This is a genomic window from Ruegeria sp. AB10, assembly GCF_056542745.1.
Window position 1 is genome coordinate 115,343 of record NZ_JBQGAI010000004.1, and the last position, 57,671, is coordinate 173,013.

General features: G+C 58.6%; 44 protein-coding genes and 2 pseudogenes (2 of these 46 running past the window's edge). 22 read left to right on the forward strand and 24 right to left on the reverse strand.

The window, feature by feature from the left end; translation table 11 throughout:
* Both ACR0NT_RS10125 and ACR0NT_RS10130 read right to left on the reverse strand, forming a co-directional pair.
* Positions 1-628, reverse strand: partial view of a betaine/proline/choline family ABC transporter ATP-binding protein gene (locus tag ACR0NT_RS10125; protein WP_170448294.1) — the 5' portion only. It extends 395 nt beyond the left edge of the window; only the first 628 of its 1,023 coding nucleotides appear in the window; the start codon lies at positions 626-628; the stop codon falls past the left edge of the window.
* Between the two features lie 75 nt (positions 629-703).
* Positions 704-1,648: an ABC transporter substrate-binding protein gene (locus ACR0NT_RS10130; RefSeq protein ID WP_170448296.1), complete on the reverse strand. Its 945-nt coding sequence runs from the start codon at positions 1,646-1,648 to the stop codon at positions 704-706.
* Between the two features lie 212 nt (positions 1,649-1,860).
* On the opposite strand from ACR0NT_RS10130, the gene ACR0NT_RS10135 reads away from it, so the two are divergent.
* Positions 1,861-2,634 carry a DeoR/GlpR family DNA-binding transcription regulator gene (locus ACR0NT_RS10135; protein ID WP_170448298.1) on the forward strand — a complete coding sequence of 258 codons (774 nt, stop codon included), beginning with the start codon at positions 1,861-1,863 and terminating at the stop codon, positions 2,632-2,634.
* A 54-nt stretch (positions 2,635-2,688) separates the two neighbouring features.
* On the opposite strand, the gene ACR0NT_RS10140 is transcribed toward ACR0NT_RS10135, so the two are convergent.
* The 5 genes from ACR0NT_RS10140 to ACR0NT_RS10160 all read right to left on the reverse strand — a co-directional run bounded on the left by ACR0NT_RS10140 (position 2,689) and on the right by ACR0NT_RS10160 (position 8,897).
* Entirely contained in the window at positions 2,689-3,528 is an 840-nt protein-coding gene (locus ACR0NT_RS10140) for a DMT family transporter (protein WP_170448300.1), read from the reverse strand.
* On the reverse strand, positions 3,525-4,880 hold the full coding sequence (gene pbfA, locus ACR0NT_RS10145; protein WP_170675107.1) for a (R)-1-hydroxy-2-aminoethylphosphonate ammonia-lyase: 1,356 nt from the start codon (positions 4,878-4,880) through the stop codon (positions 3,525-3,527). Before pbfA ends, ACR0NT_RS10140 begins: the two co-directional genes overlap by 4 nt.
* 100 nt (positions 4,881-4,980) lie before the next feature.
* Entirely contained in the window at positions 4,981-6,423 is a 1,443-nt protein-coding gene (gene phnY / locus ACR0NT_RS10150; protein WP_480443012.1) for a phosphonoacetaldehyde dehydrogenase, read from the reverse strand.
* Between the two features lie 18 nt (positions 6,424-6,441).
* Positions 6,442-7,689, reverse strand: a complete 1,248-nt coding sequence (phnA, locus tag ACR0NT_RS10155) for a phosphonoacetate hydrolase (RefSeq protein ID WP_170675111.1) — start codon at positions 7,687-7,689, stop codon at positions 6,442-6,444.
* 20 nt (positions 7,690-7,709) lie between these two features.
* Complete coding sequence (locus ACR0NT_RS10160) at positions 7,710-8,897, reverse strand: 2-aminoethylphosphonate--pyruvate transaminase (RefSeq protein ID WP_170675113.1); 1,188 nt, start codon at positions 8,895-8,897, stop codon at positions 7,710-7,712.
* A gap of 121 nt (positions 8,898-9,018) precedes the next feature.
* On the opposite strand from ACR0NT_RS10160, the gene ACR0NT_RS10165 reads away from it, so the two are divergent.
* Complete coding sequence (locus tag ACR0NT_RS10165) at positions 9,019-9,906, forward strand: LysR substrate-binding domain-containing protein (protein WP_170675115.1); 888 nt, start codon at positions 9,019-9,021, stop codon at positions 9,904-9,906.
* A gap of 30 nt (positions 9,907-9,936) precedes the next feature.
* On the opposite strand, the gene ACR0NT_RS10170 is transcribed toward ACR0NT_RS10165, so the two are convergent.
* From ACR0NT_RS10170 to ACR0NT_RS10190, 5 genes are all read right to left on the reverse strand, one after another.
* Complete coding sequence (locus ACR0NT_RS10170; protein ID WP_170675116.1) at positions 9,937-11,946, reverse strand: putative 2-aminoethylphosphonate ABC transporter permease subunit; 2,010 nt, start codon at positions 11,944-11,946, stop codon at positions 9,937-9,939.
* On the reverse strand, positions 11,946-13,076 hold the full coding sequence (locus ACR0NT_RS10175; protein WP_480443005.1) for a putative 2-aminoethylphosphonate ABC transporter ATP-binding protein: 1,131 nt from the start codon (positions 13,074-13,076) through the stop codon (positions 11,946-11,948). Before ACR0NT_RS10175 ends, ACR0NT_RS10170 begins: the two co-directional genes overlap by 1 nt.
* Positions 13,077-13,211: 135 nt before the next feature.
* Positions 13,212-14,234: a putative 2-aminoethylphosphonate ABC transporter substrate-binding protein gene (locus ACR0NT_RS10180; RefSeq protein ID WP_480443007.1), complete on the reverse strand. Its 1,023-nt coding sequence runs from the start codon at positions 14,232-14,234 to the stop codon at positions 13,212-13,214.
* A 359-nt stretch (positions 14,235-14,593) separates the two neighbouring features.
* Positions 14,594-16,282, reverse strand: a complete 1,689-nt coding sequence (locus ACR0NT_RS10185) for a Na/Pi cotransporter family protein (RefSeq protein ID WP_170675118.1) — start codon at positions 16,280-16,282, stop codon at positions 14,594-14,596.
* 79 nt (positions 16,283-16,361) lie between these two features.
* The gene (locus ACR0NT_RS10190) at positions 16,362-17,177 is read right to left on the reverse strand and encodes a DeoR/GlpR family DNA-binding transcription regulator (RefSeq protein WP_480443015.1); all 816 of its coding nucleotides are present in this window, start codon (positions 17,175-17,177) and stop codon (positions 16,362-16,364) included.
* Between the two features lie 224 nt (positions 17,178-17,401).
* Between ACR0NT_RS10190 and ACR0NT_RS10195 the strand changes: the two genes are divergently transcribed.
* The 4 genes from ACR0NT_RS10195 to ACR0NT_RS10210 all read left to right on the forward strand — a co-directional run bounded on the left by ACR0NT_RS10195 (position 17,402) and on the right by ACR0NT_RS10210 (position 19,258).
* Positions 17,402-17,881, forward strand: coding sequence for an NUDIX hydrolase (locus ACR0NT_RS10195; RefSeq protein ID WP_170675120.1), 480 nt, complete (start codon positions 17,402-17,404; stop codon positions 17,879-17,881).
* Between the two features lie 247 nt (positions 17,882-18,128).
* A complete protein-coding gene (locus ACR0NT_RS10200) occupies positions 18,129-18,374 on the forward strand; it encodes a type II toxin-antitoxin system CcdA family antitoxin (protein WP_170449032.1) in 246 nt (81 codons plus the stop codon).
* The gene (locus ACR0NT_RS10205; RefSeq protein ID WP_170675123.1) at positions 18,374-18,670 is read left to right on the forward strand and encodes a CcdB family protein; all 297 of its coding nucleotides are present in this window, start codon (positions 18,374-18,376) and stop codon (positions 18,668-18,670) included. The genes ACR0NT_RS10200 and ACR0NT_RS10205 overlap by 1 nt, the downstream gene beginning before the upstream one ends.
* A 207-nt stretch (positions 18,671-18,877) precedes the next feature.
* Positions 18,878-19,258 carry an aldolase/citrate lyase family protein gene (locus tag ACR0NT_RS10210; RefSeq protein WP_480443087.1) on the forward strand — a complete coding sequence of 127 codons (381 nt, stop codon included), beginning with the start codon at positions 18,878-18,880 and terminating at the stop codon, positions 19,256-19,258.
* 289 nt (positions 19,259-19,547) lie between these two features.
* Here the strand turns inward: ACR0NT_RS10210 and ACR0NT_RS10215 are convergent, their stop codons facing one another.
* Together ACR0NT_RS10215 and ACR0NT_RS10220 are read right to left on the reverse strand one after the other, a co-directional pair.
* Positions 19,548-21,152, reverse strand: a complete 1,605-nt coding sequence (locus ACR0NT_RS10215) for a FumA C-terminus/TtdB family hydratase beta subunit (protein WP_170675137.1) — start codon at positions 21,150-21,152, stop codon at positions 19,548-19,550.
* A gap of 93 nt (positions 21,153-21,245) precedes the next feature.
* A complete protein-coding gene (locus ACR0NT_RS10220; protein WP_480443017.1) occupies positions 21,246-21,950 on the reverse strand; it encodes a UTRA domain-containing protein in 705 nt (234 codons plus the stop codon).
* Between the two features lie 73 nt (positions 21,951-22,023).
* On the opposite strand from ACR0NT_RS10220, the gene ACR0NT_RS10225 reads away from it, so the two are divergent.
* Positions 22,024-22,575 carry a HutD family protein gene (locus tag ACR0NT_RS10225; RefSeq protein WP_170449037.1) on the forward strand — a complete coding sequence of 184 codons (552 nt, stop codon included), beginning with the start codon at positions 22,024-22,026 and terminating at the stop codon, positions 22,573-22,575.
* A gap of 3 nt (positions 22,576-22,578) precedes the next feature.
* On the opposite strand, the gene ACR0NT_RS10230 is transcribed toward ACR0NT_RS10225, so the two are convergent.
* The gene (locus ACR0NT_RS10230) at positions 22,579-23,940 is read right to left on the reverse strand and encodes a formimidoylglutamate deiminase (RefSeq protein WP_170675127.1); all 1,362 of its coding nucleotides are present in this window, start codon (positions 23,938-23,940) and stop codon (positions 22,579-22,581) included.
* A gap of 82 nt (positions 23,941-24,022) precedes the next feature.
* On the opposite strand from ACR0NT_RS10230, the gene hutI reads away from it, so the two are divergent.
* From hutI to hutU, 4 genes are read left to right on the forward strand one after another with little or no spacing between them, the layout of a single operon-like run.
* Positions 24,023-25,231, forward strand: coding sequence for an imidazolonepropionase (hutI, locus tag ACR0NT_RS10235; RefSeq protein ID WP_170675129.1), 1,209 nt, complete (start codon positions 24,023-24,025; stop codon positions 25,229-25,231).
* 2 nt (positions 25,232-25,233) lie between these two features.
* Positions 25,234-26,763 (forward strand): histidine ammonia-lyase, encoded by a 1,530-nt coding sequence (hutH, locus tag ACR0NT_RS10240; RefSeq protein ID WP_480443088.1) that lies wholly within the window; start codon positions 25,234-25,236, stop codon positions 26,761-26,763.
* A complete protein-coding gene (gene hutG, locus ACR0NT_RS10245) occupies positions 26,763-27,578 on the forward strand; it encodes an N-formylglutamate deformylase (RefSeq protein WP_170449050.1) in 816 nt (271 codons plus the stop codon). The genes hutH and hutG overlap by 1 nt, the downstream gene beginning before the upstream one ends.
* Positions 27,575-29,248 carry a urocanate hydratase gene (gene hutU, locus ACR0NT_RS10250; RefSeq protein ID WP_170449042.1) on the forward strand — a complete coding sequence of 558 codons (1,674 nt, stop codon included), beginning with the start codon at positions 27,575-27,577 and terminating at the stop codon, positions 29,246-29,248. Before hutG ends, hutU begins: the two co-directional genes overlap by 4 nt.
* A 56-nt stretch (positions 29,249-29,304) precedes the next feature.
* Here the strand turns inward: hutU and ACR0NT_RS10255 are convergent, their stop codons facing one another.
* On the reverse strand, positions 29,305-30,114 hold the full coding sequence (locus ACR0NT_RS10255; protein WP_170449043.1) for a helix-turn-helix domain-containing protein: 810 nt from the start codon (positions 30,112-30,114) through the stop codon (positions 29,305-29,307).
* A gap of 150 nt (positions 30,115-30,264) precedes the next feature.
* Between ACR0NT_RS10255 and ACR0NT_RS10260 the strand changes: the two genes are divergently transcribed.
* The 7 genes and pseudogenes from ACR0NT_RS10260 (at position 30,265) to ACR0NT_RS10290 (ending at position 38,707) form a co-directional block, all read left to right on the forward strand.
* Complete coding sequence (locus tag ACR0NT_RS10260) at positions 30,265-31,725, forward strand: Na+/H+ antiporter NhaC family protein (RefSeq protein ID WP_170449044.1); 1,461 nt, start codon at positions 30,265-30,267, stop codon at positions 31,723-31,725.
* 70 nt (positions 31,726-31,795) lie between these two features.
* The gene (gene hisD, locus ACR0NT_RS10265; RefSeq protein ID WP_170449045.1) at positions 31,796-33,121 is read left to right on the forward strand and encodes a histidinol dehydrogenase; all 1,326 of its coding nucleotides are present in this window, start codon (positions 31,796-31,798) and stop codon (positions 33,119-33,121) included.
* Positions 33,122-33,148: 27 nt separating this feature from the next.
* Positions 33,149-33,904, forward strand: a pseudogene (locus ACR0NT_RS10270) (polyamine ABC transporter ATP-binding protein).
* Positions 33,905-34,096: 192 nt separating this feature from the next.
* Positions 34,097-34,357: a N,N-dimethylformamidase beta subunit family domain-containing protein gene (locus ACR0NT_RS10275; RefSeq protein WP_480443091.1), complete on the forward strand. Its 261-nt coding sequence runs from the start codon at positions 34,097-34,099 to the stop codon at positions 34,355-34,357.
* 933 nt (positions 34,358-35,290) lie between these two features.
* Positions 35,291-35,972: pseudogene (locus ACR0NT_RS10280) on the forward strand (IS6 family transposase).
* A 228-nt stretch (positions 35,973-36,200) separates the two neighbouring features.
* Positions 36,201-36,845, forward strand: a complete 645-nt coding sequence (locus ACR0NT_RS10285; protein WP_170674000.1) for a GNAT family N-acetyltransferase — start codon at positions 36,201-36,203, stop codon at positions 36,843-36,845.
* A gap of 143 nt (positions 36,846-36,988) precedes the next feature.
* Positions 36,989-38,707 carry a tetratricopeptide repeat protein gene (locus ACR0NT_RS10290; protein WP_480443020.1) on the forward strand — a complete coding sequence of 573 codons (1,719 nt, stop codon included), beginning with the start codon at positions 36,989-36,991 and terminating at the stop codon, positions 38,705-38,707.
* 70 nt (positions 38,708-38,777) lie between these two features.
* Here ACR0NT_RS10290 and ACR0NT_RS10295 read toward each other — a convergent pair whose 3' ends face one another.
* From ACR0NT_RS10295 to ACR0NT_RS10315, 5 genes are all read right to left on the reverse strand, one after another.
* Positions 38,778-39,353: a hypothetical protein gene (locus ACR0NT_RS10295; RefSeq protein ID WP_170446838.1), complete on the reverse strand. Its 576-nt coding sequence runs from the start codon at positions 39,351-39,353 to the stop codon at positions 38,778-38,780.
* Between the two features lie 147 nt (positions 39,354-39,500).
* Entirely contained in the window at positions 39,501-40,793 is a 1,293-nt protein-coding gene (locus tag ACR0NT_RS10300) for a gluzincin family metallopeptidase (protein ID WP_170446836.1), read from the reverse strand.
* Between the two features lie 43 nt (positions 40,794-40,836).
* Positions 40,837-42,147: a TfuA-like protein gene (locus ACR0NT_RS10305; RefSeq protein WP_170446834.1), complete on the reverse strand. Its 1,311-nt coding sequence runs from the start codon at positions 42,145-42,147 to the stop codon at positions 40,837-40,839.
* Positions 42,144-43,349, reverse strand: a complete 1,206-nt coding sequence (locus ACR0NT_RS10310; RefSeq protein ID WP_170446833.1) for a YcaO-like family protein — start codon at positions 43,347-43,349, stop codon at positions 42,144-42,146. The genes ACR0NT_RS10305 and ACR0NT_RS10310 overlap by 4 nt, the downstream gene beginning before the upstream one ends.
* Before the next feature lie 94 nt (positions 43,350-43,443).
* Complete coding sequence (locus ACR0NT_RS10315) at positions 43,444-44,436, reverse strand: aldose epimerase family protein (protein ID WP_170446831.1); 993 nt, start codon at positions 44,434-44,436, stop codon at positions 43,444-43,446.
* 749 nt (positions 44,437-45,185) lie between these two features.
* Between ACR0NT_RS10315 and ACR0NT_RS10320 the strand changes: the two genes are divergently transcribed.
* Positions 45,186-46,499, forward strand: a complete 1,314-nt coding sequence (locus ACR0NT_RS10320) for an NAD(P)/FAD-dependent oxidoreductase (RefSeq protein ID WP_170446829.1) — start codon at positions 45,186-45,188, stop codon at positions 46,497-46,499.
* A gap of 47 nt (positions 46,500-46,546) precedes the next feature.
* Here the strand turns inward: ACR0NT_RS10320 and ACR0NT_RS10325 are convergent, their stop codons facing one another.
* On the reverse strand, positions 46,547-49,252 hold the full coding sequence (locus ACR0NT_RS10325; RefSeq protein WP_170673994.1) for a DUF6493 family protein: 2,706 nt from the start codon (positions 49,250-49,252) through the stop codon (positions 46,547-46,549).
* The gene (locus ACR0NT_RS10330; protein WP_170673990.1) at positions 49,249-50,583 is read right to left on the reverse strand and encodes an SWIM zinc finger family protein; all 1,335 of its coding nucleotides are present in this window, start codon (positions 50,581-50,583) and stop codon (positions 49,249-49,251) included. The genes ACR0NT_RS10325 and ACR0NT_RS10330 overlap by 4 nt, the downstream gene beginning before the upstream one ends.
* Positions 50,584-50,906: 323 nt before the next feature.
* Here ACR0NT_RS10330 and ACR0NT_RS10335 point away from each other — a divergent pair, with 323 nt between their 5' ends.
* Positions 50,907-52,637 carry a type I secretion system permease/ATPase gene (locus tag ACR0NT_RS10335; RefSeq protein WP_170674021.1) on the forward strand — a complete coding sequence of 577 codons (1,731 nt, stop codon included), beginning with the start codon at positions 50,907-50,909 and terminating at the stop codon, positions 52,635-52,637.
* Complete coding sequence (locus tag ACR0NT_RS10340) at positions 52,627-53,943, forward strand: HlyD family type I secretion periplasmic adaptor subunit (protein ID WP_170673987.1); 1,317 nt, start codon at positions 52,627-52,629, stop codon at positions 53,941-53,943. Before ACR0NT_RS10335 ends, ACR0NT_RS10340 begins: the two co-directional genes overlap by 11 nt.
* 15 nt (positions 53,944-53,958) lie before the next feature.
* Here ACR0NT_RS10340 and ACR0NT_RS10345 read toward each other — a convergent pair whose 3' ends face one another.
* Positions 53,959-55,998, reverse strand: coding sequence for a dockerin type I domain-containing protein (locus ACR0NT_RS10345; RefSeq protein WP_170673984.1), 2,040 nt, complete (start codon positions 55,996-55,998; stop codon positions 53,959-53,961).
* A 156-nt stretch (positions 55,999-56,154) separates the two neighbouring features.
* Here ACR0NT_RS10345 and ACR0NT_RS10350 point away from each other — a divergent pair, with 156 nt between their 5' ends.
* On the forward strand, positions 56,155-57,671 hold the start of the coding sequence (locus ACR0NT_RS10350) for an Ig-like domain-containing protein (RefSeq protein ID WP_170673981.1). The gene runs 2,371 nt beyond the window's last position; only the first 1,517 of its 3,888 coding nucleotides appear in the window; the start codon lies at positions 56,155-56,157; its stop codon lies beyond the right edge, outside the window.

Here is a 57,671-nt window from a genome sequence, read left to right on the forward strand (position 1 = left end):
GGCGCAGGAATTCGTCCTGCATCTCGCGCCGGATCAGTGGGTCCAGCGCCGAGAACGGTTCATCCAAGAACCACAGGTCCGGTTCCGTCACCAGCGACCGCGCGATACCGACGCGCTGTTGCTGACCACCGGACAATTCGCGCGGGTAGTAGTCCTCGCGCCCTTTGAGGCCGACCAGTTCCACAACTTCACGCGCCTTGGCGGTGGCCTCGTCCTTCGGGGTGGCCTGAATGGTCAGCGGGAACATGACGTTCTGCAACACGGTCAGATGCGGCAGCAATGCAAAATGCTGGAACACCATGCCCATCTTGTGGCGCCGGATCTCGATCAGCTCTTTCTCGTTGGCGCTGAGCAGATCAACGCCGTCAAACAGCACCTCGCCGCCGGTTGGTTCGATCAGACGCGACAGGCAGCGGACCAGAGTGGACTTGCCCGACCCGGACAGCCCCATGATGATAAATATCTCTCCCTCGGCGATGTCGATATTGGCGTTGCGCACAGCGCCGATGACGCCCGCAGCGCGGATATCGTCGCCGGATGGGTTGGAATTCTGCTGCAGCAGCGCGTCAGCGTTCGGGCCGTAAAGTTTCCAAACATTACGGCAGGACAGTTTGGTCTTGGGTGTCATGAGCGAGGTCCGGTCAGGCGGGTGTAAGGGCCGGAGCGGGATTGAGAGCGGGAGACCGCCCCGGCCATATGCAGATTACTTGGAGATCCAGCCGGACCAACGGTCCTTGTTAGCTTCCATCCAATCCGCAACAACAGTATCGATTTCAATGCCATCCAGATCGGCCCGACCGACCATGGCGCTCATTTCATCGTTGTTGATATTGTAAGCTTCGATGATGTCATACGCACCGGGCCATTTGTCCTGCAGACCGGACCAGGCGGCTTTCCAGATCGGGCCCCGCGGCTTGCCGCAGTCATAAGCCATGTCCGGGTTCACACCGACCGAAGCATCATTGTAGCATTCCGCCGAATAGGGCGGGAATTCCACGAACTCGCCGTCATATTTTGCCGGCGCCCAGTGCGGAACATAGACCCACAGCATGATCGGGTCTTCGCGCTGATAGGCCGATTCCAGCTCGGCGAACAGGGCTGCGTCGGTGCCGGCATGGACAACCTCGAACTCCAACTCCAGCGCTTCGACACGCTCTTCGTCAAAACCACCCCAGGTCACCGGACCGCCCACATAGCGCCCGTTGGGCGACGTTTCGGCGGTTGCAAATTCTTCGGCACAATCCTTCAGAGCTTCCCAATTGGGCAGGCCCGGGCAGCGCTCTTTCATGTAGGACGGATACCACCACTCTTCGATCGCCATAAGGCCGGTTTCACCGACATTGACCACATTGCCCGAGGCCGTCGCCTCATCCAGCGCCTCGCGGCCCGTGGTTTCCCAGATCTCCATCGCCAGGTGCAAGTCACCGGTCTTCAGGCCCGCAAACTGCGCGATATAGTCGGCCTGAACATATTCGACGTTATACCCGGCCTCTTGCAGGATCGAACCCATAATCTTGGTGTTGATCAACTGGCCAGACCAGTCATGCAGCGTCAGCTTGATCGGATCAGACGATTCTGCAGCCAGCGCCGAGGACGCGGCACCCAGGGTGGCGAATGTCAGCGCAAAGAGTTTCTGTTTGTTGTTCATATTACCTTCTCCCTGTCGAGGTTTTGTGAATCATTGTTGTTTTTAGAAAGATGAGCACGGTGTGGTGTTTTGTGTCAAGTAAAACCACATAAAGCCACATTAAATATCTATACCGGCGAGCTAAGCCGCTAGGAATGCAGGTAATGTTGCTTTATGTGGGTATTGTGATATCCTTGAATACACCTACAATGCGGTGAAACAGGCACTGGCACATGAACCTCAATACAACCAATCAGCGCGAAGAAGAGATCCTGCGAGAGCTAATCGACGCGGGCGGTTCTTGCCGTGTGAGCGTGCTGGCCAAACAGCTGGGCGTGACGCTTGAGACCATCCGGCGCAACGTCCGCAATCTTGAAGAGCGCGAGATTGTGCGCAAAGTACATGGCGGCGTTCATCTGCTGGAAGAGGTTCTTGAACCAACGCTGAAAACCCGGCTGGATACCCAGACGGATTCGAAAGGCAAACTGGCCCGCGCGGTTGCCAAAATCATCAGTGACGGAGATTCCCTGTTCCTCGATATCGGCTCGACCACCGCTTATGTCGCCACTGCCCTGAAGGATCACCAAGACCTGTTTGTTGTTACCAATTCGGTCTTTGTGGCGCATACGCTGGCATCGCGGAACAACAATAAAGTGTTCATGGCCGGGGGTGAGCTGCGACCGCATGATGGCGGAGCGTTCGGGATCGAAGCACAAGAGCTTGTCAAACGCCTGAACGTCCGCTTTGCGATCCTCTCGGTCGGCGCGGTCAATGCCGAAATGGGGTTCATGTTGCACGACTTGCAAGAGGCCAATCTTGCGCGCCTTGCCATAGACAACGCCCAGATCCGCGTGGTGGTGGCCGACGGTGAAAAACTGGGCAAGCGCGCGCCGGTGACGTTGGATGCGCTTGGTAAGATCGATGTTCTGTTCACCGATGCCCAACCGGATGCGGCAATTTCCGAGATGCTGTCAAAGAACGAAATTGACCTCGTCTGCGTGGACTGAACGCAGCAGGCAAAACCTATATCTGCGCTAACTGACCAGCGCTCTGTGCAGCCTTCACCGTGCCATCGCCAGGATCACGATCCCGACCGCCACGGCAATCGCCGCGGCAAGCCTGTTGGATTTTGGCCCTTCACCAAACCACATAACGCCAATTAGCGCGGCAAAGATAACGGAACTCTCGCGGAGGGCAGACACCACACCCAAAGGTGCAATCGTTTTGGCATAAAGCACAAGCCCATAAGCAAGGCCGGAAATAACACCGCCAGCCAGACCAGCCCAGACATAGCGTTTGGGCAAGGCCACAGCTCGTTGCCAGCGTGTCGTAAAGATAAAGATGGCGACAAATATTTCGGCAACAAACAGTGACGCAATATATCCCAGCGTGTTCTCGGATAGCCTTATGCCTATTCCATCGACAATCGAGTAGGACGCAATCATCAGGCCCGTGCCGAACGCCGCCGCGATTGCGATCCAGTTGGTGTGTTTACCCAACCCGGCAAGAGCCAGAAACCCGATACCTAACGAGATGCAGATAATTCCGATCCACGCCTCGGGGGAAAGGAACTCTCGTGCAAAGTAAATAGCTCCGAGCGCGACCAGGATTGGCGTTATTCCACGAGAGATCGGATATACAACCGAAAGGTCCCCATGCTTGTACGCGGCATTCAGAAACCAGTAATACCCCCAGTGGATCACGGTCGAGCCGACGATGAACGGAAACGCCGCCCAAACCGGCAAGCCCAGGAAAGGCAATGCAAACAGTGCCGGCACCGCATGGCCGAGCGACACCAGCCCCAGAACGATGGCCTTGTCGGGTGCGCCTTTTACAATCGCGTTCCAGCTGGCATGAAGCAATGCCGCCGTCAGAACAATCAGCGCGATAGAAAGCGTCAAATCTGAGCTCTGATCGCCGCTATGACAATATCCAGCGCACGATCCAGATCGTCCCGCGAAATGGTCAGCGGCGGAGACAGCGTCAAAACGCACCCCTGACTGATCTTGAAGCTCACTCCGCCATTCAGGCATTCGTAATAGATGCGCTCGGCACACGCATTGTCGGCCTCGCGCGTGCTGCGGCTTTTGACGATTTCAACCCCGAACATCAAGCCGCGCCCGCGGATATCCCCCACGATTTCGACCTGCGCCAGCTCGCTTTCCAGTCGCCCCATGGCGTGGGCACCCAGCTCAGCGGATCGGTCGACAAGGCCTTCGTCCTCGATGATCTGGATCGTGGTCAACGCAGCGCGCGCGGTCACGGGGTTCTTTTCGTGGGTGTAATGCCCGATGGCGAAGTCTCCGCACACGTCCAGATCGCGACGCGCAACGCAGGCGGCGATGGGCAGGATGCCACCGCCCAAAGCTTTGCCCAAGGTCACGATGTCGGGCACGATCTCATCATGTTCGAAGGCAAACATCTTGCCGGTCTTGCCCAGACCGGTGGGGATCTCATCCATGATCAGCAGCGCGCCGTGCCGGTTACAGGCCTCGCGCACCGATTTCCAGAACCCCGCCGGGGGCACATAAGGCACCGCCCGCATGGGCTCCGCGATTACGGCGGCCACGTCGCCCTCGCGTTCCAGCGCAAACTCGACCATTTTGGCGCAGGCCAGACCGCAGGTCTCGGGGCTTGCGTGGTTATAGGGGCAACGATAGCAGGCGAAGGGCGCGACATGCTCGGCCCCCGGCATCAAGGGTCCGGCGATATGGCTGCGGAATGTGGCCTCGCCGCCAACCGAGGCCGCACCGAACCCGGCCCCGTGAAACGCGTCCCAGAAACTGACGGTCTTGAACCGGCCCGTCGCCGCGCGGGCAATTTTCAGCGCCACTTCGTTGGCGTCGGACCCGCCGGTGGTGAAAAGCGTCTTGCCCAGATCACCGGGTGCAATCTCGGCCAGCTTTTCAGCAAGTTCCACCGCCGGATCATTGGTGAAGCGGCGCGGTGCAAAGGGCAAATCATCCAGCTGGGCCTTGATCGCCTCGACCAGCCGGGGGTGGCCATAGCCGATATGATGGACCGAGTTGCCATGGAAATCCATGTAGCGGCGGCCATCCATATCCTCGATCCAGATGCCATCGGCCTTGGCGATCGTACTGACGCAGGGGCTGGACAGGCTTTGATGCAGAAACGCATCTGAATCCCGTTTCAGCAACGGCGCAGACCGTGGACCAATCGAAGACTTCAACCACGATTTGCGCGCATCCGAAGTGTTGGATTCGCCTTCGGTGTGGGTAATGCTGACGGACATATGATCCTCGATTCTGGCTTGCGTCTGCTGAAATCAAAAGCGCGAGGCCCCAGCTTTGGGGCCCCGCGAGTTGGGGAGGAATTTAGGTTCTCTTATGTCCTCACCTTGGCCACGGCAGTGAATATGTCTTGACGTTGGTGAAGAATTTGATGGCTTCGATGACGCCTTCCTTGACGCCGTTGCCCGAGTCCTTGATGCCGCCGAAGGGGGACATTTCGATGCGGTATCCGGGTTGTTCCCAGATGTTGCAGGTGCCCACGTTCAGCCCGTTGACATAGGCGATGGCGCGGTTCAGGTCGTTGGTGCAGACACCCGAGCTGAGGCCAAACTCGGTGGAGTTCGAGATCGCCATGACCTCTTCGTCATTGTCCGGCACGCGGACGATGGGGATGATGGGGCCGAAGGTTTCTTCCATCACCAGCTCGCTGTCATGGGGGACCTTGTCGACCACGATGGGCGGCAGCAGCGCGCCCTGACGACCGGGGTGGTAGAGGATCTCGGCCCCTTCCTTCTCGGCCTGATAGACGCGGTTCTCGAAGATTTCCGCGGCCTTGTCGTGGATCACGCAGCCCAATTCGGTCTCGGGGTCCTGCGGGTCGCCGAACTTGATCTTCTTGGCCTTCTCCAGCACCAGCGGCACAAACTTGTCGGCCACGCTGTCCTGCACCAGAATGCGCTTGATCGCGGTGCAGCGCTGGCCCGAGTTGCCGGTGGCACCGGCCACGGCAATGGTGGCCGCCTTGTCCAGATCGGCATCGGAAAGGTCGTTCAGAACGATCAGCGGGTCATTGCCGCCCAGTTCCAACGCCTGACGTTTATAGACCGCCTTGGCCGCAATCATCTTGCCAACCGGCACACCACCGGTGAAGGTGATGATGTCGATGTTCTCATTGACGATCATCTCTTCGCCAATGTCCTGCGGCCAGCCGGTGACCACCTGGAACATCTCGGGCGGCAGGCCCGCCTCATAGAGGATATCCGCCAGGGTCAGCGCCGTCAGCGGCGTCAGCTCGGTCGGTTTGCAGACCATGCAGTTGTTCGACGCAATCGACGGCGCGATCTTGTGGCTGACCATGTTCAGCGGGTGGTTGAAGGGCGTGATCGCGCTGATCGCGCCCACCGGTTCGCGCATGGTGAAAATCTTGCGGTCCTTGCCATTGTGGGTCAGGTCGCAGGAAAAGATCTCGCCATCATCCTTCAGCGCCTCGGCGGCGGCGAATTGGTACACATCCTGCGCGCGCTTGGTCTCGTAGATCGCGTGCTGGTGGCAGATGCCCAGCTCCAGCACCAGCCATTTGGCGAGGTATTCGCGGCGCTCTCCGATCAGCTCTCCGGCACGTTGCAGAATCTGGCTGCGCTCGTACCGGGTCAGCTTGGGCTTGTAGGCCGCTGCGATTTCAAAAGCCTTGCGGGCGTGCTCGGCCTTGCCCGCGGGGACATGGCCGATCACTTCGTTGGTGTAGGGATAGAGAACCGGCACCGTGTCGTCGGTAAAGACGATCTCGCCGCCAATGCGCATCCCCTCGTTTCTGATCTCAGTCATCGCCTGATCTTTCATAGCTTACTGCGCCGCTGCTGTAGTGGCGTAGAAAAACGCATCAAAGTTGCGCAGATCGGGCGCGTTGCCCAGATCGATCACGCGGTTGACGATAAAGGGCACTTCCTGCTCTGTCAGCCCACCATGGCTGCGCAGCGGCTCGCCCAGGGCGGCCAGATCGTGACGATCCTCAGAGGTGCCGATGGTCATCTCGCCGGTGCAGACCATGGTCAGGTCGCCGATGCGGTCGGCGGGCAGCTCGTATTTGGCAACCGCCTCTTCCTTGGTCAGCACTTCCAGCATCTCGGGCAGCGCCGCAACCTTGGCCTTGACCTCATCGCGGTCGGCGCCTTCGGGCAGGTAAACCGTGGCGAACGACCCCAGCGCGCCGTGGTGGACCACATACGGGTCGGTGATCGGCAGGATCACACGGGCCTTGCCTTCACCCAGCCACTCGTCAAACACGTCCTGCATGTAGATGACCGACGGCTCTTTCGAGGTCGGCTCGTGCTTCGCCTTCATGCCGTGGTCGGCGGTCACAACAATGGCTGCGCCCATTTCGTCCAGCTGTGCCAGGTATTTGTCGAACATGGCGTAGAAATCCAGCGCGCCTTGTTCTTCAGGGGCGAACTTGTGCTGCACATAGTCGGTGGTCGACAGGTACATCACGTCCGGGCGCATCTCTTTCAGCAGCTTCACACCAGCGGCAAAGACAAATTCCGACAGCTCGGCGGAATAAACCTCGGGAACCGGCATGCCCAGCCAGGCGCTGGCATTGTCGATGCCATGCTCGGCCTTGGTGGTCTCGCCCGAGCGTTCGGCGGAAAACGCCACGGCGCGGTCATCGTCGAATTTCAGGCCCGCACCCAGCAGCGCCCGCAGCTTGTCCTTGGCCGTGACCATGGCGACGCGATAGCCCGCCTCGTAGAATTGCGAGAAGATGGTCGGCGCGCGCAGGAAGCGCACATCGTTCATCATCACCTCTTCGCCGGTTTCCGGGTCATAGAGGAAGTTGCCGCAGATGCCATGCACGATCGGCGGGCGACCGGTGGCAATCGACAGGTTGTTGGGGTTGGTGAAGCTGGGGATCACCGAATGCGCCAGACGGTCGGTGCCGGTCTCGCGGATGCGCTTGAGCGTCGGCATCAGGCCCTTGGCGATGGCCACTTCCAGATATTCCGGCTCGCAGCCGTCCAGGCAGATGGCGATTGCCGGAACCTTGGGGGCAGGATAGACGCGTTCGTTCGCGGTCACGGGGGTTTGGATGGTCATTTGGGGGTATCCTCTATCTTTTATGCGGCCAGTTTGGCGCGTTCTTCCAGTGCAAGGGCCGGAGGTGCCGCGCTTGCGACCCCCATCTCGGCCAGGCTGTCTTTTGCGGCGGCCACAACCTGCCGCATCACATGCTCATCCATCTGCCCGATGCAGCCGACGCGGAAACTGTCCACAACCGTCAGCTTGCCCGGATAGATGATAAAGCCCTTGTCCTTCATCAGATCGTAAAAGCGGTCAAACACGAACTTTTCGTCCGCAGGGCAGAAAAACGTCACGATGATCGGGCTCAGCCAGCGGTTCTGCAGCAGCGTCTCGAAGCCAAGCTCGCGCATGCCTGCGACCATCACGTCGCGGTTGCGGGTATAGCGCGCGCCGCGTCCCGCAACACCGCCCTCGGCCTCATGCGCCTTGAGCGCTTCGAGGAAGGCCGCAACCACGTGGGTCGGCGGCGTGAACCGCCACTGGCCGGTCTTTTCCATATGCGCCCATTGCGCATGCACATCCAGCGACAGCGAGTGGCTGTTGCCCTTGGCCGCTTCCAATTCATCCTTGCGGGCGATGATAAAGCCAAAGCCCGGCACGCCCTCGATGCATTTGTTGGCCGAGGACACCATCGCCTCGTACCGGATTTCCGAGGGCTTCAACTCGATCGCGCCAAAGGCGGACATCGAGTCGATCAGCAGTTTGCGCCCTGCCCCGTAGACGGCTTCGGAAATCTCTTCGACCGGGTTCAGAATGCCCGAGGACGTCTCGCAATGGATCGCAACCACATGGGTGATCGCAGGGTCATTGGCCAGAATCTCGGCCACTTCCGATCCGCGCGGCGGCAGATAGTCACCCTTGTCCAGCACCAGATGATCGCGCCCCAGATACTGCAGCGTCTGCGCCGAGCGCTGCCCATACGCCCCGTTCGCCAGCACCAGCGCCTTGCCATCCTTGGGAATGAACGAGGCCAGCATCGCCTCAACCGCAAAGCTGCCCGAGCCCTGCATCGGAACGCAATCAAACGCCTCGGCACCTTCGCCCAGAAGCGCCAGCAACCGGCTGCGCATCTCGCGCGTCATCGCCCGGAAATCATCATCCCAGCTGCCCCAGTCCCGCAGCATCGCTTGCTTCACCGCATAAGAAGTGGTCAGTGGACCCGGCGTCAGCAGATACGCCTCGCCCAGTTTTGGAGGCTCTAAAGCAGTGTTGAGTTGGGTCATTACAAAGGCTCCTGAACAGCGTTTCGAAAATACAATTGCAGGATCGAATTCCATATGTGAAATTGTAAAAATCAATCTAATAATAGGCGCAGCTTATGCATGGAATTTGGGGGAGCCCGCAATGCGACACAGCCAATTAAAGGCCTTTCACTACGTTGCCAAATACGGCGGATTCTCGCGCGCGGCCGAGGCGCTTTTCCTGACCCAACCCGCCATATCCGAACAGGTCCGCAAGCTGGAACAGGATCATGATCTGCTGTTGTTTTTGCGCGAACGCAAACGCGTGCACCTTACCCCGGAAGGGGAACAGCTTTTCCGCTTCACGAAACAGTATTTCGAAATTGAGGATCAGATCGAAGATTACCTGTCCGAAACAAAAGCGGTGATCGATGGCGAGTTGCGGATCATCGCCGATTCCGCCCATCACCTGACCAGGTTCCTCGGTCCGTTTCGAAAAAAATTCCCAGGAGCCCAAATTTCGATGCGCTCCGGCAATACCGAGGAGATTCTTGACGAGCTCAGATCCTACAACGCGGAAATTGGCGTCGTCGGCAGTTTATCACCCGGCAAGGATATGAGCGTTCTGAACCTTGGATCGACCGAGATCGTGGCCTTTGCGGCCCACGGCGTGTTACTGGCGTCCAAATCGACCCTGTCACTCAGGGAACTGGCCGACCTGCCTTTGATATTCAGAGAACAAGGATCGAAAACGCGTCAGAAACTGGAAGAAGAGGCCAAGAAAAGCGGTGTTGTTCTCAAACCCGCAATTGTTGCCGAAGGGCGGGAAGCGGTTCGGGAACTGGTGGCCTCGGGCGCCGGTGTCGGATTTGTTTCGCAGGCGGAATACAGCCATGATGACCGTCTCAGGCAAATCCGGTTGAAGGACATCCATTTGCACATGGACGAAAGCCTTGTCGCCCTGTCGCAGCGCCGAGAAGTGAAGATCATCCGAGCCTTCATGGACTTTGCACGACAGGTATTGGAGTCGAAAGAAACCCCCGCCGCATAATCGCGGCAGGGGTCCAATCCACTTAACCGGTCATCTTGCTCTCCAGGCTTGGGTTTTTTTGAGGATCCCCTTTGAGGCGATGAGGTGTAGGATGCGGGCTGCGGCATTGGTGTAGAAGATCATCATTCCCATTGCCGCTGCCGGTGCGATATCGCCTGCATCGTCCATGTTCAGCACCGCGATCGAGGCCAGTGTTGTTTTCGGCGAATACAGGAACACCACCGCCGACACCGTCGTCATCGCGTTGACGAACAGGTAGATCGAGATGTCCAGCACCGCCGGCAGGCAGACCGGCACCGTCACCCGCGCGAACAGCTTCATGGTCGGCTGCTTGAGCGAGGCCGAGACCGATTCGAACTCGGTATCCATCTGCTTGAGCGCGGTCACCGCAGTCAGGTGCGACACGGTATAGAAGTGGGTCACCGAGCAGATCACCAGAATGGCCATGGTGCCGTAGATCGCATTCAGCGGGTTCGAGGGGTTGTTGAAGAAGAAGATATAGGCCAGGCCCAGCACCATTCCGGGGATCGCCATGGGCAACATGGCAAACATCTGGAACAATGCGCGGCCGGTTTTGAACCCGTTCGACTTTTCAACCAGATAAGCCCCGAAGAACACGATCGAGGTGCCGATCACCGCGGTCAGCAGCGCCATCTTGATCGAGTTGAAATAGGACCCCCAGCCGCCGCCATCCATCTTGTCGAACTGATAGTTGTTCAGGCTCAGGCTCAGGTCATAGGGCCAGAACTTGATCAGCGCGGCGAACTGGCAGACCGCCAGAAGACCCAGGATGAACAGCGCAACCAGGCTGCAATAGATCAGCATGATACGGTCGGTTTTCGGGTTCGGGCTGGGCTGATACGGCACCGAGCGCGCCGACAGCAGCGCCACCTGTTTCGACTGCACCAGACGGTCGATGGCAAAGGCCAGGATCGCCGGAACCACCAGAACAACCGACACCACCGCGCCCATCTCAAAGTTCTGCTGGCCGATCACCTGCTTGTAGATGTCCACCGCCAGAACGTTGAACTGACCGCCGATCACCTTGGGCAGGCCAAAATCGGTGATCACCAGGTTGAACACCACAAACGCCGCCGAGATCAGGCCATAGCGCGCGCCCGGAATGGTCACCGTCCAGAAGGTGCGCCACGGGGTCGAGCGCAGGCTCGAGGCGGCCTCGTAAAGACGCGCGTCCGAGATTGCCAGCGCCGTCGAGATGATCAGGAACGCATGGGGAAAGGTGAAGAAGACCGAGCCGATCACGATCCCTATGGGCCCGTAGATACTGGCTCCGAACAGCAGCTCTTTCAGCATCCCCTGATTGCCGAACAGATAGACCAGCGCGATACCGGGCAGCAGCGACGGCACCAGGATCGGGGCCATGGCGACCAGCCGGAACACACCCTTGAAGCGCATGCAGCTGCGGTTCAGCGCATAGGCGAACCAGAAGGCCAGCGTGACGGTGATGATGGTGCTGACGACCGCAATCCACAGCGAGTTCTTGATCGAGTTGAACAGCGCCGGGGTCGAGAAATAGCTGATGAAGTTGTCAACACCGGTCGATTGGACAGGCCGCAACTGCACCCGGCGGAAGGTGTTGGAATCCAGCTCGACCCAGTCCGTGCCTTTTTGCAGGTTCGATCCGATCAGGAACCGGCCATCGGGCACGGTGTTGCGGATCTGATACATCACCGGGCTGCGGAAACTGAAGTCGGGGAAGAACGGTGTCACCGACAACCGCCCGTCTGCCCCGGTCGAAAGCTCCTGATCGGTATAGGCGCCGGTTTCAGCGTTCAGCTGAGCGCCGTTCAGGATGGCTCCGCTGAACACGCCGTTGTCGTCGCTGACCTGGAATTCGTATTGCGACAGCTCCATCCGGTAGGTCGAGAACGACTTGGACAGCATCGCCCAAAGCGGGAACGCCAGGGTCACGACCAGATAAAGCGCGATGACCATCATGCCGCCGCGCATGATGAGATCGTCGCGGCTCAGCTTGCCCTTGATGACCGGGCCGGCGGGCAGAGAGGTGGTATCGGTCATCAGCCCTCCTCCGCCGGGGTAAAGGCCATCAGGCGGTTGCGGGGCAGTTCGATCATCATCTTGCCGCCCTCTTCAAGGCCCAGACGGCGCACCGCGTTGATCGAGAAATCGGCGATCAGCTCTTCGGCGCCAAAAATCTCATGCGACAGACGGCAGCGCCAGAACGAGCCCAGGAATTCCATCTCGTTGATGCGCACTTCGAAGGCATTTTCCGGCGTGGTGATGATATCCGGCGCACCCGGAGACCGCGCCCCTTCGCCATGCGGGATGATATCCTCGGGACGGACGGCGGCAACGATACGGCTGCCCTTCTGATGATCATGGGGTTCACATTTCAGAACCGAACCGCCAAGCTCCAGACTTTCAGCATCACCCGCGACCGCAGGCAGCTGGTTCATCTCACCGATGAAGTCGGCCACGAACAGGTTGGCCGGGTGGCGATAGATCTCGGTCGGGGTGCCGACCTGTTCGATCACCCCGTGGTTCATGACCACGATCCGGTCGGCCATGGCCAGCGCCTCTTCCTGATCGTGGGTCACCATCACCGTGGTCACGCCCAGCTTGCGCTGCAATTCCTTGATCTCATGGCGCAAATGCACGCGCACCTTGGCGTCCAGCGCCGACAGCGGCTCGTCCAGCAGCAGCAGGCCGGGATTGGTGGCAATCGCCCGCGCCAGCGCGATCCGCTGTTGCTGGCCGCCCGACAGCTGGGCCGGGTATTTGCTGCCCTGATCCGGCAGGCCCACAAGTTTCAGCAACTCGGCCACGCGCACCGCGATCTCGGATTTGCTGCGGCCGGTGTTTTCCAGCCCGAAGGCGATGTTCTTTTCGATCGTCAGGTTCGGAAACAGCGCATAAGACTGGAACACGATGCCGAAGTCGCGCTCGGACGGGGGCAGGTTCGACACATCCTTGCCATCCTGCATCACCGTGCCCTTGGTTTGCAGGTCCAGACCCGCAATGGCGCGCAGCAGGGTGGTCTTGCCGCAGCCCGAAGGCCCCAGAAAGCAGATGAATTCACCTTCGTTGATGTCCAGCGAGATATCCCGAAGGGCCAGAAATTCGCCAAAAGCTTTCCAGAGGTCTTGGATACTCAGATAGAGATCACCGGGAGAGGTTTTCTTAAGCACTGGGAGGGGTCCTTGAGCTTTGCGCAGCAGCCATGACAAGAGAGTGGCCAGAAATTCGCCGCGCCGTTCACATGAGATGTAGGGGAGTTTATCCAAAAAACCGGAGGAGCATTAAGCCCCTCCGGCTCGAGTGGTTTACTCTTTGGGTTCGGACTTGCCGTCATAGCGCGACTGCCATTCCTTCAGGATGGCGGCGCGGTTGTTGGCGGCAAACTCGAAATCATTGTCGATCATCGCGTCCAGCAGGCCTTCGGGGAAGTACTCAACCGGCTTGGCAACGCCCGGCATCGCAACAACCGCGTACCCGCTGTTGTACATCTCGTTGGCTTCCTTGGTGACCGAGAAATCAACCAGCTTCTGCGCGGCTTCCAGCTTGTCGGTGCCCGCTACAATCGCGGTGGCCTCCATGTCCCAGCCAACACCTTCGCTCGGTACGATGATTTCCAGAGGCGCACCTGCCGCCTTGGACTTGGCGCCACGGAAGGCAAACGAGATGCCGATCGGAATCTCGCCGGCCGCAGCCAGCTTGCACGGCTTGGACCCCGAATGGGTGTAGCGCGCGATGTTCTCGTGCAGGCCGTCCATGTATTCCCAGCCGCCCTCTTCACCAAACAGCTGCAGCCAGCTCGACACGTCCAGGAAACCGGTGCCCGAAGAGTTCGGGTTCGGCATGATCACGTGGCCCTTGTACTGCGCGTCGGTCAGGTCCTTCCACGAGGTCGGCGGCGTCAGACCGGCCTTTTCGGCCTCGACCGTGTTATAGCAGACCGACGCCACCCAGGCGTCCATGCCAACCCAGCTGGGCACATCGCCGCTGTCGACGAACTTCGCATCCAGCTTCTCGACACCAACCGGCGCGTAGGGCTCCAGCATGTCTTCCGACTTCAGCAGCAGCAGCGAGGTCGCAGCCAGACCCCAGACAACGTCAGCCTGCGGGTTGTCACGCTCGGCCAAAAGCTTGGCGGTGATGATGCCGGTGGAATCCCGCACCCAGTTGATCTGAATATCCGGATGCACCGCGTTGAACTGTTCCGCGTAACGCGCCAGATCCTCGGCTTCAACCGCCGTATAAACCGTCAGCTCGGTTTCGGCCGCAGCAGACGACGCAACCAGCGCCCCCACCACTATTGCTGCAAACTTCAAAGTCGTGTGTTCCATGATTTCCTCTGTTGGGTTGATTATGACGATTACGCCATTCTGGTGCGGCGCTTCAGTTATTGGTTTTTGATGACAGTAATTTGACAGAATGCTGAACCAAGAAAAATCGATAATATCTACTATATCATAAATAAAACTTATCCTTCGCAAATTCGTAGAAAATACTGTGATTTGAAGCGATTCCGACAACGCCCTTTGCGGCGGCCTATCCCGCATGCCCGGGTCGATTGAAAAAAATCCTGCCGCAACAGGTTGACACCACGAAGCCTTCCGCTCCGTTGGGGCGGAATTGCAGGCACAGCGCGCACCTCATCCTGAATGATATGCCCGTCGGCGACCCGGCGAAACGCCGGGTCCGATCAGGCGTCTGCTTCGCGTTTGCGGTGCGGCAGGTCTTCGATCAATCGCGTTTCCAGCAGTTGCCCGTTCGAATACAGGATCGGGGTGGAAATGGCGGCGATGTGGCTGTTGAATTCGCGCAGAGCGCGCAAGGTTTCAAGATGAACATCGCTGGTTTCGAAACTGTCGATCATGCCGTTTTGCAGGCGGCGGAAATGGCGTTTGCGACTGTCACGTTCGGCACGTTTGATTTCAGTCTTTTCCAGGTTCAGCAAGCGGGCGCTTTCCAAATCTTCTGAAATGATCACATTGGCCGCCAGCTTCAGATTGGCCAGAATTTTCTCGTGCATCTCCTGCACTTCGGACCAGCCCTCAGGCGAGAACTGTTTGCCGGTTTCGCGAAGCTCAATCGCCAGCACGGTCAACCGCTTGGCCACGACATCGCCCGCAGTTTCAAGCCTAACCGCATATTCCAGCACGTCGCGAGCCTCGTCCGAGCTTTTGGAATCCATTTTTTCGGCCGGCAGCGCCGCAACGAAGGCCCGGATATCAGTCAGACACTGGTTGACGTCCAGATCAATGGCCTGAACCGCCTTGATCTGCTCATCATCCCCGGACCGGTAAAGGCCCAGCAGAGGGCTGAACATCATCTGCACAAGGTCTGCCATCCGCAGAAGCTCTCGCTTCAACGCCGAAACCGCAAGCGCCGGAGTGTCCGCCATCGCAGGATCCAGCGCGCTGACCGGTCGGGCCAGCGGATCGGCGTCGGCCACCGGTTTGGCATCCGGGAACAGGCGCTCGAACGGCGCTTGAAGCATACCGCAGAAGGGCAGCGACAGGATCAGCAGAGAGGCATTGAAGGCGAGGTGAGCGTTGACCAGCATCTGACCCTGATAATCACCGCTCATCACCCCGGCGCGCAGGGCCAGATTGGCGGCAAACAGGCACAGTACCGCCCAGACCCCGCGCAGCGCCAGATTGGCGAAGGTTATGCGCCGGGCGCGCACCTCCATACCGCGGGTCAGCCAGACCGGGATCAGCGCGCTGCCCAGATTGGCACCCAGAACCAGCGAGAGGCCCGCCGAGAACGGCAGCGCCCCGATCTGCACCAGCGTCACACACATCAGGATCGCCGCGACCGAGCTGTGCATGACAAAGGCCAGCGCCCCGCCGACAAGGAAGGCGGTCACGTAGTCGCGCACCAGATAATCTGCAATGGCAGGCAGGAACGCGCTGTCGCGGATCGGGTCCATCGCCTCGCGCAGGAAGCGCAGAGAGATCAGGATAAAGGCAACGCCCATCAGGATACGCCCGATCTGACGGGGCTTCTTGCGTTCGGTCTTGACGAACAGCCAGCCGCCGACAGCCAGCAGCAGCGGTACCAGCCAGTCCAGCCGGAACGACAGGATCTGGATCACCAGCGCCGAGCCCAGATCCCCGCCCAACACAATCGCCAGACCTGCGGAAAAGGCCAGATACCCTCCGGCGGCAAAGCCCGAAGCCAGCAGCGCAACCGCGGCCGAGCTTTGCAGCACCACCGCTAACAGCATGCCCGTCAGGCTTGAGCCCACCATACTGTTGTTGCGGGTCAGCACCCGCTGAAATGAGGCGCCATAGCTGCGCTCGATGCCGGTACGGACCATACGGACCGCAAACAGCAAGAGCATTGTGGCACCGGCCAGCTGCGTCAGAAATACCAGAATTGCCATTACATAGCATGCCTCTTTGTTTCGGCTCGATCATCGCGAAAAGCGGTCGCAGCCGGACGTGTATATTAAGAACGCTTTCTCATTGAGAGACCGTCAGAGTATTGATGTGCCAACGCGCAAGCTTGGCAGCCAGCTTTCTTCCGGGAAGGATGTCTGTGACAAGTTGGTCGACCACTTGCGGCTCAAAACTCTGGTGCGATCCGGACGTTTCGAATTTCTGATGCACCATCGCAACCGTGGTTTGCCGTGCGCGCTCGACTACAACGGAAGCCAATTCCGCCTCGACCAGGCTTTGGTACAAAAAACCGAATTTCGGGTCCAGAGCATCAGGGCTGAGTATAACCATGTCGTAAATGTGCTGCCTTGCCTGTTCCGCGGCAATGAACCCGAACGAACCCATTTCATCTTTGCGCACCTCGCCGCCCAGCAGGAAAACGCGATTGTCGTTATGCTCCAGAAGCTTGTGCGCCACATTGGTCGAGTTGGTAATGACTGTAAGGTTCTTTTTGACCCGCAGCGCTTCGGCGACAAAAGCTGTTGTGCTTCCGACATCCAGAAACAGTGTCGTCCCGTCCTGCACCAATGTCGCAACCGTTTGGGCAATCTTCTTTTTTTCCTTTGTGAACTCACCCAGACGTTGGAAAAAACCGATCTCTGCCTGCGCATCCAACAAACGAACAACACCGTGGTTGCGTTCCACTATTCCCAGCTTTGACAGAGATTTGATCGTGCGCCGGATCGTCTCGTCCGAAACACTCAGAACTTCTGCCATTTCTATGTTTCGAGCATACCCGCCCAACTGTCGCAAAGCCTCCATGACCTGCAACTCGCGCGGAGAAAGTGAATACTGCTCTGACATATTCCCACACTTGGTTAGTTGGTGTAGCAATCGCATCAATTCCCACAAAAATCCACACCAATGTTGTTTTGGTCTGTATTTTTCCGCATTTTTGAGGATTATTCTTCACAACAGGCCTTGGAAGTTGAGGCAAAACTCCAAAGGTACCTGTTGGTTTACGCCGTTCGGCGCACTCTTTGCGCCGGTCAAGTCAGCAAAGGGGATCATGGGGAAACCGTGTTCAGGAGTTGGGCAGGACTCCGTAGCGAGAATGAGGCACCATGTACGATACTGAAATAGCATACCAGATTGCGGCACTTCCTATGCAGTGGGACAAGGCCGGCAAGCTTCGCGTTCTGTTGATCACGTCGCGTGATACAGGGCGTTGGGTTGTCCCAAAAGGCTGGTTGATGGAAGGCAAGACGCAGCAGCGTGCAGCCGAAATCGAGGCATTGGAGGAAGCAGGCGCGGTTGGTACTGTTTCGAAACATCCCATCGGCCAATACTGCTATGATAAGCACTATGAGGGAAAAGATAGCGTTCCCTGTCGCGTCACCCTTTATCCCATGGCCGTTCAAAAACTGAAAAGGCGCTGGAAGGAAAAGAACGAAAGGAAACGCCGCTGGTTTTCGCCCAACAAAGCAGCAGAGCTTGTTGATGAAAAGGACTTGTCGCACCTGTTAAAGAGTTTGTCGAAGGATCCAAAAACAGTGACCGTGATAGAAAGCCTTAGACGCGCCGCACAAGATGCCTCGAACTGACCCAAAAGACCTGGCTTGACGCAGCCTGACCAACGAGTGTCCGACGCAGTGGAGGTGGATGGCCACAAGACTTGGGCGATTGGATCGGTAGCCTTAATAGCCAGTACCGCAGTATTTCTGCCTGTGTTCGCTCCTGCCACCCTATTAAGGTATTTCCCGGGACCCTTTGGCGACCGAAGCCGTCCTCGGCGCTTGTTGCATGCATAATGAGTGTGTAAATATATACGCACGGTACAGGAGCCCCCTCATGCCCCGAAATGCACAAGAGAAACAACGTACCAATGTCACACTGACGTCTGGCAATCTGGAAAAAGCACGCCAACTCGGGCTCAATGTCTCGGCCATCAGTGATGCGGCCTTGGCTGACGCTGTTGCAAAAGCCGAGGCCGAGCTTTGGGCCAAGGAAAATGCCAAGGCCATTGCTGAAAGACAAAAATGGATTGAGGAAAACGGAACGCCTCTTGCCGATATTCAAGCTCTCCGAACCAACTGATGGCCCAGTTCCAGGTTTATCTGCTTGCCAGAGATCGGCTCGTTCTCGATCTTCAAACTGATCTCATAGACACAGGAAGCCGCGTTGTCGCACCGCTGTTTCCAAAATCACGTGGACCCTCTCCGATTGGTCGGATTGAACCCGAGTTTGCAATCGCTGGTGTGCCCCATGTTCTGCACACTGCAGAGATGGCCGCCATTCCCTCCGGGATGCTGAAGGGCCCTCCGGTGGCGGACCTGACCGAATTCGACTACGAAATACGCCGCGCTCTCGACATGGTGTTCTCCGGTTTCTGAATTCCTGAGAATTCGGCTGTTGAATTCATGGTCAGGGTATCGCGCAAAGCACAGGCTTACTTTTACAGGAACACACGTTTTCCGAGTGATGCCTGCACATCAAAGCAGCGGCAGTCAGACACAGTCAAAAGATAAGCAACACTTAAGGGGCCCGATCACTTAACCCTGATTGACGAGGTTGTCCGCGCAGCCTAGGCCAGCCGAGGCCTGACGCCGGGAACCGTCGTGGTCGTGGCGCAGATCGAAACACCTGACGCCCTGAGGCGCATCGAAGCCATTGCGCGTTCGGCGCCTCGCCTTGTGGCCTTGGCGATGGGTCCCGAGGACTTTAGCTTTGAATGTGGTTTTCAACCCACTTTTGAGAACTTGTTCGACCCCAGTCAAAAGCTGATCATGGCCGCGCGCTCTGCCGGCATCGGGGCTATTGGCGCGCCGGGCAGCATCGCCGAGATTCACGATGAAGACAAATTTGCTCTGACAGCCAAAAGAGCCAGGGAGATGGGCTTTGACAGGGCATTGTGCGTTCACCCGAAACACGTCCAGTTGATCAATCAGGCCTTTGCTGTTTCGGAACAGGAACTGGCGTGAGCCCGGATGATTGTCTCAGCTTTCGAAGAACGGGCAGCGCAAGGTTATGCAGCAATTATGGTGAACGGTCAGATGATCGATCCACCCGTCTATCAGCGCGCTGCGGCTATAACGCGAAGGGCGCATCGGTAAAAAAGCGTTTCATGAACCCCGGCCCTTTCGCCCGAACGAACTCGCGAAACTTAAGGGCAACAGGTTTAAGGCGGATGCCCCGAGGGTTTAGAATGAGCCATTCTCGCACTTCGGGCATGCCGCCGACGCTCAACCGGTCGGCGGAATGTTCAAGGAACTACCGCGTTGACGCCTGATCGAAGAAATCGTTGCCTTTGTTGTCGATGATGACAAAGGCGGGAAAATCCTCGACCTCGATTTTCCAAACAGCTTCCATTCCGAATTCCGCAAAATCAATGGTTTCGATATTGCGGATAACTTCTCTGCCCAGGACAGCAGCCGCGCCTCCGACAGAGCCGAGATAAAACCCTCCCGCGGCTTTGCACGAAGAGACAACCTGCTGCGAACGGTTTCCTTTTGCAATCATGACCAGTGAACCGCCGTGTTTCTGGAACTCCGGAACATAGGGGTCCATACGCGCAGCCGTGGTCGGCCCAAACGAACCAGATGCATAGCCGTCCGGGGTTTTGGCCGGACCTGCATAGTAGATCGGATGATTTACAAAGTAATCCGGCAGGGGCTTGCCCTGCGCCAACCGCCGCGAAAGCTCGGCATGCACAAGGTCGCGCGCGACAATCATTGTTCCGCTCAAAAGGACAGGGGAAGAAACGGAAAGCGCATTCAGGTCAGACTGAATCGCCGTCATTGGTTGGTCGAGGTTGATCCGCTTGGCGTCATGGGCGACGAAGTCAATTTTGGGCAGGTATTGCTCTGGGTTTCGCTCCAGTTTTTCCAGCCAGATTCCATCTTTGTTGATGCGGCCCTTAATCTGTCTATCCGCAGAACAACTGACGCCCAGCCCAACGGGCAAGCTACCGCCATGGCGCGGCAGCCGGATCACTCTGACATCGTGGCAGAAGTATTTGCCGCCGAATTGCGCACCCAATCCCATGTTTCGGGTAAGGGCCAGGACATCTTGTTCCAGGTCAACATCGCGAAATGCGCGCCCGGTTTCATCCCCGGTTCGGGGCAGATCATCCAGTTCTTTGGCGGATGCAAGCTTGACCGTCTTCAACGTTTGCTCGGCACTCAAACCGCCAATCACGATGGCAAGGTGGTATGGCGGACAGGCTGTGGTACCCAAAGTCCGGATCTTTTCATCCAGAAAAGCCAGCAATCGTTCGCGCTCCAACAGGCGCCGTGTCTCCTGAAACAGAAAGGTCTTGTTGGCAGAGCCCCCGCCTTTGGCCATGAACAGGAATTCCAGACATTGCCCCGGAACAGCAGCGACATCGATCTGCGCGGGAAGGTTGGTGCCTGTGTTCTGCTCGTCATACATATTCAGAGGAGCCATCTGCGAAAACCGCAGGTTTTGCGTTTGCCAAGTGTCGCTGATGCCCTGGCAGAGGCTTTGGTATAAATCCCCCTTCAACAGGACCTGATCACCCTTCTTGCCGTTGACGATAGCGGTCCCGGTGTCCTGACAACTGGGAAATTCCTTCTCGGCTGCAATTGACGCGTTCTTGAGAAGCTCCAAGGCAACAAACTTGTCGTTTAGCGTGGCCTCGTCGTCCCCCAGTATCTCACTCAACTGCTGCAGATGTGCCGGGCGCAGAAGGTGCGAAACGTCGGAAAAGGCCCGTCGCGTCAGCTCTTCAACGGCGTGCACGTCAACTTCAAGAAACTCGATACCGTCAATTCTGCGGGTCGACAGACCATCGGATCCGATGTGAACGAATTCAGTATCGCTCCCTTGCAATTGAAAAAGGCTTGGGAATGTCATTTCGGCCACCTGATTGGAGAATTATGTTGAAGATTCAGTGAGTTGAGCTCTGAAAAACCCGCCGGTTTGTCCGACCAGAATACCAACGTCTGCTCAGAGGTGTGTTGTCATCCTATATCCAGGGGTGAAATGCAGTTTCGCATATGTGACGGGCGCACCGCGCAACCATGTTGTCCGTTCGGCTGTAAAGATCGGATCTCCGGTTGCTGCGTCCAGAAATTCTGCGACGTCGCTCTCGGCTCTGGTTGCGATGAAGCTGAGTTCGAGGTTGGTAAATGGGACGTGTTGAACCAGCCAGTCATTGGGTCCGGCCTGTTCGAACGTTTCGTTCAGAACGTCAGGAACAACGTCGATGACGATCCATCTGACCTCGAACTGAAACGGGGCGTTGTCTGCGAAATGCATGCAGCGCAAATGCAGAACGTCCTGATCCCTCTTAAGGTCCAGACGTGCGGCAAGCCAGGACGGTGCGGCCTGAACTTGCCTATCGACCAGAGAGTATCGGTAAGCTGACCCGTTTGCGGTGATTTCATCGCGGACCAGCGGGATCGAGAATTGGGCTTTTCTGATCGGCGATTTCAGAACCCGTGTGCCAGCCTTGCGCTTTCGTTCCAGATAGCCTTCTTCCGCAAGTTCGCGTAAGGCTCTGTTGACAGTGGTTCTTGTGCTTGAAAACTCGGAAGCCAGATCCGTTTCGCTGGGAAGTATGGAATCCGGACTCCAGACACCGGTTTGAATGCGTTCCAGGACCACTTGCTTGATGTCCCGAAAGCTCATGTTGTCTTGAGGTCCTGCCATGGTGTTTCCCAACCTTTAAATTGGACTTATTCACGTTAAATATATACATAAAATGGCAAGAGTGAAGTCCGATATGCAGATTATCCGGTGGCGCGACTATGACCTCAAACCGTGGAAGAACGGGCGCGGCACGACGCGGGAAATCGCTAGCCACTCTGTTCAGGGTGCGCTGGCATGGCGGCTGAGTCTCGCCATGGTCGAGAGTGACGGACCGTTCTCGAATTTTGACGGGCTCGAACGTATCCTGACCGTGGTCAGAGGCGACGGGATGCGCTTGCTTGGCGCTGAACGTGAGTATGAGGCACGCCCTTTCGTCCCCGTCGGGTTCCCCGGCGGCGAAAAGATCACTGGTCTGTGTCGCAGCGCGCCCATTGAAAACTTCAATCTGATTTTCGATCCCGATCTGGTCACAGCCGAGGTCCGAATTCTGGACGCCTCGGAAATCCCGCATATTGCAGGCCCGTCAGACGGCACCACGATCGTGCATGTGTTGGAGGGTCAGATCATGTGCGATGACACCGTGGCGCTAGAGACGCAGGATACCGCTGTCTGCGAGCGTCTCGTTCCAAGGCTAAGATCGGTTGGGGACGGACGGTGCGCCGTTGTTACTCTGGCGCACCCCTGATCCTCATACGGAGTCAAGCAGGTCGGAGATTGCTATTTTATAGCGGGCGACGATTGCATCGTGTTCGCGGTGGCGGCCGTTCTTAACGACGTGACGTCCGGCGGACCAAGTATCGGTGACAACATCATCCGAAGCCACAAAACAAAGCCCATCGAGAATCTGATGGTCGTTGAGTGCGCAAAGCGCGGGATGGGTGCGGTCGATTGCAACAAGATCGGCCAGTTTGCCGACTTCGATGGTTCCCGCGTCCCGGCCAACCGCCTGCGCGCCCCCTTGTGCCGCGCCGGTATAGAGGGTTTGCCCGACCGACCCCTCGCGCACCACCATGACGTTGCGGGCCATGTCGCGCAGACGCTGGGAATACTCCAATGTACGCAGCTCCTCGGTCAGCGAGATGCGGACGTTCGAATCCGATCCAAGCCCGAATACCCCGTTATGCTCTAGATAAGTCGGGCCATTGAACGGTCCGTCGCCCAGATTGGCTTCGGTGATCGGACACAGACCGGCAACGGCGCCGCTTTTGGCCATGGCGATGGTTTCGGCCTCGGTCATGTGGGTGGCATGGATCAGACACCAGCGGTTATCGACATCCACATTGTCCAGCAGCCACGCCACCGGACGTTGGCCCAGCTTGGCCTCGACATCGGCAACTTCCTTGAGCTGCTCCGAGATATGAATGTGAACTGGCCCTTGCGGCGTCGCCTGTAACACGCGCGCCAGATCAGCGGGCGATGTGGCGCGCAGCGAATGGGGGGCTATGCCGACCTGCGCGTCGGCGGGAAGCGCGGAGAGGTTTCCTTTGCAGGCCTCGACCAGCGACAGGAACCGATCCACATCGTTGGAGAACCGCAACTGACCGCCCGCCAACGGCTCTTGGTTCACGCCGCCATAGGTGTAGAGAACAGGCAGATGGGTCAGGCCGATGCCCGTCTGCTGCGCGGCAGCAAAGACGCGATCGCTGAGTTCTGACAGATTGGCATAGGTTTCACCGCCCGGCTGATGGTGGACATAGTGGAACTCGCCCACGGAAGCATATCCGGCCTCCTGCATCTCCATGAAAACCATTGCGGCGATGGCCTCGAACTGCGCGGGCGTGAGGTGATCCAGAAAGCGGTACATCAGTTCGCGCCAGGTCCAGAAACTCTCTTTCCCGGCGGCGCGAAACTCCGTCATGCCCGCCATGGCCCGCTGGAAAGTATGGCTGTGCAGATTCGCAAGCGACGGCAGCAGGACATCGACGGAACAGTCGGCCTGATCGGCCGAGGCCCCCTCTTCGATCCCGGTTATGCGCCCATCAACCGAAGTAACACAGCAGTTCTTCAGCCAATTTTGCCCTGAAAGCACCTGGTTAGCGTAAATCTTCATTTTGGCTCTCAACTTTTGTGTAGACATTTACTTATAACGACTATACCAAACTATCAGCATATGCAACTTCGGAAAAAATCTCATGGCTGTGAAATCGGTTCTCCGTAACGCAAAAATTGCAACGCTCGCCAACCAGCAGGCGCCCTATGGGCTGATCGAAGATGGGGCCGTTGTATTGTCCGGCGCACAGATCGAATGGGTCGGGTCTGAAAGTGATCTTCCGCAGGACTACGCGCACCTCGATTCCGAGGATTTGGGCGGACGCCTGGTGACGCCCGGTCTGATCGACTGCCACACGCATGTTGTTTTTGGCGGCGATCGCGCCCAGGAATTCGAGATGCGCCTGAACGGGGCTGGCTACGAAGAAATCGCGCGGGCTGGCGGAGGCATCAACTCGACGGTGCGCGCCACGCGGCAGGCCAGTCTCGAGCAGTTGATCGAAGGCGCCCTGCCCCGTGTCGATGCGCTGATCGCCGAAGGTTTGACCACCATCGAGATCAAGTCCGGTTATGGGCTTGAACGGGACACCGAGTTGAACATGCTGCGCGCTGCGCGCGAGATCGCCAACCGCCGCCCCGTGACGGTGCACACCAGCTATCTTGGGGCCCACGCCACCCCGCCGGAATACAAAGACCGCGATGACGCCTATATCGATGAGGTGGTCATCCCGACGCTGCACGCGGCCCACGAAGAAGGTCTGGTTGATGTCGTTGACGGGTTCTGCGAGGGCATCGCCTTTCAGCCTGCACAGATTGCCCGGGTCTTTGATGTCGCCAAGGCACTGGGTCTGCCGGTCAAGCTTCATGCGGAACAGTTGTCCAATCTGGGCGGGGCAAAGCTGGCGGCTTCGTACGGAGCGTTATCGGCCGATCACATCGAATATCTGGATAAAGATGGCGTTGTTGCCATGGCGCAGGCCGGCACCACAGGTGTCATCTTGCCCGGCGCATTCTACACGCTGCGGGAAACTCAGCAGCCGCCGGTTGACCTGCTGCGCGCCCACGGGGTGGCGATGGCGCTTGCGAGCGATTGCAATCCCGGATCCTCACCTCTGACCTCTTTGCTTTTGACCATGAATATGGGCTGCACCCTTTTCCGCCTGACGCCCGAGGAAACGCTGACGGGCGTCACGCGCAATGCCGCCCGCGCCCTGGGCCTGACTGATCGCGGCGTGATCGCAGCGGGCCAGCGGGCGGATTTGGTGATCTGGGACATCGAACGTCCAGCCGAGCTTTCTTATCGCATCGGGTTCAACCCGCTCTACAAACGCATCTTTGGAGGACACGCGTGACTATTCTCACTCTGGTTCCTGGGCAGACCAAACTGCCACAGCTTGAAAACATCTACTGGAACGAGGCTTCGGCAAGGCTGGATGCGGCCTGCCGCCCGGCGGTTGAAGAGGCTGCGGGCCGCATCGCAGCTGCGGCAGCCGGCGACGTGCCAGTCTATGGCGTGAATACCGGCTTTGGCAAACTGGCCAGCCTGAAGATCGAGGCCGCAGATACTGCAACTCTGCAACGGAACCTGATCCTAAGTCATTGCTGCGGCGTGGGTGACGCAACGCCGCGCCGGATCGTCCGGCTTATGATGTCGTTGAAACTAATCAGTTTTGGCCGGGGCGCATCTGGCGTGCGTTGGGAACTGATCGAACTGATGCAGGACATGCTGGAAAAAGGCGTCACGCCCGTTGTGCCCGCGCAAGGATCGGTTGGCGCGTCTGGTGACCTGGCCCCCCTGTCGCACATGACCGCAGTTGTGATCGGCGAAGGTGAGGCCGAATACGAAGGCGAGATTCTGCCCGGTGCCGAGGCGCTGGCAAAGGCAGGTCTGAAGCCGATCGAGTTGGGTCCGAAAGAAGGTCTGGCCTTCATCAATGGGACGCAATTCTCAACCGCCTATGCTTTGGCCGGTCTGTTCGAAGTCTGGCGCGCGGCGCGCAACGCGCTGGTGATCTCGGCCCTGTCGACAGACGCCATCATGGGATCCACCGCGCCGCTGCAGCCTGAAATTCATACCCTGCGCGGACATCGTGGACAGATCGAAGCGGCAAGCGCCATGCGCGCGATTCTGGCGCAATCCGAGATCCGCGAAAGTCATCGGGACGACGACTCGCGGGTGCAGGATCCCTATTGCATCCGCTGTCAGCCGCAGGTGACCGGTGCCGCGATGGACGTGCTGCGCCAGGCCGCACAGACCTTGCTGACCGAAGCAAATGCCGCGACGGATAACCCGCTTGTTCTGACCGATTCAAATCTGATCGTGTCAGGCGGCAACTTCCACGCCGAACCGGTGGGTTTTGCCGCTGATATGATTGCGCTGGCCCTGTCGGAAATCGGCGCGATCAGCCAGCGGCGCATTGCATTGATGGTCGATCCGACGCTCAGCTTCGACCTGCCGCCGTTCCTGACGCCTGTGCCGGGTCTGAACTCGGGCCTGATGATCGCCGAGGTGACGACGGCTGCGCTGATGAGCGAGAACAAGCATCTGGCCAACCCCTGCGTCACCGACAGCACGCCCACTTCGGCCAATCAGGAGGATCATGTTTCCATGGCCGCCCATGGCGCGCGGCGTCTGACCCGCATGGTCGAGAACCTCAACAGCATCCTCGGGGTCGAACTGCTGTGTTCAGCGCGCGGTGTCGAGTTCCGCGCCCCGCTGCAAACCAGCCCGCTGCTGCAAAAGGCGATTGCCCGCCTGCGCAAGGATGTCTCCAGCTTGCAGGAAGACCGCTATATGGCGCCCGATCTGAAGGCAGCCAAGGAACTGGTAGAGTCGGGTGCCCTGCTTGATGTGGTGAACGCCGAAATGCCGGAGCTTGCATGATGCAGGTCTTCGACGTCATACGCGGCGACTGCCCTATCGTGCTGGGCCAGCCACATGGCGGGACCCATGTCCCGGATGCCATTGCGGCGCGGCTGAACGCGAACGGGGCCGGTCTGGCGGACACGGATTGGCATATCACCCGGCTTTATGACGGGTTGCTGCCCGGCGCGACGGTGGTGAAATCCAATGTGCATCGCTATGTGATCGACGCCAACCGCGATCCGTCCGGCGTATCGCTCTATCCGGGACAAAACACCACGACGCTGGTGCCGCTGACCGATTTCGATGGGCAGGCTATCTGGCAGGAAGGGCAAGAGCCGTCAGAAGACGAGATATTGGCCCGTCGCGACGCGTATCACGCACCCTATCACGATGCCCTGAGGGCAGAGTTGGAACGGGTGCGGTCAAAGCACGGGGTGGCGATCCTGTTCGACTGCCATTCGATCCGATCCAATATCCCGTTCCTGTTCGAAGGCGAATTGCCGATCTGGAACACCGGCACCAATCTGGGCGCGACCTGCTCCCCTGCAATCGAAGCGGCTGTGGATGCCGTTACGCGGGCATCAGGCATGGGCGCGGTACTGAACGGGCGCTTCAAAGGCGGATGGACCACGCGCCACTATGGCCAACCCGAAACCGGTATCCATGCCATCCAGATGGAAACCGCGCAACGGGCCTACATGCACGAAACCCCGCCTTGGGATTGGGATGACAACCGGGCCGCAATAGCCCGACCGCATCTGCAGAAGATGCTTGAAAAGCTCGACAATCTTGCCCGCTCGGGCACCATCTTTAATCAAGGGAGTGAAGAATGAGCGACCCTCGCAAGAACACCCGCGACGTGTATCCACCGACCGGCACGGAATTGAACGCGAAAAGCTGGCTGACCGAAGCACCCCTGCGGATGCTGATGAACAACCTGCACCCGGATGTGGCCGAGAACCCGCATGAACTGGTCGTCTATGGCGGCATCGGTCGCGCCGCCCGGACCTGGAAGGACTTCGACCTGATCGTCGACAGCCTGAAGGACCTGGAAGAGGACGAAACTCTGGTGGTGCAGTCCGGCAAGCCAGTTGCCATCGTGAAGACCCATAAGGACGCGCCGCGCGTGCTGATCGCCAACTCGAACCTGGTGCCCCATTGGGCCAACTGGGATCACTTCAACGAGCTGGATAAAAAGGGCCTGGCCATGTATGGCCAGATGACCGCCGGGTCGTGGATCTATATCGGGTCGCAGGGTATCGTTCAGGGCACCTATGAAACCTTCATGGAGGCCGGGCGTCAGCACTATGGCGGCGACCTGAAAGGCCGCTGGATTCTGACCGGTGGTCTGGGTGGCATGGGCGGCGCCCAGCCTCTGGCTGGTGTCATGGCCGGGGCCTGCTGTCTGGCGGTGGAATGTGACGAGAAATCCGCCGATTTCCGCCTGCGCACCCGCTATGTCGACGAAAAGACCCACAGTCTGGACGAAGCGCTTGAGATGATTGACCGCTGGACCAAGGCGGGCGAGGCGAAATCCGTGGCGCTGATCGGCAACGCTGCCGACATCTTCCCTGAAATCTATAAGCGCGGCGTCAAGCCCGACATCGTCACCGACCAGACCTCGGCCCACGACCCGATCAACGGCTACCTGCCGCAGGGCTGGACCGTTGCCGAATGGCGCGCCAAGGCCGAAACCGCCCCGAAAGAGGTGGAAAAAGCCGCTCGTGCTTCGATGAAAGTACAGGTCGAGGCGATGGTCGCCTTCCACAATGATGGCGTACCGACCGTCGATTACGGCAACAATATCCGCCAGATGGCGCTGGAAGAAGGTCTGGAAGACGCGTTTGCCTTCCCCGGTTTCGTTCCCGCTTATATCCGCCCGCTGTTCTGTCGAGGCGTCGGCCCGTTCCGCTGGGCGGCCCTGTCGGGCGACCCCGAGGACATCTACAAGACCGACCAGAAGGTCAAGGAACTGCTGCCAGACAACAAGCACCTGCACAACTGGCTGGACATGGCGCGCGAACGGATCGAATTCCAGGGCCTGCCCGCACGGATTTGCTGGGTTGGTCTGGGTGATCGTCACCGCCTGGGGCTGGCGTTTAACGAGATGGTCAAGAACGGCGAATTGAAAGCCCCTGTCGTGATCGGTCGCGACCATCTGGACAGCGGCTCGGTCGCCTCGCCCAACCGCGAGACCGAAGCGATGATGGATGGCTCGGACGCCGTATCCGACTGGCCGCTGCTGAACGCGCTGGTCAACACCGCCTCGGGCGCGACCTGGGTCTCGCTGCACCATGGCGGCGGTGTCGGCATGGGCTTCTCGCAGCACTCGGGCGTGGTGATCTGTGCCGATGGCACCGATGACGCCGCCAAGCGCCTTGAACGCGTCCTGTGGAACGATCCGGCCTCGGGCGTCTGGCGCCACGCGGATGCGGGCTATGACATCGCGAAAGACTGTGCGCGCGAAAATGGCCTGCGCCTGCCGGGCATCCTGGGCAACTAAGGACACCTGCGGACCCAACGACAATCAGTCTATTGAGTACACGAAAAGGATCTCGGCTATTCACTCGAGAAGGCCGAGATCTCACCCAACAGCGGGAGCATCATCGCAAACAGCTCTGACTGCGAGGTAATGCCACATTTGGTGTAAAGCTGCCGCCGGAAGACCTTGACCGTCTGGGGGCTGATGCCAAGGTCACGTGCGATTGAGGGCGATGAATGCCCCTGAAGGATCATGATTGCGATCTGGGCTTGGCGACCGCTGAGCTGAATGCCGTGGCGATCATCCAATAGCGCCTGAAGATTGGCAAACAATGGCCCGGCGGACGTTCCCGGCCCTTCGACATGTTTGCGAAACTCCCAGTCGCAATCGATCAAAGCGTGAATTACAGCCGCCATTTTCTTGAGGCTCTTTTCTTCTTTTGACGTAAACCTGCGCCCTGACCTGGCATTGGTTCCCATCGAAATTGTGACCGTTGTGGTTTCGTTCACCGGTTGAAAAATGGTGATTTCATCAAGGATTCCTATGCGCCCGTAATACCATTCGTAGTATCGGCTTCGCAGAAAATTATCCGGGGCCATCTCTTCAAGCCAATATACACCCCTGTCTCCTTTCTGATTATGGAATTGATAGACCGGATCCAGCACATAAGTCGCGGCAAGGTAGACGGTCTTGAGCCGCGCAAAGACCTCTGCGCCGTCGGTCTTGGTCAGAACCACCGTCGGGGTCGCTTCACCATTGAAGACCAGCACGATGACATTTTCGAACGGAAGAATCGTTCTCAGGTATTCTACGAAATCCTCAAAAAATTCCGGTTTTCCGGCGGAGGAGATGGATTTTGCTAATTTGTCTATACAATAATCTGTCATGCATACCCCCATAGGGTTATATACCACCGCCTTCCCAGAATGTTAACGTAGAACTGCACATAATGGTGGTATTAGCAGCATCAACACAAGTCTGAAAAAGCTTCAGAACGCTGACAGCCACGACGATCAAACGCAGTTGGAGGAGTTGCGATGACAGAGGCCTCATTTACCGAATATGCCGAAGGGCAAGGCGAATTCCGTAAGAAAAGGGTACTGCCGGCACTGGTTGTATTTGGGTTGATCTATTTTGGATCGTTGGCAACCGGGTATCACATCAATGCTGTGGTTCTGACGATCGTCGTCATGATCGCACTGTGTCTGCTGCGCATCCCGGTCGCCGTGGCGCTGGTCTCGGCCGCTATTCTGGGTGGATTGCACGCCGGTCTTTCGATGACCGATACAATCGGCGCGCTGAACGACAACCTGCTCGTCGGCTCTCAGGTCGGCATGACCTATATCATGATCGGTGCCTTTGCCGTGGCCCTTGCGCGCAGCGGACTTTTGGAACTGCTGGCCAGAAAGATCTCGGGCAAGATGGGCACGGATGAAGCCGCGACCGGCAAGGGCGTGAAATGGACCTTGTTGCTGATTTTCGTCGCTGCGTCTTTCATGTCGCAAAACCTTGTTCCGGTGCACATCGCCTTTATCCCAGTTCTGATTCCGCCGCTTCTGGGTGTCATGAACAAGCTGAAGATGGACCGCCGCGGTGTGGCCTGTGTTCTGGCCTGCTGCATCAGTGCAAGTTATCTGCTGCTGCCCACCGGTTTTGGCGCGATCTATCTGGAAGAGATTCTACTGGCCAACGTGAACGAAGTTGGCGGTCCGCTGGGCTTGACCGCAACCCCGGACATGGCCCCCAAGGCAATGTTCCTGCCGGTGATGGGTATTCTGGCCGGTATGCTGGTTGCGGTGTTCATCACCTATCGCAAACCGCGTGAGTATGAGACCATTCAGCTGGCAGACGCTACGCCGGAAGATCAGCCTATCCAGATCAACCTCGTCCAGCTGGGCGCGACGATCCTCGCCCTTGCGGTTGCCCTGATCTGCCAGTTGCAATTCGACTCGTTGTTCATTGGGGCCATGGTTGGCTTCGTCATCCTCAGCTCGGCAGGGATTTTCCGCTGGCGTGATCAGGATAACGTGTTCACCGAAGGCCTGCGCATGATGGCCCAGATTGCGGTCATCATCACCATCGCTTCGGGCTTTGCCGGCGTTCTGACGGCGACGGGCGAGATCGAGCCCCTGGTGGAATCTGCGGCGGAATTCATTGGCGACAACAAAGCCTTCGGCGCCGCGATCATGCTGATTGTGGGTTTGTTCATCACCATCGGCTTCGGCGACTCGTTTGCCTCGGTTCCGATCCTGGCTCCGATCTACATCCCGCTAGGCCTTGCGCTGGGTTTCTCGCCAATCGGAACCATCGCGATGCTCGGTGCCTCGGCGGCGCTTGGGGATGCGGGTTCGCCTGCTTCGACAATCACTCTGGGTGCAACGGCAGGTCTGAATGCCGACGGCCAGCACGATCATATCAAGGACAGCGTGATCCCGACCTTCTCGCACGCGAACTTCGGCATGATCCTGTTTGCCTGGGTGGCTGCTGTCTACCTGTGACAACCCGAACCGGGTGCGGCCGGTGATCTGGCCGCACGCCCGTTCCAGACAGATATTACGGAGAAGAAGAGTGACCCGAGTTGCATTCTACGAGCTTTCGAAACTGACCGGTGATCAACGTGATGCGCTGCTCATGCGCCCGGAAAGTGATCTGGGATTTTTCCTCGAGAAAGTGAAGCCGCTGATCGAAGACGTGCGTACCAAGGGCGACGCGGCACTTGTTGAATACGCAGCCAAGTTCGATAACGCGCATTTTAACGTTACCGAGGTTGGCGCCTCGAAAGCGGATATTGATGCCGCGTTTGATCAGATCAATCGCGAGTTGATCGAAACTCTGGAATATGCAGCCGACAACATCCGCCGCTACCACGAAGAGCAACTGCCCGGCGAGATGTGGATGAAAGAGGTGCGTCCGGGCGTGTTCGCGGGCGAGCGTCACAGCCCGATTGACAGCGCTGCGGTCTATTCGCCCCGTGGCAAGGGCTCGTTCCCGTCTGTCACGTTGATGGGGGCCATTCCGGCGGTTGTTGCCGGTGTCTCCGACCCAATTGTACTGACCCCGGCAGGCCCGGACGGAAAGATTGATCCCGCGACGCTGGTTGCGGCCCGTCTGTCTGGTGTTGAGCGCGTATACAAGGCGGGCGGCGCCTTGGCGGTGGCCGCGGCGGCCTTCGGGACCGAAAGCGTTCCGAAATGCCTGAAAATCGAAGGCCCCGGCAGCCCCTGGCTGGTCGCGGCCAAACGTCTGCTGGCAGACAAGATCACATCCCGCCTGCCCGCCGGACCCAGCGACACGATTGTATTTGCCGATGAGACAGTTGACCCGCGTCTTGCGGCCCTGGATCTTCTGATCGAATCCGAACACGGAACCGACAGTTCCGCCTTCCTCGTCACAAGCTCCAGAGAGGTTGCCGAAGGCGCAATCAAAGCTCTGCCCGATTATTGGGCGAAGATGGGTGAACGGTGGGTCGAGCACTCGTCTGCTGTTCTGTCCGGCGAAAATGGCGGCGTGGTTCTGGCGGATAGCCTGCAACAGGCCTACGATTTCGTGAATGACTACGCGCCGGAACATTGTCAGGTACTGTCCGACGAACCGTTCAACCATCTCAGCCATATCCGCAATGCCTCCGAGGTGCTGATGGGCAATTGGGCGGCCGGGTCAATGGCCAATTATTGTCTGGGGCCCAACTGCATTCTGCCTACCAGCGCGCATGCGAAAATTCATGCGCCGCTGGGTGTGCATGATTTCATGAAAAGCGGCACCGTCTGCCACGTAACACGCGCCGGCTTTAATGAGGCCGCGCCGCACACCTATCGTTTCGCCAAATATGAGGGTTTCGATGGGCATGCCAATGCCGTTTCAGACCTGCGCACGCAGATTCTGAACAAGAACTGAAACAATCATCTTGGGGAGGGGACAGAATTGGAACATCAACAATACGCAATCGACGTAAAAGATGCGGTAAAGCGCTATGGCGGCTTTACCGCGCTCAAGAAGATCTCATAGTCGATCACGGATAACGAGTTCTTCACGCTGCTTGGCCCATCCGGATGCGGCAAGACCACCTTGCTGCGGATGATCGCCGGATTCGAGGATGTGACCGAAGGGGCCATCTTTCTCTATGGCCACGAAATCGAAAACCTGCTGCCCAATCAGCGGCCGGTCAATACTGTGTTCCAGAACTATGCTCTGTTCCCGCATATGACCATTCTCGACAATGTGGGTTTTGGTCTTGAGATGCGGGGCCAATCCAAATCCGATGCGCGCTAACCCTCGCAACTCTCCGGCGGGCCGCAACAAAGGATGGCGCTGGCCCGTGCGCTGGCGCCACAACCCAAGGTACTTCTGCTGGATGAGCCTCTTTCGGCGCTGGACCTGAAGCTGCGCAAGGCGATGCAACTGGAACTGAAGCATCTTCAGCGGGAAATAGGCATCACCTTTATCTCCGTGACACATGATCAGGAAGAAGCGCTGACCGAGAGCGAAAGCCTCAAGGGCACCGTGGTCGATAACATCTTCATTGGCACCGATATTGCCACGCTGATCAATCTGAATGACGGACCCAAATTCACGGTCCGCACATCAAATTCGGATCGCGGCACCAAGCGGATTTTCGAACCGGGCAACGACGTGTTCGTCAACATGGAGGCAGGGTCCGCGCGGCTCCTGGTGGACTGATGGCAGCGGGTGCAGCAAGCAGCGGCAGCGCAACAACCGACACATATAAAGAGGCCAGGATCTGGCTGTTGATACCAGCATGGGTGGTTCTTCTTTTCCTGTCCCTCGCCCCTGTCTTCATGATGCTGATCTACTCGTTCCTGACCAAGGAATTACGACGCGCTGTATTTTCACGATGATGATGTCGCGCGGCTGACATGGCCCGCATCCTATGTTGCCGACATCCCCAAGACCGCCCCGGCAGGGATTTACGCATTCGAGGTGCAACAGGGTGAAGAAGCCGAACAGTTCGTCTTCTTCGTACGGGCGCAACAGCAGTCAGCAAACTTGCTCTTTCTGGTCTGGACTGCAACTTACCGAGCATCGCTGCGAGTGGGTTTGCGAAGACCGCGCGCATCAATTTGCGAAGGACAACAATCTGCGGTCGCTTTACGACTATCATACCGACCATAGCGACGTTTCAATCTGCTGGTACAGGAAACCAAAAGCGACCCTTCGCGAAGATTATGCTTATCCGCTTTGCGGCAGTCCGCACAATTTGCCGGTCGACCTGCACCTGCTCCGATTTTGCCACAGCAACGATATTGCCTTCGACCTAATCACCGACCACGATCTGGACCGTTTGGGGATGGATGGACTGAATGGGTACTCTGCCGTTTTTTTCGGGCAGCCATCCGGAATACTTGTCTGTCGGCGCAGAAACGAGTTTGCGTACATTCCTGCGCAACGGTGGAATCTTGTCTATCTCGGAGGGAAAGGCTTTGCCGCCGCTGTTGCGTTCAAAGACGATCTGATGGAACTCAGGCGCTCGCCGTTGGAAGCGGGGCGGACCTGCGACGGCGAAATCTCTGAGAGCGTGTTCTCGATCAACAATAGGCCATCGGGGTTCCTGAGAATTCAGGGGAAGGGTGAATACCACCTTATGGGAGTTGGCATTTCACTGATGGGCTTTGGAGACGCGACAAATGCCAGTCTGGGGACCAAGGATGATTGCCAGGTGCTCGCGCGGTCCGAAGACTTTCCTGACGACTTTTTCCATGACCCGACACGATGGTACGAGGCGAGCGAGGCAGAACGCGACGCGCTTCGATGTGCCGAGATGACCATCCGCTATTTGCCGTCCGGTAGCTTCATCTTCTCGGCAAGCTCGGCCGCGTGGTGTGGCGCCCTGCCCTCGCAACACTCTTAAAATGACGTCGGTCGAATAACAGCCAATGTTCTGAAAAAAGCCTCAGAGCATTCTCCGGCATAGTAGTCGAACCGTTTCCCTCCCGCTGCGGCTGTCACGACGCCCGATACCTAACGATTCTGTCACAAACGTCGCCCCTGCCTGTCAGGTCGCGAGCATTTCTGGTAGCGCACACTAGAGCATGACAGGAGTAGGCCGTGACGATTTCATTTAAGGGCGCGCATTTTCCAAAGGATGTGATCCTGTTCGCGGTTTTCTTTTACCTTCGTTGCGGCGTTTCATACAGGGACCTGAGGGAAACCCTGGCGGAACGAGGCGTTGAACTGGATCACGCGACGCTGAATTCTTAGGTGAGCAGATACGCGGTCTTGTAGCTGATGCTTCGCGGTACAATAGCGTCCTGCCGACCGTTCATGGCGCATGGATGAGACCTATGTGAAAGTGAAGGGTGAGTGGGTTCATCTCTATCGCGCCATCAACAAACACGGCAAAACCCTGGACTTCATGCTATCCAAGCGCCGGAACAAAGCTGCTGCAACGAAGTTCTTCGCTCGTGCGCTTGAGGCGAACGGCTTGTCACGGAAGATTGTCATCGACAAAAGCAGGGCCAACACCGCTGGCATCAAAGCGATAAACAAGATGCCGACTGGTTTTGGCTGCCCTGTACCAATCGAGATGGTGAGGCGGAAGTTTCGCAACAACATCATTGAACACGACCACCGGTTTATCAAACGTCGGATCCGGCCCATGTTGAGATTCAAGTCGTTTGATTCAGCGGCATCCGCTCTGGCTGGAATTGAATTGGCCAGCATGATCAGGAAAGGTCAGTTCACGCCCGGACTCTTGCCGTATCAGCAGTTCGCCCAACTGGCGGGATAATCGACCCGCCTGCACCATCTACCCACCCTTTAAAGGAATGTGCGACAGAACCCGGCAAACCGACCCGCTTGTTTCAGGTGGGTTGGTTTCCATTTGGCTCGTTCTGCCGCACACAGCCCCGTCGGAGCATATCCGCCGGGGCGGATATATTCTCATTTCATATTTACTGAACAAGTGTGTTAGGGTCCGGAATGTATTTTCTGACTTTAATTAAAGGTAGTTGATCCATTGCCAGACAATTCCAACAGCGTATTCAAGCTGCGCCCCCTAGAGAAGGCGGATCTGGAGGTCATCACTCCCTGGTTTCAGGATATTGAGGACCTCGCCCGATTTGACCGCACATCGCGCATTCCATTCAACCTGATGCAATCCGAAGACGTCTGGAGCGAGGTTTTCAGCGCCTCCGGAAACAACTGCAAATGCTGGTTCGCTGTCGAATCCGACAGCGGGCAGGTTCTGGGGCTGGCAGGACTGGAGGCCATATCATCGGTCAACCGGGACGCAGTTGTTGCAATGTTCGTTGAAAAATCAGCCAGACGGTTAGGTCTGGCCATCAGGGCGACCGCTCTGGTTGTGGATTTTGCGTTCCGTCAGCTTGGCTTGAACCGACTTACCTCGTATTATCGGGATGATAACCACATAAGCCGCGACCTCGTTGAAAGACTGGGGTGCAAGGTCGAAGGGACCATGCGGCAAGCCTGGTACGCCGACGGAGCATTTCACGACATGATCGTCGTTGGCGTTCTCAGGCACGATTGGATGGACCGGCGCCCCATCCTGGCAAAAGAGCTTGATCCGGGGACCATCGTGACCTTCGGGTCGGATGGTATCTCAGGCTGGTCCTGGCCACCGCAAGTTGATGAGTGTGAGTAACGGGGTGTGATTTCGCTTTCAGAGCGCAAATGCACATTTTGCTATAAACTGACGATAGGGTTCGAACGCAGCCCCCGAGACGAGTATTGAATGTGAACACCACAAGTCCAAATCCTTCCATTACGCAGAAGCTGGGCGCAATCTTGTTTGCCGACGTCGTCGGCTATTCGCGCCTGATGAGCGAGAATGAGCTGGATACATATAATGCTTTGAAATCACTGTTGTCTCAGCTCGAAGAAACCTGCGCCGCGTTTCAGGGCCGGGTGGTTGAGGTACGTGGCGACGGTATTCTGGCCCTGTTCGAGACCGCCACCAGCGCGGTTGAATTCGGGGTCGAGCTGCACCGTATTGCCAGCCAGCACAACCAGGAACGGACGGACGATCAGCGGCTCAAGTTCCGCGCCGGCGTCCATCTGGGCGAAATCCTGATCGACGATCGCGGCATCCACGGCGACAACGTCAATATCGCCGCACGGCTTCAGGAAATTGCCGAACCCGAAAGGGTTTACGTCAGCTCGGCCGTTTATGATCAGGTCTGCAACCGCCTGCGCTATGGCTATGAATTTCTCGGGCCGAAAAAGCTGAAGAATATCCTGTCTCCCATCTCGACCTATTGCGTACGCAGTGAGGTTGCCGGGGCGACAATGGCAGGGACGATGCGGCCTGAAATCCTTGGGGACGTGCTGGAGCGCCCCGACACGCCCTCGGTCGCCATTCTCCCGTTCAGCAGTCAGGGCGGGGACGAGTCGGACAGCTGGATCGCCGAAGGCCTGACCGACGACATCATCATGAACCTGTCCAAGTTCCGCAATCTGTTCGTGATCGCGCGGAATTCGTCTTTTTTCTTCAAGACACAGGCGATGCCACCGAAAGAGGCTGCACAAAAGCTGAACGTGCGCTATGTGGCCCGGGGCAGCGTGCGCCGATCGGCCAGCCGCATCCGGATCACGGCGGAACTGATCGATGCCACGACCGAACGCACCATCTGGGGCGAGCGGTTTGATCGCAAGATCGACGATATTTTCGATATTCTGGACGAAGTGACCGAATGCATCGTGGCCGCCACCGCGGTGATGATTGAATCGCATGAAAAGCGGCGCATGATTCAGGCAATCCCATCGGACCTTGAGGCCTATGGGTCCGTGCTTCAGGGCCAGCACCACATTTTCAAGTACACGCGGAACGACAACCGCAAGGCGCAGAACTTCTACCAGTCCGCGCTTGACCGGGACGAAGGCTATGCCCGCGCGGCGGCGGCACTGTCCCGCACCCTGAACATCGACTGGCGCTATTCCTGGAGCAAGGATCCCTCGACTGCGCTGGATCAGGCGCTGACCTTTGCGCAGCGCGCCATCGAACTTGACCCCACAGATGCGCGTGGCTTTGGGGAATTGGGCTATGTCCATCTGTATCGCAAGGAACACGACGCGGCGCTGCAATCCTATCGCCGTGCTTTGGCGCTGAACCCGAATGACGCAGACATGCATTCTGATTTCGCCGATGCGCTGGCGCATTATGGCGACAACGAAACGGCCATCACCCACCTGCAACAGGCAATGCGGCTGAATCCATACTTCCCGGATCAATACCTGTGGCATCTGGGCGGAGCATATTTCAACCTAAAGCGCTATGGCGACGCAATCGATGCCGTCAACAAGATGAACAACCCCACTGAAGGACAGCGCCTGCTGGCCGCAAGTTTCGCGCATCTCGATCAGTTGGACGTCGCGCGTGACATTGCAGAGCGCCATCGCAAGGCGCATCCCAACTTCTCTCTGAAACGGTGGGAGAACGTGCAACCGGACCGTCTGCCTGAGGACACACAACACTTTGTTGAGGGGCTGAAAAAGGCGGGGTTCTGAACGAGAAAGGCCCTTGCCAAGCAGGGCCTTTCGCAAATCTATCCTGATGTGAGCCGGGTTTCTGCCCGCGTTAGTCTTCCGAGCCCCGCGCACGAGCGCCGCTGACCCTAGCCCCACTGACACGCGCACCGCTTACGCGGGCGCCGCTGACTCTGGCCCCACTGACACGCGCGCCACTCACGCGGGCACCGCTGATCGCGGGACTGTCAAAGCCGAAATAGATGTCCAGCAGAACCTGTTCGAACATGCCCGAGGTGACATCCATACGCATGGTCTGATCAGCCTTGTCGTAGTTCCAGTACATGATGTCGTTGGCCATCTGATAGTCGGCGGCCGCAACACCGCTTTTCGACGGATCGTTGGGCGCACGGGACGCAAGGTTGCCCGGCAGGTTGCCATCCGTGGCGCTTTTTCCTTTGCCATGAACAAGGAAAATCGCAGGCTCGGGAAGGTCGTAATACGTACCTTCATAGGCAAAGCCGTAAATCTTGGCGAACCGGGGCTCATCTTCGCCGTCCTTGGCAAATTGCTTGTCCAGTTGCTTGTTATTTCCTTGTCCGCGTTTGTCGGTGACGACGTATTTCATATCTTCAAGGACGCGTCCGAAAATCAACACTTCGGAAAAACTGAGCAAAGTCTCTGGCATAAACTCATCTCCTGATTGCAGGCTTGACGACATGGGACGCCTCGCCCCCCCTAACGAAAACCCGAAAAATCGCGGGTCAAATTGTTCCTCAAAATCACCTTTCGTTTGAATGCCACAAAACCGTTTAAAAATAAAGGATTTTAGGCGCTAGCCCGGCACCTGCGTGCGGACCGAATTCGAATGACTGTCTTCTTCGGGATCGGGCAGGCGCGGCCCGGCGGTGGTCAACCCGATATCGCGCATCCGGAAGTTGCCCTCGATTATGTTGCGGAAAGCACCACCGGTGATCTCTTGATCCACGGCCAGCAGGGCCTTTTCCACTCCGAAGTAACTGAGCATATCCGCATCCAGCATCTCCCACGCGTCGGCCAGATAGGTGCCCAGATAGTCGCGCGCCTCAAGCAGGGCGATGCGGAACCCTTCGGGGTTTTCGGCGTATCGCTTGTCGAAAACACCCTGCATCACCCGGCTGTAATCGGGCGTGCCCTCCAACTGATCCGACAGGTGCTCCTCTTCGGGCGAGATCAGGCCGTGCACCAGCAAACGCTCGTGATAGATATCGACAAAGATATCGAACATCGCACCGGTCAGAGGTTCGGACAAAGCGTGCTCGCTGGACCAGCCGGCGGCAAATTCCGACAAGGACCGGTCATTGGCCGCAAGCCGGATCTGTGCATTTTCCGACAGTTCGGCAAAGCGGCTGAGGCGGTTGAAGGTGTAGAGGTTTCCCCGCGTGTTCTTAAGCAAGTCATCAACCACCGATCCGAAATGCAGCGACGCCAACAAAGCCACCAAATCAGCCGCGGATTCATGAAACCCGTAGTACTCGCCCGAGGCATCTCCGTCTGACGGCATCCCGATCACGCTATAGATGATGGCATGGCCGATTTCATGGGCGACAACGTCGAAGTTCAGACTGTAGGGGCGGTATTCGCCCCCGTGTTCATGGGTGCCGCCGGTTTCCAGAAACCCCCAACCGATATGTGCGTTGTCCAGACTGGGCAGCAGCGACAGTTCCAGCCGGTCAAAGTCGCGGGCGAAATGCCATGGGATCGGGCGGCCGAAATAGCCCTGCCAGACATCCATGGTGAAATGGGCCGAACCGAACAGATGCGCGGATTCAAACGCAGGGTTGGTGGGGTCGATATGGATGAAATTGCCGAATTCATCCGGCATCGCCGGCGGCTGGATTTGGCCGTCCCAGGGTGGCAGATACATGCCCGGCCCGTTCGGCCCCGGCACGATCGTGCCGTAAGGTGTGGTTTTTCCCACCGGGTCGACCGTATACATACGCGGCCCGGACGGCCCCGGCCCGATGCTGCCTTGTGGTGCAGAAATCTCGACCAGTTCCAGTTGCGCGTCAGGCTCCAGAAACGGAGACTGCGGGTACAGCAAAAACCGGGTACCGGGTTCTTCATCGAGCTGTTCGGGTAAGTTCACAAAACGCCCTCCCGTGCGGTGTCCGGTCAGATCCGGCGGCCTTTCATTCGGCGGCTCCGGTGTCGGCACCCCTGTGGCAATACAAAAACTCGGCTTCTATCATCTCATAAAACGCATCGCGCCCGGCCAGACCCAGCGCCACTGCGTATGAGTCAAGATCATCGGGCACCGTCTGGTCAAGACGAGATTCAAAATACCACATCAGCACCCGCAACCGATCCACGCCGGACTGACCGGTCGGAAGGGACTGTTCCGCCTTGCTAACGGCCCGATCCCGCAGTTGAGTGTATTGATCCGAACGGCGCAGCTCGGACAGCAGTTGCGTGTCCAGACGACCCGCCCGCGATGCGGTGGCGGCTTCGATTCTCGCTGTATCCGCCAGCATCGTCTCGTAACCCTCGGGGCTCAGATCATTCGCTTCAATCCACGACATCAGGTCGGACCGCCGTGACAGGCCCGCACTGGCCCGGTGGGTCTCCATCTGACGGACCAGATCGGCGCGTTCGAGGGTGTTATCCTGTCTCGATGCCTCTTCGCGCGACAACAGAGCCAGAACAGCACGGTCCCGCACCCTTGCGTAAAGTTCGGGCTGTAGCCGCAGTTCGTCGATCACGCCTCGGTCGGCGGATGGGTCCCCGGCATCGATCCGCGCGCGCAGCGCCTTCCACATCAGGGTGCGCTCGGTTCGCACGACATCCGAAGGGGGCAGGGGGATTCCGGCCAGATGGTCCGACATGCGCTCCAGCATGGCGACGGCATCCCGGGCTTTGGCGTCGATACGGCCCGTCGGCAGCCAATCCGCAAATTCGGCGATACCCGGCAGGTTCTGCAGCTGTTTGAGGATGTCCGGCCAGATACGATGATGGTAATGCATCGCCTTGGCGCAGCGCAGCACTTCGGTGACCGTATCCGGCGGCAGAATCCCGGCGCTCCGGGCCTGGGCCACTGTCGCACGGACCGACACCATCGGTTCGCTGAGCGGCTGGAAGCCCAGCTCGGCCGGGCTGTGCAGCACCGCAACCTCATCGTCATCCTGCAGGACGCCATCACGGTAATCCTCGAAGATGCCCCCAACACCGATCATTCCGAAATCGGCCAGCTCTGCCGCACGCAAGGCACCCATGCTGGCGCTACCGAAAACCGGGACGCCCTGTTCGATCGCCCACAGGATTTCCTTATGCCAGACCGAGGGCACGCCTTCGAAAAACCCGTCGATAATACCGATTGCCGTCGGTTTGTCGCCCACAACGCGGTACACGTCCCCCTGCCGGACAGGGGGCAGGATCGTGGCGTCCAGACGATCCGAGACCGCCTGTGGTGCAAGGGTCGGGCCTACAAAAACCACCGCCGTCATGTCAGACCTTCCCTGACACGCTGCGCCCGCTGGCCGGGAATGTAATCCGGTTCGTCATGGGGTGCCTCAAGCCCGGGAATGACCGCCCGAACCACCGCGATATCATATTCCGGGCGGGACAGATCGACGGTCACCACCTGCGGGGCACCCACAGCTGCAAGCCGCTGCAGCAACAGCTCCAAATCCTCGTCGAAGGAGCTGGTTACACAGGACGGGCAATCGCCAAAACTCTGATCTGCCGCTGTGCTATCGATCAGATTGCGCACGTATTGGCCGCGATCCATCTTGGCCTGATCGGTGAATTCCTCGGGGTCGAGATCATCACGCGCGCCCGAGATGTAGGTCAGCCGCGTTTGCGCCGCCTCGGTCAGAGCGCGGAGCAGAGCGATGGCGCGGTCCGGGTGGCACCCATCGCCGATACCGATATGCCCGGGCCGCCCGCCACCTTCACAGATCGCGCAACGGAAACTGGCGATGCCGACGTCCGAGGTCGTATTCCACAGCCCAACCTCCAGCCCCGCATCTGTGATCATTGCGATCGCCTGTCGGCAACGCGGATCATCGATACTGTCGGGATTAAGACGCGATGATCCCGGTTGGTGGTGCCACAGAGTTGTGGCATCGCGTTCGATCAACTCGCAAATGGCGTGGCAGCTGGCCTCGGCCAGATTGTTGCCCGATGCCAGCCCATTGGTGGTACGGGGAAAGGCGGCCTGTCCGCCGACCGGCGCGCTGGTGTAATCGGTATCGACCATCTCAAGCGGAACCCAGCATGGATCACCCGTGGCCAGATCGCGGCCCTGAACCCACAGCATATTGCCGTGCGGGTCAAAACGCCCTCCAGTCACTTGCGGCAGGGCGGTTACGTCCACCACCGCGGTTTCTTCGGCAAGCTCGGCATATCTGGCCAGACGCTGCGGCAACTGAACCCGTTCGGCGTGCCAGGACTCAATCGCCTCCATCACGCCCGAGGCCTCGGCCGCACGCAAGGACAGCCCCTTGCCCAGCGACACCGCAACCGATCGTGAATTGGGCCGCGCAACCATCACCGTGGGCAATCCGATCCGATCCAGCCCGGTCAGGTTCGCAATCCGGGTGATGCCCATGTCTTTCAGAAACGGTTTGACGATCTGCAGGGTCTGCTCGGGGTCGCGCAGCCGATGCGTGTCCAGCACATATTGCTTCTGCGATGCATCGGGCATGTTTCGGACCTTGCTAAAATACGTGACCGGAATGAAAAATAACCGCGCCGGGCCAGCCTGTTACGCCGCAGGATGCTGGATCGGGCCCTTTCGGTCAACCGTTCCGGTGCGCTGACTGGCTGAAGCTGAGGCGGGATATGTGGCGATACCGTTCCCCGGCCTGCAGGACCACGCTGGGATAAGAGGGATTGTTCGGCGCGTCCGGCCAACCTTGTGGCTCCAACGCCAGGCCCGAATAGGCCTTGTAGGGTTCGCCAGACAAAGTCTGACGATCCGGGTGGTTCAGATGCGTTCCGGAATAGACCTGCAAGCCTGGTTCGGTCGAAGACAACGTCATTCGAACCCCAGTCAGAGGGGAGTCCAATACCGCCACAGGTTTTTCGGGTGTCCGTTGGTCAGAGATGCAGAAATTGTGGTCAAACGGGAAATCCCCAACCGCCCTGGGCCTGCGGAAATCAAACTCTGTACCCTGAACGGGTGCTGGATCACCCAACGGGACAAGGTCGCTATCAACGGGCAGGTATCGATCCGCTGCGACTTGCAGACTGTGGCCGGTTATGTCTCCGCCGCCGTTCAGGTTGAAATACCAGTGCGGCGCAAAATTGCAGACCGTGGCGCTGTCCGAGCGTGCCTCGATCTCCAATCGCAGCGCCGCGGGGCTTTCCACACTGTACCGCGCCGACACGAACAAATCTCCGCCGAACCCCATGTGCCCGTCGGGCAAATGCAGCGTAAACGTCACGCTGGTCGCGGAACGCTGCGCAACCTCCCAAAGCTGCATGGCGGCCCCATCCTGACCGCCATGCAGGCAGTGGCGGTCGCGAAAATTGCGGTTCAGGTGAAATGTCTCGCCGTTGAGGTGATAAGTCCCCGACGAAATTCTGTTTGCGCAGCGGCCGACGATGGGGCCCAAATACTCATCCTTATGCAAATATTCCGCCGGATCACGCCAACCAAGCACCAACGAATGGTCAAAACCCTCCAGCCGCAGATCGCACAGCGTTGCACCCAATGGGACAAGGGTCGCCGTCAAAACCCCGCTTGAAATTGTGATCGCTTGTGCTGAACCCTTGGCGGTTGGATGCATTCGGACCTCTTTGAAATGGATGCCGATGGCAGCCTAAACGCACTTAACGGGCAAACGGTTTTAATCACACAGTATTTCGCCCGAGATTCTAAATTCTTACATACCGACAATTACGCCTTTTCCTCAAATGAAGCCGCAAGGCTAAAATGTCGTCCGTAGGCAAAGTAGGAATGTCGGTCTGCCCTCGAAAATCAATAAGTCTGAAGCCTAAATGAGACGTGACGGTAGCTTCGGGAATATGGCACATTTCCGAAAACTCGTGTTTTGGAATTGCTTTCCGATGTCGCCAAACGGTGGTGAAATTCGGAAATTACATGCTTGTGCAATTGGCAAGAAAACGCAGGAAGAAAAGCCCATGCTTGATTAGCGCAACTTTGCTGGCGCAGTTTTATACAAGGACTCAAATAAATGAGGAGCAAACTTACACCTTTGCTGCACCGCGTCTGATTTACGTGAGGGCAGCGTCAGTTTTAGTTTTTCTCTTGCCTGGCCTCACGTGAGGGTCACGTGCCTAGCCAAAGATTTATGTTGAAGTTGTAATGAGGACCTCGTTGTTTGAGGCAGTATTGGCGGAGGGTTCTTCCCGCAATGCAAAGCATAAAATACGCCGTCCTTCCAGCTCTGCCCCAACCTGTCTGGCTCAGAAATCAAAGCACCCAGCCTTTCGCCACAAAGTACTCGACCCCGGCCACGTGTTCGATCGCAGGCTGCGCCACACCGCTATTCCTGCAGGGCAAAAGGGCCGAGTGATGCGTGTATTCGATATCGCATTGATTGGCGCAGGGCCTGCCGGTTACGCCGCACTGACCGCTCTCAGGGGGTTTTCGGGGTCGTTGGCGGTGATCACCGGTGCAACACCGGACCCGTGGCAGGGCGGGCCCACCAAAGTGGTTTCGGTCGCTTTTGAAAGGCAAAAGCCAGCCTGTTTGGCGGACCGTATGCCCGTATCCGGTGACGCGCCACCGATGTATGCGGCCGCCGAAGTGGGTGGCCTTGCCAATTACTGGGGCAAGCAGCTTCAGGTTTACGGCAGCGATGACCCGTGGGGGCAAGGCCCGTTTCTGAAGACCTGGAACGCGTATAAAGCCGCCTGTGACGCGGTGCAGGCGGACCTTGAGGTGATCGGCGGCACCCAACAGAAAAACCTGGACAGCGATTTCGAAGCCTGCGCCCCGCGCCTTTTGGTCGGCACCAAGGACGCGCCGGGCAGCCAGTTGAATGCGAAGGCACTTGCGGTCGAGAAACGGCTGCAACAGATCCCGAATCTCGAAGTTCTGTCCGGGCGCGTGCAACGGATCGAACAGGAACAGGGCAATTTGCGTCTGGATTTGGGCGGAGGCACGCAGGTCCGCGCGCGCCGTGTTTTTCTGGCGGCTGGCGTGCTGGGGACGGCGACCACCTTGGCGCGCAGCATCCCCAATATCTCGGAAATCGGATTTCGCGATCACGCCCCTTATACCATCAACTGTTTCCGGCTGGACCGCATCCTTGGACCAACGCATACCTACGCCAATAGTGGTAATTTCAACGCCCTGACCGTAACGATAAAAAACGGGGGGCGCTGTGATCTGTTCGCCTCGGTCTATGCGGTGTCACAGGCACCCATCAGCCTGTTGACGACCAATTTAGGACTGGGCCCGCGGTTGCGCGGCCGCCGGGTCGGTCGGATATTTGATTTCGTGCAACCGATCCGTATTTGGACACCGAAAGCCCAGGTTCAGTTTCGGCATCACCCCACGGGCAGCCAAACCGAGGCCACCCCCACCCTGGATCACGAGCCCGACCCGAGCCTGCGGTATTTCCTGGACTGGCTCGTCGCCCATGGCGTTCGCAACAAGCTGGGCCAGACCGCACCAGGACAAGGGTTTCACTATCACCGATTGACCCTTGGATCCGACCGACGCGCCGTCGATGACGTGGTCAAATCCGTCTTTGACGGGCAATTGCGGGTGATTGACGCCTCTTGTCTGAACAAGATCGGCTGCCCGCCGCACACTCTGACAGCAATGGCGCAGGCTTATGCCCGCGTGAGCCACGATCTGGAAAGCCCGGAATACCATTAAGCTCTCCAAAATCGCGCCCTAGTCTTCCGCCGCATCCAGAGATGGATTCAATTCACGGTTTGACCATAGACAGCAAGCTTGCGCGCGAACTTCCCGGTTTTGCCACCGGCCTTGATCGCCTGAAAAGCTGCCTGAACGTCCGAGGGCCCCACCGCCTCATCAGAAATCACGCACAGCTCGTAGAGCAGTTCCAGAATGCCGCCCAGATCACGCGGAAGCTCGGGCGGCAAATCGACCATCATGCCTGCCAGCGCAGTTTTCACTGCCCGCGCATGAGTGTTGGAGGTTCCGGCCACCTCGGCCAATCGCTTGGTCCAGCGGCGCAGCGGCAAGCCCGCGTGAAACACAAGCGAATGCGCGGCGGATGCAAACGCGCCTGGCTCGAACACCTGCTGCGCCATCAATGTGTCCATGGCATCGATTGTGGTCGCTCCGACGCCCTCATCGGCGCTGGCCAGGTACCAGGCGAGCATGGCGTGTGCCATCGGTCCGGGCTTGGGGTCAGGGCGGAAAAGCGGGTCCAGGAACATCAAACAATGATGATTGGTCAGCTTTTGATCCAGTTCCAGTTCGAAGATCCCGGTGGCAAAGAACAGTTCGGAGTGCGATGGACGGATCAGCCCCACCCACGGGTTCGCGTGCATCATCCAACTGCTGCCCGGGTCGCTCATGTAACTGTGTTCGGACTTGGCTGGCAGGGCAAAGCCGAGAGCGGCGTCAATGTCGTCGGGAATTGGCGGAGTGATGCGGATTTTTGGCCTCGGCCAAGCATATTGATCTACCCGCCGGATATCCGCGTAGAACTCGAAACGTGCCGGGTGGCCGATGCCCGGCACCGGTCCGCCAACCAGGTTTTCAATGCGCGGGTCCGTGCGCAGCGGCAGGGTCGAGCACCACGCAATTGCCCATAGCTGCTTATCCGTCTCTGGCGGCAGGTCAGCCCCCAGCGCACAGGCCAGCGCCCTTTCGCGTTCAGATCGCGGCTGCAGGTCATTCAACGCAGCTTTGCGCCCTTCGGGGGCCAAACGCATGAGGGCCAGTTTGAAATCCGTGTCACCCGGCTGGGCGCCGATCTTTCGGTATTCTGCCAACCTATCACTCAAATGCTCGGCTGCCAGATACCCGCGATTGTCAGTGGGGGCCGACAACATGGGTACGGCCTGCCCTTCCCGCACAAAAGCCAGCAGCTCTTGCGCCCGGGCTGCAAACATCCCTTCGAAACTGTTGCGATCAATCTCAAGCGGCGTGTGCCCGGAATACCGTGGCGTGTGAAACGGTTGCAGTTCAGTGTCAAAATCCGTCCCATTGGCCCATGCCAGCGCGGTCGCCAGGATTGGTTTTTCGAAATTCCCTACCCCGTGGAAAGCGTCTTGCACCACGCGGTTCCTCAACTGAGTTGCCCGTTTCGCCAGCGGCGACAACAGCGGACCTGCCGCCGCCCCGTACCGGGCCAGACCGTCAAATGCACGTTCCGTCAGAAACGGATCGCTGCCGTCTTCCAAAAGCTCCAGAAACACCGCCACCGCTTCTTCGACCGACGCCACCGGATGAAGGGCTTCGATCCGGGCCACCGGATCACCCGCATCAGGCGGCGGGGCAGGATTATCGCCCCCGACAATCCCTGAAAGCCGTCCCCGAACGGTCGGAGCCACCACATCCACATAATCGCGCAGCTTGTCCTGAACCTCTGGCACAGAGAGCTGATCAACCGCTTCGATCAAATCCAGCGCCCTTGCCTGCACATCTCCGGCCTCGGAAATCAGAGCTGATGCGGCTATCAGAGCAACGTCAGATGCCCTGCCAGGATGGCGCTTGGCGCAGCTTTTCAGCAATTGCAAGGCCATGACGGCGCTGGATTTCTGGCGGGCTTGCAACGCGGGTTCGATCGAGACCAGCAGCGCAGCAGGATCAATCCCATGCAGTTTGTCGATCCGTTTCAGCACTTTCAACGCAAAAGCCACGGTCGGAGGCACAGAACTGCCGAGCAAATCCAGATACCGCCCGGTCCGGTGCAGAATCTCGGCATCCGTAGGGCAAAGGCTGGCGTGAAACCGCGAATACCACCCGGCCCGAAACTGTCCGAAATCCCGCTCAAGCGCGTCCAGTGAAGCGTCCAGCAGCCGGTCTCGGTCCAATGTGCCGTCGTCGCACAGGCCGCTCAGGCAATCTGCCCAAGACACTCCCGGCCCGCAGTATTTGTCATGTGCGGCAAGGCTCAGGTCACCGCCGCCTTCAACCTCGAAGAACCGCCAGACATCATGCGTCAGAAACTGGTCGCGCGCGCGCTCGGGAACAGCTGCCTGATGGGCATAGTAGCCCAGTATGTAGGCGTCCGTTTGCGGGATGCTGCACTGCCCTTGTGCATACAGCACATGGACAACTTCGATCAGGCGCGGGTTCTCTTCGACCGCTGCCACGGCCCAATCGTCAATCCAACTGAGGTTCAGCGCTTTGAACACATCCGTCAGAGGGATCGAACGCGGCAGGATGCGCCAGTCGCCGCAGCTGTATTCGGATGGGCGCGCCGTTGCCAGAACAGCAACACCAAGCGCGTCGCCGTCCTTGGCCAAAGTCGAGGCCTTTTTTTCGCGGCCAAACTGGGCATCCCAATACGCTTTGTCATACGCTTTCTGCGTTTTCAGAGCGATCGGGGCAAAAGCACGACGGTCGGCTTCGGGAATGGCGGTAAGCGCCTTTAGCACGTGACGGGCCCGCTTTTTCGTAATCAGCTTGAGGAATTCCGCTTCGGTCACTGCAAACGCTCCGTTTCCATTTCCGCGGCCAGAATGTGCTTGCAGGGCCCGCGCGCGTTTTTGTTTTTGGCATACCACGGGCAGGTGCAGCTCGGTGCTCCATCGCCAAAACGCACCCGATGAACCGCCGCGTCGCTGATCACCTCGGCACCGCCTTTTTCAAGTGTCACCGCCCGGGCATCCACCAGTTTCCGGGCCGCTTTCAGACGGGGGTTCAAGGCCTCGACCCGATCCATGTCAAACGGCAGGACCCTGTGAAACCAAGTGGAATCGGCAAGGTCGAACCCCACTAGGCCCAAGGCTGCCAGATGCGACATGGCCGTATTGACCTGATCCTGCGACAGGCCGCTGCTTTGGGCCAAAGAAGACAGGTCCAACCTGTCCTGCCAGTTCAACTGCGCCCGCAAGGCGGCAATATCTGTTTCATTTCGCACCAGATCAGACAGCAGCCGGCCATCGCCGGAAAACCCGCGCCAGGGCTCGGCATTCAACACCAAGGTCAAACGCTGTGACCCAAAGTCCAGCACCCAGGCCGAGCTTTGCAACGCGGAATTGCCATAGACATGAAGAGCCCTAGCCCTGCCAATCAGTGTTTCGAACACGCGCAGGCGATGCCCGCCGCGCAGCGGCACGCTTCCGGATGCAGGACGGGTCGTGGTCCTGACCCTCGGGCCTGCGGCCGCCACCCAGATCCGATGATCTGATTTCGAACGTGGCAGGCTGCGGAGAAACCGCTGCGCCGACACTGGCGGCAGCGAGAACGCTTTCACCATTCCCGACAGATGTCCCTGCACTTCGCCAAAGCCTTTGATCCAGCGCACGGGCAGTGGCACCTTGCGCTCGGTGACGCTGGCGCGCTCATGCGCCAGTCCGACCGCACGCGGGCCGATTGTGATTTCCAGACGGCTGTCCGGCTTGGTCTGTGCCAACAACGCCCGCAATTCGGCCCCGAAATCCACGTTTGTGGTCCCTTTGCTGCGATGTGCGACCTCAAGAGCGTCTTCGTCGATATCCAGACGGATATAGGCGCTGCAACAGGCCGAGAACCCTTCGAACCGGACTGTTGCCGGGCCAACGGTCGCAACCGGATCGGCTTCGCGCAATATCCGCGCCAACAGGGATGGCGGAACATAAAACCGTGACCCCACGATTTCAGAGACCGCCCGCAGAGCTTTGGCCGTCACGTCAGGCTCATTCGCAAAAGCCGTCAGAAAAGCTTGCGGTTCATTATTGCTGGTCCGATCCCCAACAAGAAACAACGAGCGGTCCTGATCCTGCCCGACCAGAGAGGAGCAGCCCGCATAGTGGTAAACGTGGTCAATTGCGTTCAACTCGGCCTTCCTGAACTCTGCCCCAGTGCACCATGAATATTCAATGATCCTGACACCAGATTGACGTGGTAAAAGTGTCACCAATGAGGCCCCCGCCGCGACCCTTTTTTTGGCACCGCAAGAGGTCGCATTTCGGGAACCACTCGAGCATCCAGACACCCGACCGGCGATCGTTGGCTTGACGGTAAGTCGCTTTTCGCCGATCCATCAACTCTCGTGTTTTCAGCACACCGTCATAGTTTTAGGATGCGCCCCATCGCAATCGCCCGAACCCAGAAGACAAACCGTTACCAAAGGCCCCATACGTGAATATCGAAAACCGCATGATGATGCCACCGCGCCATGAGCTGCGAAAAGTGCGCAATCAGGGCATGACCTTTCTGGCTCTGGCGTTTCTGTTCAGCATATTCGTCAACATCCTGATGCTGACCGGACCCTTGTTCATGCTGCAGGTCTATGACCGGGTGCTGGGGTCGCGGGCGGTGGAAACCCTGACAGCGCTGTTCCTGCTGGTGACGCTGCTATACGCGCTTATGGCGATGCTGGACTATGCCCGTGGCCGAATCGTCGCGCGGTTCGGGGCCCGCTTTCAGTCGCAATTGGACGAACGTGTGTTCGATGCGACCCTGCGCCGGTCACTGCACCCTCAGGCGCGGTCAGCTCCGGCAACGGCGCTGCGCGATCTGGAATCGATTCAGAATCTGTGTTCCTCACCCGTTTTGCTGGCTGTGATGGACATCCCGTGGACTCCGGTCTTTTTGGCGGCGATCTTCCTGTTCCATCCGCTGCTGGGTTGGCTGGCCGTGGCAGGCGGATCCCTGCTGATCGTGATTGCGCTGCTGAACCAGGGCCTGACGCATCGCAAGGTGGCCTCGGCACAACGAGCCGCGGCGCAGGCCAATGCCTTTTCGGAACACGCCAGACAGGCCGCCGAGGTGGTACGATCGCAGGGTATGCAGGACGACATCACCCAGCGTTGGCAACACCAGCGGACCAATGCCTTGCGCCAGACCATCGCCGCCAGCGACTGGACCGGCAGCTTTACCTCGGTGACCAAGTCTCTGCGACTGTTTCTGCAATCGGCAATGCTGGCGCTTGGCGCCTGGCTGGTGCTGCGCAACGAGCTGACGCCGGGCGCGATGATCGCCGGATCGATCCTGTTGGGTCGCGCGCTGGCGCCGGTGGAACAGGCGTTGGGGCAATGGAGCATGGTCGAACGGGCGCGAACGGCCTGGGCATCGCTGAACCGGTTTCTGGACGCTACGCCGCCCGAAACACCGCGTACCAAACTGCCGGTGCCCAGGGCCCGTCTGACCGCCAAAGGCCTGACAGTCATCCCACCGGGCGCAGAGAAGCCGACGCTCAGGAATGTTTCGCTGCAACTTGAACCGGGTAGCGCGCTTGGTGTCATTGGAAAAAGCGGGTCGGGGAAATCGACGCTGGCTAAAGCCCTGTTGGGTCTGTGGCAGCCGGCCGCCGGGGAAATCCGGCTGGGCGGTGCGACGCTCGATCAATATGATCCCACCGATCTTGGCCAGCATATCGGTTACCTGCCCCAGGAAGTGACCCTGTTCAACGGGACAGTGGCCGAGAACATCGCCCGCATGTCGGAAAACCCGAATCCCGAGGCCGTTGTGGCGGCCGCGAAAAAAGCTAAGGCGCATGAACTTATCCTGACCCTCAGCAAAGGATACGACACGTTTCTGGAAGGCAATGACAGCCAGTTGTCCGGTGGTCAAAAACAACGGATCGCGCTGGCGCGCGCGCTGTACGGGGACCCGGTCATGCTGATCCTGGACGAACCGAACTCGGCCCTGGACGCCGAAGGAACCGAGGCGCTGAATGCCGCCGTCCGGGGTCTGAAAGAAGCTGGCAAATCGGCTATCATCATGACACACCGGCCGCAGGCGATCTCGGAATGTGACGATCTGGCAGTCGTTGAAAACGGGCAGGTGGTGAAAACCGGCAGCCGGGACGAGGTGCTGGCGGCTATGGTGCAGAATGCCGGTGCGATCAAACGGGGCTTCAGTCAGGTGAAAAAAGATGCAGGATAAGGCGGCTCAGGATACGCGCCCGGTGTGGCGGATCACGATACCGGCCTTTGTCGGCTTTGCGGCGCTGATCATTCTGGTCGGCGGACTGGGCGTCTGGGCGGTTCAGACCCGGCTGGCCGGGGCCATTGTCTCGCAGGGGATCATCGAGGTTCAGAGCAACCGGCAAGTGGTCGAACATCCCGATGGTGGCGTCGTGGGCGAGATTTACGTCCGCGATGGCGACGCCGTAACCGATGGCGACCTGCTGGTGCGTCTGGACGATACGTTCTTGTCCTCGGAAAAGACCATCGTCGAAGCTCAGCTGTTTGAATTGCTGGCCCGCCGGGCCCGTCTTGAGGCTGAACGCGACGGTGCGGATGCCGAAGCCCTGGCGGCACAACTGGCCTATGTGCAAAAGCAGGACGGCATCGACCCCGACCTGATCGCGGGCCAGCAGCGCCTGTTCGAGGCCCGTTTTGAAACCATGACCCAGCAGATCGAACAGCTGCGCAAGCAGCGGATTCAGATCGAAAGCGAGATCGAAGGCACCGAGGCACAGCTTGTTTCCCTGCGGCGTCAGGTTGAACTGATTCAGGATGAGCTGAAAGACCAGCAGAGCCTGTTCAACCGTGGCCTGACCCAGGCCAGCCGGGTTTCTGCCCTGCAACGGGAAGAGGCCAGCCTGACCGGTGAGATCGGCCGCCTGGACGCCTCGGTCGCGCGTCTTACGGGCCAGATTGCGGCGACCGAGATCGAGATTGTCGAACTGACCTCGACCCGGCGCGAAGAGGCGATCACCGCATTGCGGGATGCGCAGACACAGATATCGGAACTGGCCGAGCGCCGCCTGTCTTTGGATGTGCGCCTGTCGCGGCTGGATATTCGCGCGCCGGTCGCCGGAACCGTCTATGGCAGCCAGGTCTTTGCGCTGCAGTCGGTGATTCAGCCGGCAGAGCCGATGATGTATGTGGTGCCACAGGACACGCCGCTGCTGGTGGCGGCGCGCGTGGATGCGATCCATGTGGATCAATTGCATATCGGTCAGCCGGTCTCTTTGCGTTTTCCAGCCTTCAACCAGCGGGAAACGCCCGAGATTGATGGCCGCGTCGTCACCGTATCCGCGGATACCTTCACCGATGACAACACCGGCCAGACCTATTACCGCGCCGAAGTTGCCCCCGAAGACGACCAAATCGAGCGGCTGAACGGACAGGCCCTGCTGCCGGGCATGCCAGTGGAAACCATGATCAAAACCGACGAAAGAAGTCCCTTGTCCTATTTGATCAAGCCATTGGCCGACTATTTCAACCGGGCCTTCCGCGAGTAACTGTGACGGCGAATTTCAGACCTGCTCGACATTCCCCAGCAGGATCGCGGTCATATCGGTGGCAATCACATTGTCCACCGCCGTCACGTTTACTCCGGTTTCGTAACTCACATTCGACTCGGTGATGCCGGACAGGTCTGCATTCTTGTCCAGGAAAACCCATTCCGCCTCATGCTCGGTAGGCAGACCGACAGAAAGCTGAAGAATGACCAAAGCGTCCAGCGCATTGACCGTTCCATCCTGATTGATATCTGCCGCGATCAGGTTTTCCGGCGTCGCCGGACCCCAAGTCGGATCGAGCCCGACCGAGAGGCGCAAGACCTGCAAGGCGTCCATCGCCGAGATTTTGTCACTGGCCAGAGAATAGGTTTTGACGATATCCAACTCGCCCTCGAACGTGCCCGACGGTAAGCCCAAATCAAAGCGCCCCTCATCATCCGCACGAACGCTGATGGTCCCGCCCCCCTCCGGGGTGAAGCGGATCTCGGCATCGGACAAGGCCGGGTTCGCGGTTCCCGAGTTGATCGAGACATCACCCAGAACCCCGTCCGAACTGTCGGGTTTCAAACCACCCAAATCTCCGAAATCCACAGGAATGTGATCCGGGCCGCCAAACCCCGCGCCGAATACTTCGGCGCTGGTCAATGGACCTCCGGTAGAGGAATTGATGATGATCACCTCGTCGATGAATTCGATCTGCGCCCCTTGCGCCGTGGCGGTAAATGTCAATTGCCCGGGCGTGCGCAGCAACGGATAGTCGAACAAGTCCAACCGGTCGATACCGGCCTGAAAGCCGTTGATCGTCGTCGGGTCACTGCCATATTGCATGACAAAGATATCCGCACCGCCTCCACCATCCATCGTGGTGGCGCCGATTCCTGCGACCAGAATGTCATCCCCTGCCCCGCCTAACAAAGTGGTGTCGAGGATACTGCCGCTGAGCATATCATTCTGCGCCGATCCGGTGATCGTGCCGAACCCGTCCCGCACGATCCCCAGAGCGTCGAGCGAAACGCTGAGCTGCGTCAGCCCTGCATCCTGTTGTGACCCGACGAGGATCTGCAATTCGTCCCCGACATGGGCGACGCTCAGCGTTTCGACATTTTGCAGGCCGCTGTGCACGGTGTCGGCGAAACTGTCCAGATGCACCAGCTGACCACCCGGTGTCAGGGTAAACAAGGTCACACCGTCATCACCGCCGCCCGCCACGACAAACACATGCCCGTCGGCTTCGATCACGGCCAGATCCTGCACTGTTTCAAACCGCGTATGCAGAGAATCAAGAACGTGGTCTGTTGCAATCAGGCGCCCGTCAACCGTCAGCCTCATCACGCTGAGCGAGTTGCTGTCCGCCCCTGCTACAACGACCCAGGACTGACCGTAAGCCTGCACCACCTCGACCGCAGTCGGCGTTGCGATCCCCAGCGTCGCCAGCGCATCGCTGTTATCGACCGTGGTCAGGGCGCCGGTATTCTGATCGACATTATAGGTGCTGATCGTGCCGCTGACGGCATCGGCAGCAATCACGAAATGATCCGCCCCGGCCTGCAACACTTGCATCGAATCCGCCTGCCCTGCGACCGACGCTGCCAGGCTCAGTGAGCCATCCCCGTTCACGGTATAGGTCGCGATCTGCCCTGTCGCCTCATGTGCGATGGTCAGAACATCCCCAATCTGAACAAGGGCCGAAATATCCCCGCCACCAACCAGAGAATCGGTTTCCTGCAGGGCGCCGATGGTCCCGTTCGGGTTCAGCTCATACCCGACCAGTCCAGTCGCCGTGCCCACATCCAGAACAAGCTGGTCTTCCCCTGCCAACGCCACTGGTACGGCGCTGTCGCCGACCTGATACGTGATCGTACCGCTGAAATACTCAGTGTCCTGCAACTGCGGCAGAGCGCCCTCGACCAGCTTCCACACTGCGATTCCGCCACCCGGACCCGTCACGCTGTAGAGATACGTTTCGCCATTAAGCGTTTTTAAAGCCGTATCGCCGATACCTGAATCGAGCGCTGCGCTCCCTGTTGCAACCACGCCTTCGAACTGAAGCACCATATCAAATCACCCCACGCCAAATCTGGCACCGACTACAGGATGATCCGATGCCCAGTTCGAAACCAAAGCGGGAATGTGGAGAAAACGAGGAGTTCGGCTTCAGTTTAACTCAATTTTTTCTGGTCCGACCGCATGAGTCACCGAAGGGAAAGACAGATGAACAAAACCTGGACCCCTCGGGCAGACGCGGCAACCACATGTGAGGGCAAGATGACCAAAGAACCCGAATCCAAAATCAATCCGGCTGAGGATCAGCCTGATTTCGAGCGTAAGCAGAACATCCGCCGGTGGATCGACGGCACAATGCGCCGTTGGGCCGGTCGTGGCATTGCCGGTGGGCTCGGGTCGACAATCCTGGCTCTGCCTGCACTGGCGCAAGCCACTGTCGAAGAGCTTTATGCCTTCCAGTTCGCGGAAACGATTCCCGGGGTACGCTCGGTCAAGGTGTTGGACAATGGCGACGTTCTTCTGAAACTGGCCGATGGTCGAAAACTGGTTGTGGCCGCCGAAAACGTACAGGTGCTGGACAGCGGTGCGGTCATGATTGCCGAGGGCGTCGTATCCGAGATCGCTCAGTTCAGCCTGGCCGAAGCTGGCGGTACCGCTGCAATCGGGGGAATCAGTGGAACCGGGGCCGCTTTGGGTGGTCTGGGTCTGGCGGGTGCCGCAGCCGCTGCCGGTGGTGGTGGCGGTGGTGGTGGAGGGGACGACGATGCCGCCCCCGCTCCGCCGCCCGCGCCCAGCCATCCGGTTCTCAATCTGGCCGGCTCGCAAGCCAACACTTTGAGCAGCGCCAATATGAACCTGACCGCTCCGGAAGGCACGGGCACGGTAGAAGTGACCATCGGCTCGTTCACCAAGACCGTAACGCCCGAAGCTGACGGATCCTGGAGCCTTTCACTGACCCCGGCTGAAGCCGCTTCTCTGCCGCAAGGCGTGCAAACCGTGACGATCCGCAATCTCGATGCCGACGGGGCGGAACTGTCGGCGGAAACAGTCGCATTCGATGTGGATACCACCCCACCGACCCTGACCATCTCGGGTTTCTCAGACGGTGCGGTGATGAATGCGGCTGAACAGGCCACCGACCTGACTGTTACGGGTACGACCACAGCCGAAGATGGCCAGACGGTTACCGTCACCATCTATGGGCAGATATACGAAGGCACGGTTTCCGGCGGACAGTGGAGTGTAACAGTCCCTGCCGCAGGGCTCGCCGTCATGCCGGATGGCGCGACGATCGCCGTCACCGCTGACGTCACCGATCAGGCAGGCAACCCGGCCACTCAAGCCGGTGCCAGTTTCGACACGGATTTTACCGCTCCGACAATTTCGCTGGACCCGGTGGCCGGCGGGTCGATTGAATTGATCGATGTCAGCGCGGACCTGACGCTGACAGGATCCACCACAGCGATTGACGGTCAGCCTGTTACTGTGACGTTCGACGGCCAAACCTATTCGACCACGGCCTCGGGCGGCGGTTGGAGCGTGACGATCCCCAGCGCCGATCTCGCTGGCCTGTCCACCGGCGTACCCGCCACCTTCAACGCCACTGTTTCCGACGCGGCTGGCAACATCTCTATTCCGGCCTCAGCGTCCGTCCCGGTTGACTTGACCGGCCCGTCCGTCGCCATCTCTCCGCTGTCAGTCGGCGCGGTTCTGAACGCTGTCGA

Bases quoted from the DNA above. Each gene is read 5' to 3' on its own strand.
- ACR0NT_RS10130 (WP_170448296.1), bottom strand. From the start codon at position 1,648: ATGAACAACAAACAGAAACTCTTTGCGCTGACATTCGCCACCCTGGGT.
- ACR0NT_RS10310 (WP_170446833.1), bottom strand. From the start codon at position 43,349: ATGCCCGATGCATCGCAGAAGCAATATGTGCTGGACACGCATCGGCTG.
- ACR0NT_RS10200 (WP_170449032.1), top strand. From the start codon at position 18,129: ATGCCCCGAAATGCACAAGAGAAACAACGTACCAATGTCACACTGACG.
- ACR0NT_RS10320 (WP_170446829.1), top strand. From the start codon at position 45,186: ATGCGTGTATTCGATATCGCATTGATTGGCGCAGGGCCTGCCGGTTAC.
- ACR0NT_RS10160 (WP_170675113.1), bottom strand. From the start codon at position 8,897: ATGACCCAACTCAACACTGCTTTAGAGCCTCCAAAACTGGGCGAGGCG.
- ACR0NT_RS10225 (WP_170449037.1), top strand. From the start codon at position 22,024: ATGCAGATTATCCGGTGGCGCGACTATGACCTCAAACCGTGGAAGAAC.
- ACR0NT_RS10135 (WP_170448298.1), top strand. From the start codon at position 1,861: ATGAACCTCAATACAACCAATCAGCGCGAAGAAGAGATCCTGCGAGAG.
- ACR0NT_RS10190 (WP_480443015.1), bottom strand. From the start codon at position 17,177: ATGCGATTGCTACACCAACTAACCAAGTGTGGGAATATGTCAGAGCAG.
- ACR0NT_RS10180 (WP_480443007.1), bottom strand. From the start codon at position 14,234: ATGGAACACACGACTTTGAAGTTTGCAGCAATAGTGGTGGGGGCGCTG.
- ACR0NT_RS10165 (WP_170675115.1), top strand. From the start codon at position 9,019: ATGCGACACAGCCAATTAAAGGCCTTTCACTACGTTGCCAAATACGGC.
- ACR0NT_RS10260 (WP_170449044.1), top strand. From the start codon at position 30,265: ATGACAGAGGCCTCATTTACCGAATATGCCGAAGGGCAAGGCGAATTC.
- ACR0NT_RS10305 (WP_170446834.1), bottom strand. From the start codon at position 42,147: ATGACGGCGGTGGTTTTTGTAGGCCCGACCCTTGCACCACAGGCGGTC.
- phnY (WP_480443012.1), bottom strand. From the start codon at position 6,423: ATGACTGAGATCAGAAACGAGGGGATGCGCATTGGCGGCGAGATCGTC.
- hutG (WP_170449050.1), top strand. From the start codon at position 26,763: ATGCAGGTCTTCGACGTCATACGCGGCGACTGCCCTATCGTGCTGGGC.
- ACR0NT_RS10315 (WP_170446831.1), bottom strand. From the start codon at position 44,436: ATGCATCCAACCGCCAAGGGTTCAGCACAAGCGATCACAATTTCAAGC.
- ACR0NT_RS10295 (WP_170446838.1), bottom strand. From the start codon at position 39,353: ATGCCAGAGACTTTGCTCAGTTTTTCCGAAGTGTTGATTTTCGGACGC.
- ACR0NT_RS10345 (WP_170673984.1), bottom strand. From the start codon at position 55,998: ATGGTGCTTCAGTTCGAAGGCGTGGTTGCAACAGGGAGCGCAGCGCTC.
- ACR0NT_RS10185 (WP_170675118.1), bottom strand. From the start codon at position 16,282: ATGGCAATTCTGGTATTTCTGACGCAGCTGGCCGGTGCCACAATGCTC.
- ACR0NT_RS10340 (WP_170673987.1), top strand. From the start codon at position 52,627: ATGCAGGATAAGGCGGCTCAGGATACGCGCCCGGTGTGGCGGATCACG.
- ACR0NT_RS10205 (WP_170675123.1), top strand. From the start codon at position 18,374: ATGGCCCAGTTCCAGGTTTATCTGCTTGCCAGAGATCGGCTCGTTCTC.
- ACR0NT_RS10170 (WP_170675116.1), bottom strand. From the start codon at position 11,946: ATGACCGATACCACCTCTCTGCCCGCCGGCCCGGTCATCAAGGGCAAG.
- ACR0NT_RS10335 (WP_170674021.1), top strand. From the start codon at position 50,907: ATGATGATGCCACCGCGCCATGAGCTGCGAAAAGTGCGCAATCAGGGC.
- ACR0NT_RS10230 (WP_170675127.1), bottom strand. From the start codon at position 23,940: ATGAAGATTTACGCTAACCAGGTGCTTTCAGGGCAAAATTGGCTGAAG.
- ACR0NT_RS10215 (WP_170675137.1), bottom strand. From the start codon at position 21,152: ATGACATTCCCAAGCCTTTTTCAATTGCAAGGGAGCGATACTGAATTC.
- ACR0NT_RS10255 (WP_170449043.1), bottom strand. From the start codon at position 30,114: ATGACAGATTATTGTATAGACAAATTAGCAAAATCCATCTCCTCCGCC.
- ACR0NT_RS10220 (WP_480443017.1), bottom strand. From the start codon at position 21,950: ATGGCAGGACCTCAAGACAACATGAGCTTTCGGGACATCAAGCAAGTG.
- phnA (WP_170675111.1), bottom strand. From the start codon at position 7,689: ATGACCATCCAAACCCCCGTGACCGCGAACGAACGCGTCTATCCTGCC.
- pbfA (WP_170675107.1), bottom strand. From the start codon at position 4,880: ATGTCCGTCAGCATTACCCACACCGAAGGCGAATCCAACACTTCGGAT.
- hutI (WP_170675129.1), top strand. From the start codon at position 24,023: ATGGCTGTGAAATCGGTTCTCCGTAACGCAAAAATTGCAACGCTCGCC.
- hutU (WP_170449042.1), top strand. From the start codon at position 27,575: ATGAGCGACCCTCGCAAGAACACCCGCGACGTGTATCCACCGACCGGC.
- ACR0NT_RS10195 (WP_170675120.1), top strand. From the start codon at position 17,402: ATGTACGATACTGAAATAGCATACCAGATTGCGGCACTTCCTATGCAG.